Below are 56,538 nucleotides of genomic sequence, written 5' to 3' on the forward strand. Positions count from 1 at the left end.
TACGGTGCGGTCGCGCCTTCGGTCGCGGGCATCCGCCGCTTCGGCGCGGCCTCGCTCGATCTCGCCCATGTCGCATCGGGCCGCTATGACGGCTATTGGGAAAGCGGCCTGCAGCCCTGGGATGTCGCCGCCGGCCTGCTGCTGGTGCGCGAAGCGGGCGGTTTCGCGAGCGATTTTCGCGGCGGCGACCAGTCGATCGAGCGCAAGGAAGTGATCGCCGGCAATGATGCGATCCACAGCAAATTGCACAAGCTGGTGGCTGGCGCGCTGCGCTAAAGCCCCGCTGGGCCAAGCGCTTCAAGCGCTTGGCCTTTTTGCGATTCATTCTCAGGGCGTTGGCCCCTTGCTTCGCATATGCAGCAGGCCTAAAGCGCCCCCAACAACCTTTTCGCCCAGGGGAATCCGTTGGTCGATCTTGCCCAATATCTGCCGATCCTGATCTTTCTTGGGGTCGCGTTGCTGCTTTCCGGCGCCTTCGTCTTCCTGCCGATGCTGGTGGGCCGGCTGACCGGCGCACATAAGCCCGAACCGGCCAAGCTTTCCGAATATGAATGCGGCTTCCCCGCGTTCGAGGAGCCGCGCAGCCAGTTTGACGTGCGCTTCTATCTGGTCGCCATTCTCTTCATCATCTTCGATCTTGAAGCGGCGTTCCTGTTTCCGTGGGCGGTGAGCCTCGACCAGATCGGCTGGGCCGGCTGGGCGACCATGATGATTTTCATAGCGGAGCTGGTGCTCGGCCTCGTCTATGCGTGGAAGAAGGGAGCACTCGATTGGGAGTAGAACTCTACAACCCGGCGCCTGGCACCTTGCCGCCGCAGGGCACGCAGCCCGACCAGGATTTCTTCAATTCGCTCAACAGCGAAGTGAATGACAAGGGTTTCCTGGTCACCTCGACCGAAGACCTCTTCACATGGGCGCGCACCGGTTCGCTGTGGTGGATGACATTCGGCCTGGCCTGCTGCGCGGTCGAGATGATCCACGTCAACATGCCGCGCTACGACATGGAGCGTTTTGGCGTGGCGCCACGCGCGTCCCCGCGCCAGTCGGACGTGATGATCGTCGCGGGCACGCTGTGCAACAAGATGGCTCCGGCGTTGCGCAAGGTTTACGACCAGATGTCCAATCCGAAATATGTGATTTCAATGGGCAGCTGCGCGAACGGCGGCGGCTATTATCATTACAGCTATTCGGTAGTGCGTGGCTGCGACCGGATCGTGCCGGTCGACATCTATGTGCCGGGTTGCCCGCCGACCGCCGAAGCCTTGCTGTATGGCGTGATGCAGTTGCAGCGGAAAATCCGCCGTATCGGGACGATTGAGCGCTAATATGGGACATTCCGCACCCAAGATCGCGACCATCGACGGGATCGCCGAGGAAATCGGCGTCCTGCTGGGATCGATGCTGATCGAAACTGTCGATCATGCCGACGAACTGACCTTCATCGTCGAGCGCGACGAGTTGGTGAACGCCATGGTCGCGCTGCGCGACATGGCGCAATATCAGCAACTGATGGAAATCGCCGGCGTAGACTATCCCGATCGTCCGGAGCGGTTCGAGGTCGCCTATCATTTGCTAAGCGTCACGCGGAACCATCGTATCCGCGTAAAGGTATCAACCGACGAAGACAGGCCGGTGCCCACCGTCACGCATCTCTGGCCGGTCGCCGGCTGGTTGGAGCGCGAAGTGTTCGACATGTATGGCGTCGTGTTCGACGGCAATACCGATCTGCGCCGCATCTTGACCGACTATGGCTTCAAGGGGCATCCGCAGCGTAAGGACTTCCCGCTGACCGGCTATGTCGAACTGCGCTATTCCGAAGAGGATAAACGAGTCGTCTATGAGCCTGTGAAACTGGCGCAGGACTTCCGCAGCTTCGACTTCATGAGCCCATGGGAAGGCGCGCAATATGTGCTGCCGGGCGACGAAAAGGCCGTAGCGCCGGCTGCGCCTGCTGCCGCGCCGACGCCGAAGGTGACCGAGAAGAAGGCCGATACCGGCGCTGGCGAGGCTGCCAATCAGGCGGCAAAAGCGAAGTCCGACGACGCGCCGACTAAGCCCGCTGCCACGGCCGACGAAGGTAAAGGCGCCGCCAAGCCGGAGGACAAAGCCTGATGGCCGACTATCTCGACGAACTGGAACATCGCACGGACGCGGCAGATCCGTCTTATGGCGATACGGAAATCCAGAACTACACGATCAATTTCGGCCCGCAGCATCCTGCGGCGCATGGCGTGCTCCGTCTGGTCATGGAACTGGACGGAGAAATCGTCGAGCGTTGCGACCCGCATGTCGGTCTGCTGCACCGCGGCACCGAAAAGCTGATCGAATATAAAACCTATATGCAGGCGCTGCCCTATTTCGACCGGCTGGACTATTGTTCGCCGCTCGGCATGGAGCATAGCTATGTTCTGGCGGTCGAGAAGCTGCTGAACCTGGAAGTGCCGCTGCGCGCGCAATATCTGCGCGTGTTCTTCGCGGAACTGACCCGCATCTGCAATCATATGCTGAACCTGGGCAGCCATGTGATGGATGTTGGCGCGATGACGCCGAACCTGTGGCTGTTCGAAATCCGCGAGGATTGCCTTAACTTTTTCGAGCGCGCGTCGGGCGCGCGGATGCACAGCGCCTATTTCCGTCCGGGGGGCGTGCATCAGGACGTGCCCTTGAAGTTGCTGACGGACATCGCCGACTGGCTCGACGGTCGTCTGCCGCGCCTGTTCGAGGATGCGATCAGCCTGGTGGCCGACAACCGCATCTTTAAGCAGCGCAATGTCGACATAGCGATCGTATCCAAAGAAGACGCGCTGAAATGGGGCTTTTCCGGTCCCATGATCCGTGGCTCCGGTATTCCCTGGGATATCCGCAAGTCGCAGCCTTATGACGTGTACGACCGGATGGAATTCGACGTGCCTGTTGGCACGCAGTTCGACTGCTATGACCGGTTCATGGTCCGCGTCGAGGAAGTCCGCCAGTCCGCGCGCATAATGAAACAGTGCCTGAACGAAATGCCCGAAGGGCCGATCGCCAGCTTCGACCGCAAGGTGGTGCCGCCCAAGCGCGGCGAGATGAAGCGATCGATGGAAGCGCTGATCCATCATTTCAAGCTCTATACCGAGGGTTTCCACGTCCCCGCAGGCGAGGTCTATGTGGCGACCGAAAGCCCCAAGGGGGAATTCGGCGTCTACCTGGTCGCCGACGGGTCCAACAAGCCCTACCGTTGCAAGATCCGCCCGACCGCTTTCTCGCACCTGCAAGCTATGGACTTCATGATGAAGGGCCACATGCTCGCCGATACAACCGCTGTACTGGGCGCGATGGACATCGTGTTCGGAGAATGTGACCGATAATGGCTGACGCAGTTCATATCCCCGATGAAGCGGAAACCCGCGCGCGCTGGGGCGCGTTCGAGTGGACCGCCGAAAATGCCGAGCAGGCCAAGACTGTCATCGCCCGTTATCCCGCCGGTCGTCAGCAGTCGGCGGTGATGCCGCTGCTCGACCTGGCACAGCGTCAGGTCGCTGCGGAAACGCAAACCAATGGCTGGCTGCCTGTGCCGGTGATGGAATATATCGGGCGTCAGCTCGATATGCCGTATATGCGCGTCTATGAGGTCGCGACCTTCTACACTATGTACAACCTCGCGCCGGTCGGTCGCTATCATGTGCAGGTGTGCGGCACGACGCCCTGCATGTTGCGCGGGTCGGACGATGTCTTTTCGGCGTGCAAGAACAAGGGCCTGGTCAAGGGGGGCACGACCCCCGATGGCTTGTTCACCCTGACCGAAGTCGAATGTCTTGGCGCCTGCGCCAACGCGCCGATGGTCCAGATCAACGACGATAATTATGAAGACCTGACCTATGACAGCATGAGCGCGATCCTGGAGACGCTGGCCTCTGGCGGCCAGCCCAAGATCGGCCCGCAGATCGACCGTCAGACCAGCGCGCCCGAAGGCGGCCCGACGACGCTTAAAGAGATGGTCACCGACAATCACGACTATCGGGGTGACTGGGCGTGAGCGCATTGATCGCCATCATCCTCGGCATCATCGTGTTCGTGATCGCGCTCAAGATCATCGGCGCGGTGCTGGGCCTGGTCATCGGGCTGACGCTGGCTGTGTTCGCCTATTTCGTGGCTGAAAAACTGATCGGAAAGGGCCGGTAATGGCCGACGACACCGCACCTCCCGCGCCGCCTCCCTTCGTGGGGCCACTGTCCGACAAGGACCGCATCTTCACCAACGTCCATGGCTTCCAGGATTGGGGCATCGACGCGGCGATGAAGCGCGGCGATTGGGACGATACCAAGAAGCTGATGGAAATCGGCCAGGACGCGATCATCGACATCGTCAAGGCGTCGAACCTGCGCGGCCGTGGCGGCGCCGGCTTCCCGACCGGCATGAAGTGGAGCTTCATGCCCAAGGAAAGCAAGGATGGCCGTCCGAGTTTCCTGGTCATCAACGCCGACGAATCCGAGCCGGGATCGTGCAAGGACCGCGAAATCATCCGCCACGATCCGCACAAGCTGATCGAAGGCGCGCTGATCGCCGGTTTCGCGATGCGGGCGCGGGCCGCCTATATCTACATCCGTGGCGAATTTATCTATGAGGCGAAGGTGCTCTTCGCCGCCGTGGAGCAGGCCTATGCCAAGGGCTTTATCGGCAAGAATGCCTGCGGGTCGGGCTATGATTTCGACGTCTTTGTCCATCGCGGCGCGGGCGCCTATATCTGCGGCGAGGAAACCGCGCAGATCGAAAGCATCGAGGGCAAGAAGGGCCAGCCCCGCCTGAAGCCGCCTTTCCCGGCGGGCGCGGGCCTTTACGGTTGTCCGACCACGGTGAACAATGTCGAGAGCATCGCGGTCAGCCCGACGATTCTGCGCCGCGGCGCGGCATGGTTCAACAGCTTCGGGCGCGAAGGCAATCGCGGCACCAAGCTGTTCCAGATCAGCGGCCATGTGAACAAACCGTGCGTGGTCGAGGAAAGCATGTCGATCCCGTTCCGCGAACTGATCGACCGCCACTGCGGCGGCATCCGGGGTGGGTGGGACAATCTGCTGGCGGTGATCCCCGGTGGCTCGTCGGTCCCCCTGGTCCCGGCGCGCGAAATCATGGACGCGCCGATGGATTTCGACGGGTTGAAGGCGCTGGGTTCCGGCCTTGGCACCGCAGCGGTCATCGTGATGGACAAATCCACCGACATTGTTCGCGCCATTTCGCGGCTGTCCTATTTCTACAAGCATGAGTCCTGTGGCCAATGCACGCCATGCCGCGAAGGCACTGGCTGGATGTGGCGGGTGATGGAGCGGCTGCGCACCGGCGACGCCGACCTGTCCGAAATCGACATGCTGCACCAGGTGACCAAGCAGGTCGAAGGCCACACCATTTGCGCGCTGGGCGACGCGGCGGCATGGCCGATCCAGGGACTCATCAAGCATTTCCGCCCGGAAATCGAGCGCCGCATCAATGAAAACAAGGGTAGCGCCCCCGTCATGGAGGCAGCGGAGTGATACTGCGGTTCGCTCTTCTAATATCCGCCGCTTTTGTTGCGGCGTCGCCGGCATTGGCGCAGGAAACGGGGACATTGATCCGTCATCGTGTGGCGCAAATGCCGGGTCGAGGCCCCGCGGCCGCGCGAGTGACCATGGAGGGATTTGCGGCTTGCGTCGTTGATCGTTCGCAAGGACGCACGCGTAAATTCATTGATCTGCCCGTCGGTTCGCCAGAATATAAATCTTTGCTAAAAAGCATGTTCGATCCTTCGGACGAGTGCATGGCGGATGGTCAATTGGAGCTTTCGGAAAACTTGCTGCGAGGAGGAATTTTCGTAGCGCTTTTCAAGCATGACTATAAGTCCAAGGCCATTGACTCATTCCCGGATGATTTGAATAGCGGTTATCTCCAATTATATGGCGATACTGTTCCAAGTGCGGCATATTCAGTGGTGGCGCTGGAACAATTTGGTGAATGTGTGGCGCGCGCCAATCCAGCGCTTTCACGGTCGCTGGTGCTATCTTATCCAGCTTCTCGTCAGGAAAATGAAACCGTTCAGGCGTTGATGCCGAAATTCAGCGCGTGCATCCCCGATGGCGAGAAAATCGAACTGTCGAAGGCGACGGTGAAGGGCGCCGTCGCTGAAGGATTGCTTCGTTTGACCCGCGCCGTGACTAAGAGCGAATTTGCTCGGACCGAGGTGCAAAAATGAACCAGATCCGCCTTAATTTCGCCCCAAGCCACGCCGAGAGGGTCGGTGGTCATAAACGGGCGGCCAAGTCGCTCATCGCTTCCAAAAAGGGCAGCGCGAATGCCTAAAGTCAAAGTTGACGGCGTAGAACTCGAAGTCCCGGCGGGTGCGACGGTTCTGCAAGCGTGCGAGATGGCGGGGAAGGAAATTCCGCGCTTCTGCTATCATGAACGCCTGTCCATCGCGGGCAATTGCCGCATGTGCCTGGTCGAAGTGAAGCCCGGACCGCCCAAGCCGCAGGCGTCCTGCGCGTTGCCCGCTGCCGAGGGGCAGGAAATCCGCACCGACAGCGAAATGGTCAAGAAGGCGCGCGAAGGGGTGATGGAGTTCCTCCTCATCAACCATCCGCTCGATTGCCCGATTTGCGATCAGGGCGGCGAATGCGATTTGCAGGACCAGTCGGTCGCCTATGGCCGCGGCGCGTCGCGCTATGACGAGAATAAGCGTGCCGTCACCGAGAAATATATGGGTCCGATCGTCAAGACGGTCATGACCCGCTGCATCCAGTGCACCCGCTGCGTGCGCTTTGCCGAGGAAGTCGCGGGCGTGCCGGAAATCGGCGCCATCTATCGCGGCGAAAACATGCAGATCACCACCTATCTCGAACATGCCGCCAAGAGCGAATTGTCGGGCAATGTGGTCGACCTGTGCCCCGTCGGCGCGCTGACTGCCAAGCCCTATGCGTTCGAAGCGCGTCCTTGGGAATTGAAGAAGACCCATGCGATCGACGTGATGGACGCGCTGGGCACCAATATCCGGCTCGACAGCCGGGGCCGTCAGGTGCTGCGCGCCGTGCCGCGCATCAATGACGACGTGAACGAGGAATGGGCGTCGGACAAGACTCGGCACAATGTCGATGGTCTGGTCCGCAAGCGGCTCGACAAACCCTATGTCCGCAAGGACGGCAAGCTGGTTTCGGCGACCTGGGCGGAAGCCTTCGCCGCCGTCGCAGCGGTCCAGCATGGCGGTAGCGTCGCGGCGATCGCCGGTGACCTGCTCGATTGCGAGACGATGTTCGCCGGCAAGGCGCTGGTCGAAAAGCTTGGCGGCACGATGCTGGAAGGCCGTCAGACCGGCCTGTCCTATGACGTTTCGAGCCTGTCTTCGGTGGTGTTCAATACGCCGCTGGCCGATCTGGAAACCGTCGATGTCATCCTGCTGGTCGGCACCAATTTGCGCTGGGAAGCGCCTTTGGTGAACACGCGGCTGCGCAAGGCGATAAAGAAGGGCGCGAAGGTCTTTTCCATCGGGCCTGAGTTCGACCTGACCTACAAGGTCGAATGGCTGGGCAATGATGCATCGCTGCTCGCCAAGCTGCCGGAAGCGGTGGTCGAGGCGTTCAGCAAGGCCGCGCGGCCCGCAATGATCGTGGGCGGCGGCGTACTGGCCAAGGACGGCGCGCATGGCGACACGCTGGCGCTGGTCGAGACGCTTGGCCTCATCAAGGACGGCTGGAACGGCTATAACGTCCTGCATTTTGCGGCGGCGCGTATGGGCGGGCTGATGCTGGGTTATGCGACGCAGGGCGGCATCAAGGCGGTGGCGGCCGCCGCGCCCAAGCTGCTCCTTTCGCTCGGCGCGGACGAGGTGGATTATGCCGCCTTCCCCGACAGCTTCAAAGTCTATGTCGGTCACCATGGCGACAAGGGCGCCCATGCGGCGGACGTCATTCTGCCGGGCGCAAGCTATGCCGAAAAGGCTGGCACTTACGTCAATCTGGAAGGCCGGGTTCAGTTCGGTGAAAAGGCCGTGTTCGCGCCGGGCGACGCCCGCGAGGACTGGTCGATCCTACGTGCGCTGTCCGAAGCGCTGGGCGCCAAGCTGCCGTTCGACAGCTTCGACGCTCTGCGCGCCGCAATGGTCAAGGCGGTTCCGGCGCTGGGCGTCGAGGGGCTGGCCGATTATGGCTGGTCCATTCCCTCGCTGCCGACTGGCGCGACTGGCGAACTGGCTTCGCCGATCAAGGATTTCTACCTGACCAACGCCATTTGCCGCGCCAGTCCGACGATGCAGATATGCTCGGCCGAACTGATCCATGGGGTGGAATTTGCGGAGGCGGCAGAATGATGCAGCGCATCCGTGTTCCCGCGCAGGCGGGAACCCAGTCCCGACGTCTGAACTGGATTCCCGCTTTCGCGGGAGCACGTTGCTCCGTTAACACTGGGGGCATTAAGTGACCGCTTTCTTCCAAAATCTGGGCATGTCGTTCGAAGGTGCCTGGTTCCTGTCGACCATCATAGGCATCCTGGTGATCGCATTGCCGGTCATGCTGGCGGTCGCGATGCTCATCTATGCCGACCGCAAGATCTGGGCGGCGATGGCGCTGCGCCGCGGCCCCAATGTCGTCGGCCCGTTCGGCCTGCTGCAATCCTTCGCGGACGGCGCCAAGGTATTCCTGCAGGAAACAATCATCCCGTCGGCGGCGAACAAGACGCTGTTCATTATCGCCCCGATTATCACCTTTACGATCGCGCTGATGGCATGGGCGGTGATCCCGTTTCAGGTCGGCGTGGTGCTGGCGAATATCAATGTCGGTCTGCTCTATATCCTCGCGATCAGTTCGCTTGGCGTCTATGGCATTGTTCTGGCGGGCTGGGCTTCCAACTCCAAATATCCTTTCTATTCCGCGATCCGCGCCAGCGCGCAGATGATCAGTTATGAAGTCTCCATCGGCTTCATCCTGATCTGCGTCGTGCTGTGGGCCGGCAGTTTCAATCTGACCGCGATCGTGGAAAGTCAGAAGGGCTATTATGGCTTCCTGAACGGCAATGGCTTTAACCCGCTGCTGTTCCCGATGGCGATCATGTTCCTGATTTCCGCCATGGCCGAAACTGCGCGGGCGCCCTTCGATCTGACCGAAGCGGAAAGCGAGCTGGTCGCGGGCTATCAGACCGAATATTCGTCCATGGCCTTCGCGCTCTACTGGCTCGGCGAATATGCCAACGTCATCCTGATGTGCGCACTGAACGCGATCCTGTTCTGGGGCGGCTATCTGCCTCCGCTCGACTGGGCGCCGCTCTATTATGTGCCGGGCATCCTGTGGCTGTTCGCCAAGATCCTGTTCTTTTTCTTCGTCTTCTCCTGGGTGAAGGCGACGGTGCCCCGCTATCGTTATGACCAGCTGATGCGGCTGGGCTGGAAGATCTTCCTGCCGACCTCGCTCTTCTTCGTCTTCCTGGTTTCGGGCTTCCTCATGCTGACGCGCTATGGAGGCGCACAATGAGCCTCGGTTACTACGTCAAAAGCTTCACCCTCTGGGAGTTCGTGAAGGCGCACTGGCTGACCTTGAAGTATTTCTTCAAGCCCAAGGCGACGATCAACTACCCCTACGAAAAGAACCCGATTTCGCCGCGTTTCCGTGGTGAACATGCGCTGCGCCGCTACCCCAACGGGGAAGAGCGCTGCATCGCGTGCAAGCTATGCGAGGCGGTCTGCCCGGCGCAGGCGATCACCATCGAGGCGCAGCCGCGCGACGATGGCAGCCGTCGCACAACGCGCTATGACATCGACATGACCAAGTGCATCTATTGCGGCTTCTGTCAGGAAGCCTGCCCGGTCGATGCGGTCGTGGAAGGGCCGAATTTCGAGTTCGCGACCGAAACCCGTGAGGAGCTGATCTATGACAAGGCCAAGCTCCTTGAAAATGGCGACAAGTGGGAACGCGCGATCGCCGCGAACCTTGCCGCCGATGCCCCCTATCGTTAAGCCGCGCGCGTCAAAGGGAATATTGCACCTGTGATTCACGTCCTCGCCTTTTACCTGTTCGCCATTTTGGTGGTGAGCAGCGGCGCGCTCACCATTTTGTCGCGCAATCCCGTTCATTCGGTGCTGTGGCTGATCCTCGCCTTCTTCAACGCGGCGGGGCTGATGGTGCTGCTGGGCGCTGAATTCATCGCGATGCTGCTCGTCATCGTCTATGTCGGCGCGGTCGCGGTGCTGTTTCTGTTCGTGGTCATGATGCTGGACATCGACTTTGCTGAATTACGCGCGGGTTTCGTCGATTATCTGCCATTCGGGCTGCTGATCGCGTTGGTGCTGCTGGCGGAGATCGTGCTTGGCATTGGCCTGTGGAGCGCTGGTCCCATCGAATTGGCGCAGCGCGCCGCGCCGGTAAACCCGGAACTCAGCAACATCCAGGCGATCGGCGGGCTGCTTTACACCCGCTATATCTTCCTGTTCGAGGCAGCGGGCATCGTCCTGCTGGTCGCGATGATCGGCGCGATTGTCCTGACCCATCGCGCACGCGGCGGCGTGAAAGGCCAGAATATCGCCAAGCAGAACCGCCGCCGTCCGCAGGATGCGGTCCGCAATATCAATCAGCCCACAGGGCAGGGGGTGGAGCTGTGATCGGCCTTCAACATTATATGGTGGTTAGCGCCATCCTCTTCGTGATGGGGGTGCTGGGCATCTTCATCAACCGCAAGAATGTCATCATCATCCTGATGGCGATCGAGCTGATCCTGCTCAGTGTGAACATCAACCTCGTCGCCTTCAGCGCCTTCCTTGGCGATCTGGTGGGGCAGGTATTCAGCATGTTCGTGCTGACCGTCGCGGCGGGCGAGGCGGCCATCGGGCTTGCCATCCTCGTCATTTACTTCCGTGGTCGCGGCACCATCGCCGTCGACGATGTCAACCGGATGAAGGGCTGAGCCTGAACTCATGATCCAGCTTATCGTTCTTCTTCCGCTGCTGGCTGCTGCCATCGCGGGCCTGGGCAACAAGGCTCTCGGCAAACTGCCCGCCAAGATCGTCACCACTGGCGCGCTGTTTGCAGCCTGCGCCATGAGCTGGGCGATCTTCGTTCCCTTCCTGTTTGGTCATGCCGAAGCATCGGTGACGCCGCTCTTCACCTGGATCGAAAGCGGCAGCTTCGACGCCCAGTGGGCGCTGCGCGTCGATACGATGACGGCGGTCATGCTGGTGGTCATCACCAGCGTGTCGAGCCTCGTCCACCTTTATAGCTGGGGCTATATGGACGAAGAGCCGGATCAGCCGCGCTTCTTCGCCTATCTCTCGCTCTTCACCTTCGCGATGCTGATGCTCGTGACCGCGAATAATCTGCTCCAGATGTTCTTCGGCTGGGAAGGCGTGGGCCTGGCCTCCTACCTGCTTATCGGTTTCTGGTTCCGCAAGCCCAGCGCCAATGCAGCCGCGATCAAGGCGTTCGTCGTCAACCGCGTCGGCGACCTTGGCTTCATGATGGGCATTTTCGGCACCTATCTGGTGTTCAATACCATATCGATCCCGGAAATTCTGGAAATGGCCCCGTCGATGGCCGGTTCGACCATTGGCTTCCTCGGCCACCGCTTCGACACGATGACGGTCCTCTGCCTGCTGCTGTTCGTCGGCGCTATGGGCAAGTCCGCGCAGCTTGGCCTGCACACCTGGTTGCCGGACGCGATGGAAGGCCCGACGCCTGTGTCGGCGCTGATCCACGCGGCGACGATGGTCACCGCGGGCGTCTTCATGGTCTGCCGCCTGTCGCCGATGTTCGAAACGTCGCAAACGGCTCTGACCGTCGTCACCTATGTCGGCGCAGCGACCTGTTTGTTCGCCGCGACCGTGGGTACGGTGCAGACCGACATCAAGCGCGTCATCGCCTATTCGACCTGTTCGCAGCTGGGCTATATGTTCTTCGCCGCGGGCGTCGGCGCTTATGGCGCGGCGATGTTCCACCTGTTCACGCACGCCTTCTTCAAGGCGCTGCTGTTCCTGGGCGCGGGGTCGGTCATCCATGCGATGCATCATGAGCAGGACATGCGTTATTATGGCGGCCTGCGGAAAAGCATCCCGATCACCTTCTGGACGATGACGCTGGGCACGCTTGCCATCACCGGCGTGGGGCTGCCGATCATCGGCGTGGGCTTTGCCGGCTTCTATTCGAAGGACGGCATTCTTGAAGCAGCCTATGCCGCTGGCGGGGCCGGCACCGGGGCGTTCATCGTCGGCGTGTTCGCTGCGTTGCTCACCAGCTTTTATAGCTGGCGCCTGGTCTTCCTGACTTTCTTCGGCAAGCCGCGCTGGACCCAGTCGGAACATATCCAGCATGCGCTGCATGACGCCCATGGCCATGACGACCATGGTCACGACGATCATGCCGTCCATGCACATGACGATCACGCCCATGCGGCGCACGGTCATGACGATCATCATGCCCATGAGGCAGGCGACGGCACGGGTGGCTATCACCCGCACGAAAGCCCGCTCGTCATGCTGGTCCCGTTGATCGTGCTCAGCCTGGGCGCGGTGTTCGCCGGCTTCCTGTTCCACGACCAGTTCATCGGTTCCGAAGGCGGAATCGAATTCTGGAAGGGCGCGCTCGCGTTCGACAGCCACCTGATGCATGCCGCGCATGAAGTGCCGACCTGGGTCAAGTTTGCGCCGTTCACGGTGATGCTGACCGGTCTGTTCGTCGCCTGGCTGAGCTACATCAAGAATACCGACTGGCCGCAGCGGTTTGTGGCGACCTTCACCGGGCTGTACACTTTCCTGCTCAACAAATGGTATTTCGACGAGCTGTATAATTTCCTGTTCGTCAAGCCCGCTTTCGCGATCGGTCGCTTCTTCTGGAAGTTCGGTGATGTCGGCTTCATCGACCGGTTCGGGCCGAACGGCCTGGCTGCGCTGGTCGTGCAGGGCAACAAAATTACCCGTCGGCTGCAATCCGGCTATCTCTACACCTACGCGCTGGTGATGCTGATCGGCCTCGCCGCTGCCGCAACCTGGGCGATGACACGATAATGGACGGCTTCCCCATCCTTTCCCTGATGATGGCAGTCCCGATGGCCGGGGCCATCGCCTGCCTTTTCGCGAGCGCCAACAACGCGCGCTGGATCGCGCTCATCGCGACGCTGGTCGATTTCGTCCTGGGCATCGTTCTGTGGATCAATTTCGATCAGGGCGGCCTCCAGTGGCAGTTGCAGGAATATGCGCCGATCTTCGGTCGCTTCGCCTGGGCCCTCGGCATCGACGGCATCGCCCTGATGCTGATCGCGCTGACCGTCTTCCTGATGCCGATCTGCATCGGCGCCAGCTGGAACGCGATCAACAAGCGTGTCGGCGAATATATGGCGGCCTTCCTGTTCATGGAGGTGCTGATGATCGGCGTCTTCACGGCGCAGGATCTCTACCTCTTCTACATCATGTTCGAAGCTGGCCTGATCCCGATGTACCTCATCATCGGCATCTGGGGTGGCGCGGACCGGATTTACGCCTCGTATAAATTCTTCCTCTACACGCTGCTCGGCTCGGTGCTGATGCTGATCGCGATGATGTGGATGGTGCATGAGGCGGGCACCACCGAAATTCCGGCGCTGATGGCCTATAATTTCGATCCGCATGTCCAAACCTGGCTGTTCCTGGCCTTCTTCGCCAGCTTCGCCGTCAAGATGCCGATGTGGCCGGTCCACACCTGGCTGCCCGATGCGCATGTTCAGGCGCCGACGGCAGGCTCCGTCATCCTGGCGGGCGTTCTGCTCAAGATGGGCGGCTACGGCTTCATCCGCTTCTCGCTGCCGATGTTTCCCGAAGCCTCCGCGCAGCTTGCGCCTTTGGTCTGGGGCCTGTCGATGGTCGCGGTGGTCTACACCTCTCTGGTCGCGCTCGTGCAGTCGGATATGAAGAAGCTGATCGCCTATTCGTCGGTTGCGCATATGTCGATCGTGACGATCGGCCTGTTCGCCTTTAACCAGGCAGGCATCGAAGGTGCGATGATGGTCATGCTGGGCCACGGCCTGGTCGCAGGCGCGCTGTTCCTGTGCGTCGGCGTGGTCTATGATCGCCTGCATACCCGCGAGATCAACCGCTATGGCGGCCTCAGCATCAACATGCCGCGCTATGCCGTACTGTTCCTGTTCTTCACCATGGCGTCGGTCGGCCTGCCGGGTACGTCCAACTTCGTCGGTGAATTCCTGTCGCTGATGGGCGTCTATCAGGCGTCTAGCTGGGTCGCGCTGGTCTGCACCACCGGGATCATCCTGGGCGCGGCCTATATGCTCTACCTCTATCGTCGCATCTGTTACGGCCCGCAGGTCAATGCCGATGCCGCAGCGATGCCCGACCTGTCGATCCGTGAGTTCTGGCTGATGGCGCCGATCGCTGCCGTGGTGCTGTGGATGGGCGTCTATCCCGAAAGCTTCCTGGCGCCCATGCGGTCCGATATCCGCGCGCTCGAAGCGCGTCTCGCCCCTGCGGCTCCCGCAGGAGATTCCAAGATCAAGATGGGTGCGCCCAAGCCTGCGGGCGCGAGCCACCATGAAGAAGCCCCTGCGCACGGGGAGGCGCACTGATGATCGACTCCGCTTCCCTTCTGGCAGTATTGCCCGAACTCATCCTGACTGCAGGCGGCCTTGTGCTGATGCTGGTCGCGGCCTTTGGCGGCGACGGCTCGGCCCGTGTCGTCAACTGGCTCTCGGTCATCACGCTGGCGATCGCGGGCGTGGCGCTGTCCTGCTCGCTTGCCCATGGACCGGACGCCTTTGACGGCTTGTACCGCGCCGACGCCTTCTCGGTCTTCGCCAAGGCGCTGATCTACAGCGCGGCCGCGGCGGCCGTCCTGCTCGCGCCGCGCTTCTTCTCGACCGACGGCGCCCCCCGCCCGGAATATCCGATCCTGATCCTGTTCGCCGCCATCGGCATGGGCATGATGGTGTCGGCGGGCGACATGCTGACGCTCTATGTCGGCCTGGAGATTAACAGCCTCGCCTCTTATGTCCTTGCCAGCTTCATGCGGCAGGATGAACGCTCTTCGGAAGCGGGCCTCAAATATTTCGTGCTGGGTTCGCTCGCCAGCGGCATCCTGCTCTACGGCATCTCGCTGCTTTACGGCTTCACCGGCAGCACGGGGTTCGACGGCATCGCCGTGGCGCTCGGTGACGGCGTGTCGAAGGGCGAGTTGTTTGGCCTGGTGTTCGTGCTGGCGGGCCTTGCCTTCAAGATCAGCGCCGTGCCGTTCCATATGTGGACGCCCGACGTCTATGAAGGCGCGCCGACCCCGGTCACGACCTTCTTCGCCAGCGCGCCCAAGGTCGCCGCGATGGGCCTGACCGTCCGCGTCGCGATCGAAGCATTGGGGCCGGCAGGTCTGGACTGGCAGCAGATCGTGATCTTCGTCGCGCTCGCCTCGATCCTCTTCGGCGCCGTCGCGGCGATCGGCCAGACCAACATCAAGCGGCTGATGGCCTATTCGTCGATCAACAATGTCGGTTTCGCGCTGATCGGCCTGGCGGCCGGCACCCCTGCCGGTGTCGCGGGCACGATGAGCTATATGGCCATTTACGTCCTGATGACGATCGGCGCTTTCGCCTGTATCCTGCAAATGCGCGATGCGGACGGCAAGCCGATCGAAACCATCGCCAGTCTGGCGGGCCTGTCGCAGTCGCGTAAGGGCCTGGCCGCCGCACTCGCCATCTTCATGTTCTCGATGGCCGGCATCCCGCCGCTCTTCGGCTTCTGGGCGAAGTTCCTGGTATTCGACGCCGCCGTCGCGGCTGGCCTGACCGCACTGGCGGCCTTCGGCATCACGGCTTCGGTGATCGGTGCCTTCTATTATCTCAAGATCATCAAGACGATGTATTTCGACGAACCGACCGCCGCCTATGAGGCGAAGGGCGGCTCGGTCGAAAATATCATCCTGACGGCCTGCGCCGTGGTGATCGTGCTGGGCTATCTGCTCAACCCCCTTCTAGATCAGGCGAGCGCTGCCGCGGCAGCGTCGCTCTTCTGACGCTGCTGCGCTTCGTCGAGGAAACCGGTTCCACCAACGCCGACATGCTGGCGTTGGCGGGGCAGGGGGGCGGTGATGGTAGCTGGCTGCGCGCCGGTCGCCAGACCGGGGGCAAGGGACGCCTGGGCCGGGCCTGGGAAAGCCCGGACGGCAATCTCTATTGCTCCACGCTGGTCAGGTTGCGGCCCAGCGATCCGTTGCCCCATACGCTGGCGTTGGTGGCCGCCAATGCGGTCCATGCGCTGATTGCCCCGCTATGTCGCGGGCAGGCGCGGATCAAATGGCCCAATGATATATTGGTCGACGGCGCCAAGATCGCCGGCATCCTGCTGGAACGGGCCGGGGATGCGATCGTCGTGGGTATTGGCATCAACGTCACCGGCCATCCCGAAGGGCTGGACCGCCCGGTCACCAGTCTGGCGGCACAGGGCGCGAATGATGCGCAAGCGTCCACGCTCTATGAGCGGCTGACCCAGCTATTTGGCCATTGGTTGTCCATCTGGCGCGCGCAGGGCATCGATCCCGTCCGCACCCACTGGCTGCTCAATGCCCACCCGACCGGCACGGCGATGCGTGTCGTGCAGCCCGATGGCGGGGAGGTCGAAGGCGCTTTCGACACGCTCGACCGCCACGGCATGTTGATCCTGCGCTTGGCGAATGGGCAGAGCCATGCCATTCACGCGGGCGACATCATTCTCAACTAAGGGACGAGCCATGCTTCTCGCGATCGACGCGGGTAACACCAATGTCGTTTTCGCGCTGCTGGACGGGCGCGAAATCCGGGCACGCTGGCGCATCGCCACCGATCCGCGGCGCACCGCCGACGAATATGCGGTCTGGCTGAACCAGCTGTTGCAGTTGGAGGGCTATGCCATCGCCGATGTCGATGCGGTGATCATCGCGACGGTGGTGCCGCGCGCGCTGCACAATCTTCAGGTGCTGGCCGATAAATATTTCAAGACCCCGGCGCTGATCGCCGGGCAGGGTAGCGTCGAATGGGGCATCGAACTGGACGTCGCTGAGCCGGCGTCGGTCGGCGCCGACCGGGTTGTAAACGCCATCGCCGCCCACCATCTCTACGCAGGCGATTTGATCGTGATCGACTTCGGCACGGCGACGACGTTCGACATGGTGGATTATCGTGGCGCTTACAAGGGCGGTATCATCGCGCCGGGGATCAACCTGTCGCTCGATGCGCTGGTGGCGGCAGCGGCGAAACTGCCCAAGATCGCGATCGCGCCGCCGCTGGATCGATCGGTCATCGGCCGCACGACCGAAGCGCAGATGCACATCGGCGTATTTTGGGGTTATGTGGCGATGATGGAGGGGCTGGTCGCCCGCATGAGGGCCGAGATCGGCCGTCCGACCAGAGTGATTTCGACGGGGGGCCTGGCGGTCCTCTTCAACGACAATAGCGATATTTTCGATGCGATCGCGCCGGACCTGACGGTTCAGGGCCTCGCGCTGATGCACGAACGGAGTTTGAAGACATAATGACACCCAAGGATGAACTGATCTTCCTGGCCCTCGGCGGGTCGGGCGAGATCGGCATGAACGTCAATCTCTACGGCTGCCAGGGCAAGTGGGTCATGGTCGACCTCGGCATGACTTTCGGCGACCCGTCCTATCCCGGCATCGAACTGGTGCTGCCCGATCTCAGCTTCATCGAGGAGCGGCGCGACGACCTGCTGGGCATCGTACTGACGCACGGGCATGAAGATCATATCGGCGCCATCCCTTATCTTGCCGCTGATTTGGGCGTGCCGCTCTATGCCACGCCCTTCACGGCCGGCCTTATCCGCCTGAAGCTGGAGGAAGAAGGCCTCTCCAAGGAGGTCAAGCTGCATGTCATCCCGAATGAAGCCAGCTTCAATCTTGGCCCGTTCGGCTTCCGTTACGTTCCGCTCGCCCATTCGATTCCCGAAGGCAATGCGGTGCTGATCGACACGCCTTATGGCCGCATTTTCCACACTGGCGACTGGAAACTGGATGAACAGCCTCTGCTGGGCCAGCCATCGACCCCGGCCGAACTGACCGCGATTGGTGACGAAGGCGTGTTGGCGCTGGTATGCGACAGCACCAACGTGTTCAACGACAAGGCCAGTGGGTCCGAAGGCGATGTGCGCGAAGGGCTGATGAAGACCGTGGCAGACGCCAAGGGACGGGTATTGGTCACGACCTTCGCCTCCAACGCGGCGCGCGTTCAGACGTTGGGCGAAGTCGCCGCGGCGACGGGGCGCAAAGTGTGCGTGGCGGGCCGTTCGCTCGACCGCATCATCAGCACGGCCAAGGCGGCCGGTTATCTCAAGGATTTCCCGCCGACCGTCGATTGGGACGATGTCATGCACCTGCCCCGCAGCGAGGTGATGATCATCGCCACCGGCGGCCAGGGTGAGGTGCGTGCGGCGCTGGCCCGCATCGCGTTCGACAGTCATCCTATAAAGCTGGCGGAGGGCGACACGGTCATCTTCTCGTCCAAGCAGATTCCCGGCAACGAGATCGCCATCGGCCGCATCCAGAATGCGCTGGCGCAGAAGAATATCCTGATGGTCACCGACCGTCAGGCCGAAGTCCATGTGTCCGGCCACCCCGGTCGCCCCGAACTCGAAGCCATGTATCGCTGGATCCGTCCCGAAATCCTGCTGCCGGTCCATGGCGAGCGCCGCCACATGGCGGAACAGGCCCGGCTCGGCATCACCAGCGGCATCCGCCATGCGGTGGTGCAGTCGAACGGCGATGTGCTGCGCCTGGCGCCCGGCGCACCGACGATCATCGGCCAGCAGGACACTGGCCGTCTGGTGTTGGACGGCGACGTCATCCTGCCCGCCGACGGCGCGACGATCAATGAACGGCGCAAGCTCGGCCTGCATGGGCAGATCAGTGTCGCGGTGGCGATCGACCGCAAGGGCAAGCTGATCGGCCAGCCCGCATTGCGCACGCAAGGCGTGCCCGTGGAGGAAGACAAGGCGGCATTCCTGGCCGAAGCGGCCGATGAAGCCGCCGCCGCCGTGCCCAAGGGTTCGATGGAAGAAGAGGCGCTGCGCGAGCGCGTCCGCCTGGCCGTGCGCCGCACCGCGACGCGCTGGACCGGCAAGAAGCCGATAGTGGACGTGCTGCTGGTTCGGGCCTAATTACAGGCCATGAACCTATACGCCATCTTCGCTATCTATTTCCTGATGTGGGTGATCAGCGCCTTCATCATGCTCCCCTTCGGCATCCGCACGCCCGATGAAACCGGCGAAGTGCTGCTGAAGGGGCAGGCGGACAGCGCGCCCAGCAATTTCCGGCCCGGTCTGGTCATGCTGCGCGCGACCATATTGGCGACGATCCTGTTCGGCCTCTATTACGCCAATTATGTGCAGGACTGGGTGACGCTGGACATGCTGCCCGGCTACAGCGCCGCGCAATGAGCGGGCCGGCGGCGCGGATCGCGCGCGTTGCCGCCGTTCATGCACCATCTTGGGCGCGGATGCGCGCCGCGCTCTGGCCCGATGCGTCCGTGGCCGATCATCATGACCACATTGCCGATATGATGGCGAACCGAGGCGATCTTGTTGCCTTCGTCGCTCTTGACGATCGGGGTGACGCGATCGCCTTTGTCGAGGCATCGCTGCGCCGCGATTATGTAAACGGTTGCGACACCAGTCCGGTCGTTTTTGTCGAAGGTCTTTATGTGACGCCTGCGATGCGGCACGAAGGCATAGCGAAAGCCCTGATCGACGCCGTCGAGGGCTGGGGGCTGGCCATGGGCTGCACGGAAATGGCGTCGGACTCGGACATCGCCCATCTGGCCAGCCATGCTTTCCACCATGCAGCGGGCTTCATCGAAAGCGAACGAGTCGTCTATTTCCGCAAAGTGATCGGCTGAACGGCGGGAATCATTGCCGCAGTCGCTCGATCGCCTGGGCGAGCGCGACATAAAGCTTGCCCATGTCGGATGATAGCACCGCGACGCCCAGCGCGTTGCCGTCACGCGCCGACAGGATGATCCGCAGCATCGCCTCGAAATCATGGATATAGCGGTTCACATGATCGCGGAATTCCGTGTCATTGTCATAATGGAGCGCAATTTCACGCGATTCACCGGCATCCAACAGCTTCACCGCGCGCCGGGTGAACACGCCGCGATCGCCCTTCAAATAAGCGGACCAGGCCGAATCGGTGACATCATTGGACAGGATTTTGGCGACGTCGATCGCCGTGCTGTTGAGCGATTCGATCAGCAAGGCCGAGCGCCGCGCGAAATGGTCGCGATCGCGGCTTTCCGACGCGCGTTCCGCTTCCTCGATCCGCTGTTCGACGCTGGCGCTGGTGTCGGCGATCGTCAGCAGTTGGCGGGTGAGGCGTTCAGACGCCTGATGCGCGGCCTTGACCGCTTCCTCCGCGACCCGCGCGACTTGTTCGATCTGCGCCGTCACCTTCTGGCCGATCACGGCCTGCAGCGCTTCATCGCTGGCCTGCGCCAGTTGTTGCGCCGCATCGGGAATGGCGCGGCCCAGCGCCTGGCGGGCGCGTTCAGACGCCTGATCGGCCGTGTCCTTGACCCGCAGCAGGGCCGTCACCAGCAAGGGGCCAGCGCCTTCGGTAATGCGCGTCGCGTCCTGATGCGCGGCGTCGAGCGTCTTGCGCAGGCGCTCCACCAATCCGCGATTGGCTTCCAGTCCGCCCTGCGTGCTTTCCAGCCATTCGGTCAGACGGCTGCCCTGGCCGCGCAGCATCTCTTCGGCTTCTGCGGTGCGGCCTACCAGCGCCTCGGAAATCGCCTCCAGCCGCTCCATTTCGGGCGCGGTGCTGCCCAGCAAGGAGCGGCTCTGTTCCAGCCGCGCGTCGAATCGTTCGAGCGCGGCGGGATAGGTTTCGTCAAGTTCCCGAACGCTCGAATCGAGCGCGACCAGAAGCGTCTCCGCGCATCCGATCAGCTTTTCGGCTGTCATGCCGCCAGCCGATAGCGCCTTGTCGATCCGCATCGTTTCCTCGGTCATGCGGACAAGTGCGCCGGTCAGGCGTTCGCCGCGCGCCAGAGCGCTGTCCTCCAGGGCGGCGAAACGGCCTTCGGTCGAGGCGATGGTGTCATGCAAACTGCTGTGCAGGCTCGACATCAGGCTGCGCTGACCCTCGATCATGTCGTTGATCTGATGCAGGCGGCTTTCTACGTCGCCGATCGAGTCGCTGAGGCCGGTCACGGTATCATCGCCGATTGCGGTCAGGCTGTCGCGCGAGCGGGCGATCAAGGCGTCGAGCGTCGCTGCCTGGCTGGTCAGGCCGCCATCGGTGATGGCCAGCGTTTCCTGAGCCTGTCGCAACGCATCGTCCAAGCGACGGCGCAGGTCCGTCTCCATCGACTCAATGTCGCGTTCAAACAGGGCGAGCGCCTCTTCGCTCGCCCCGCTCATGCCGTTCCGGGCCGCGGCGACCAGCGTTTCCAAGGCCTCCGCGCGACGGGACAGCGCCTCGTCGGTAGATGCCATGCTGTCCTTCATGCCGACTAAAGCGCTCTCCATGCGCCGGCGCAGATCATGTTCCGCGCTATCGAGATCATCGGTCAGCGTCCGGCGAACCTGCGCGCTGGTTTCCGCGACACCGGCCTGCGCCGCTTCGATCAGCGTCGCCAACGCTGCGGCCTGGATTTCCAAATCCTGGCGGCTGCGATCCATCGCTTGGCGTGCGCTCTGCGCCGTGGCGTCGATTCGGCCGGCGGCAATCTCGGCCATGCCGGTGACTTCTTCAGCCGCCGTTCGGGTCGTCTCCTGCAACTGGGTCAATTGGCTGGACAGGCTCTTGGTCGCAGAAAGCGTGCGCGCACGCGCATCGTCGGACAGTTCAGCGAGAGAATGGAGGCGGGCCTCCAGCGTGTCGATCCGCTCGGCCAGCGCATGGCCATTGTCCATCATCTGCGCAGTCATGCGGCTGGTGCGGTCCTCCAGTTCGGGGATCGAGCCGATCAGCATGTCCATGCGAGCGACCAGCGAGACGGCCGCGCGCTCGGCGGTTTCCGCCCGTTCGGCGGTCGCTTGGGAGCGTGCTGCAATCAGTTCAGCGGACGCTTCCATATTGCTGCTGGCGGCGGCGCCATAGCTGTCGAGCAATTCCGCCTGGTCCTGCATCGCCTGTCGCGCGGTTTCCAACTGGCTGCCGATGCGGCCCAGCCGCAGTTCCAGCAGGTCGGCCTCGGTACGCAGCGCGCGCGCGGTATCAAGATAGCGGCGCGATTCGGCGCGGCTGTTGCGGACCAGCAGCATATAGCCGACGCCCAGCAGGATGAGGGGGATGGCGAGCGTGACGATGGCGTTGGCCCAGGCGAACGGGCCGGCAGCCAGATCGCCGGACGTCGCGATCGCCCAGCCGGCAAAGCCGATCCAGGCGATGGCCAGAACCAACAGGCCCCAGCGGATGCGCTTTATCCGGTGGTCTCCGACTCCTTCCGTCGCGTCATCCTCGTCAATATCGAGAACCGCCTGTTTCAATAGCAAAATATCGTCCGCCTGCGACTCGTTGCCGGTCGCGATGTGTTCGTCTCGCCAGAACTCGACGATGGTGCTGCCCCCTGTCATGTCATCATCCTAGCATCTTTTCCGCCCGCGCAAATGCCCTGTTACCAAAACTTAACGCAAGCCAGATAGCGTCTGTCGCCATGTCCTATGATCCTGGCGCCCTTCATGCCGCATTGGCCGCCGCCGTCGGCGAAGACAGCGCACTGATCGCAGACCTGCGCGTCGCTTTTCTGGAAAGCGCCGCGCGGCAGATCGACCTGCTTGGCCGGGCGCGGTGCGACGCCAATTGGGAATTGGCCGCCTGGCGGCTCAAGGGACTGGCGGCCAGCTTCGGGCTGACGACCTTGATGGCGCTGGCCGACGAGGCGGCCGCCGCTGCGCCTGGCGATCCGCGCGTGCTTCGTCGTCTCCAAGCGGCGCTGGCGGGACTCGATCACAGTTGATCGGCCGACGCTAAAAGCGTTGCTTGCGCGAAACGCTCCGCCTTGCGAAAAGGTCGTCGCACAACAATCGGGTCGACAAACGTAAACGCCATGAGTTTCGCCGCTATTCTGAGCGCCAGTCGCGCATCGGGCGATTCGCCTGCGGGTTTGCGCGCGAGCTTGTATTTCGCTGGCCAGACGCTGGTGGAATATCAGGCGCGGCAGGCGGCGCAGGCGGGCGCCGACCGAATCATGATTTTGGTCAGCACCATCACGCCCGCCTTGTCGCAAGCGGTCGATCGTCTGAGCGCGGACGGCATCGCGGTGGCGCTGGTGCGCGACATGGTGTCGATGGTGCGGGATGCGCCGCGCGACAGCGACGTGCTGCTGGTGGCGGACGGCGCGATCGTCGCACAGGCGCATTATGACGGCATCGGCGCGGCTCAGGGCAATGCCATGCTGGTGACGGACGACAGTCGCGCCAGCGCGCCGTTCGAACGGATCGACGCGGGCCAGCGCTGGGCGGGCCTGGCGCGGATCAGCCCGGACCTGTTGTTCGGTACGCTCGACATGATCGGCGACTGGGATTTGGCGCTGACTTTGGTGCGGACCGGCGTGCAAAGGGGCGCCAGGCGGGTCACCGTGCCGCAGGACGATCTGCTGGAAGGGCGCGTGGCGCTGGTCGAAAGCCAGGCGCAGGCCGACCTGGTGGCGCAGGCCGTAACCGCGGCTGGATCGTCCCGCGCCCATGCGCGCGGAGGCATCGAACATTATCTGCTGGCGCCGCTGGCCCGCATCGTCAGCCCGCCACTCATGCGGATGCAGGTGCCAGCACTTCAGGTGCGGATCGCCGCGATTGCGCTGGGCGCGGTGGCGCTGGTGCCGATCGAACTGGGTTGGCCGCTCACCGGATTCTGCCTGTTGTTGGGCGCGCTTCTGCTGTCGGAAATCAGCGATCGGCTGGGCGATCTCGCGTTGCGGGCACCGTTGATGGGCTGGTTCGCCTTCTGCGCGCCGGTGCTGGTGCTGGCAGCGATGGTCTTTGCCGGCAGCACGACATTGGCGGCTGACCTCGCGCTTCTGCTCGGCATCCTGATGGTGGCCGATCGCTGGGGCCGGACGGCTGCGGCCCGACCGTGGATGATCTTCACGCCCGGCACGGCACTGCTGCTGCTGATCCTGACCGGCTTTGTCGGGATGATGGCGCAGGGCTTTCGCGTCGCCATTTTGCTGGCGATCGCGTCGGTCGGCACCATCTTGCTGCGAAAGCGCAATTGAACGATTTTCCCCGGCACGGTTTAGTGCATTTTAAGGACGTGCGATTATGCTGACCGGCATGAGCGCCTATTCGTCCCTTACCGGCACGGCCATGGCGGGCAACTGGCCAATGGCGCGGGTCATGGCCGGCATGTCCGCCGTGCCGGTCGCCCACGCCATCGACCTGGCGTTTTTCTTTCCCGACGAAGGGCAGGCGCGCCACGACGCCCTGATCGCCGAAACGCGCCGCCATATCGGCGGATGCATCACCGCGATCGAAATGGCCCTGCGCCTGTCGTTGGAACATGCGCCCGATGTCGCCGCAGCGCTGGATCATTGGCCGGCGCCGGTCGCTTGGGCGATGGTGCGGGCGCATCCCAGCCTGCTTGGCCCCGGCCTTCTGGCGCATATGCAGATGCGGGCTGGCGTGACGGTGATGCTACGCCAGTTCGGCCAGGCGGATGTCGAGCAACTGAACGAGGTCGATGGGGCCGCAGCGACATCGATCGATGATACCTTGCTGGGCGACGGTTTGTCGGGGCTGGCGCTGGCCGAAGGGCGCTGGCTTGCCATGGGCGGGGAAGACACGCCGATGAAGCCCGATCTGCCCGCCGAATATTTCGCCGAACTGTTGTGGTTGGTCGCCGCCTGCCTGACCGTCGTTGCGCAACGGACCATGGTCGATGCCGACGATCGGCTGCTGGCCGCCTTCGACCGGTCGGGCTGGGCTTTGCTGGCCGACCATGACGAAGCGGCCTGTCCGATCGTTCAGGCGGATCGACTGGTGCGTCGCATGGGCGAGAAGGCCGACGCGCCGGACCTGTTAGGCCGCTTGCTGGAACGGCGGCGTTTCCTGCTGTTCGCGGCGGTCACAGCGCGGCAACTCCGGTTGGAAAGCGGCCAAGTGATCGAGATGCTGGTGATGGGACCGCTGTCGCAGGTCGCGATCCTATGCCGGGCGCTGGGCGGATCGGGCGCCGATTTCCGGCATTTGTTGCTGTCGTTGCGGCCGGTGCGGCCTTCGCTGTCCGATGCGGCGATCGTGGCGGAGGCGGATCGCTATCAGGCGTTGAACGAAGCGCAGGCCGACAGCGCGATCGCCGCGCTACGGACATCGGCCGCGTTCCGCGCCAAGCTCGATCATTTGCGGGCGGTCGCAGGCGCATGAACATGCCGTCGCATCCCGCCATATTGCGCGCCGCCTTGTCAGCTGACGGCCGCCTGCTGAGCGCGGACGCGCCGCTGCTGGCGCTGCAACGGGAAGCGGGCGCTGATCTGGGCGCACTTTTCGCCGTGCCGCAATTGGTGGCGATCGCGCGGCTGGCGGCGCGGCTGGGCGTTCTGGTGTCGCGGCCGGTGGTCGCGGCGGCGCAGCGCGGCGACATCGATATGTGGGTGCGAGCCAAGCCGGAGAGCGACAAGGGCGTCAGCCTGTCGGTCGTCGACTGGCGCGAACGGCCCGCCGCACCGCTACCGCCAGACGATGGCCGGCGGGAAGCCGATATTGCGGCGCTGGCCGATGGCTGGACCTGGCAGATCGACACCCAGTTGCGGTTCGAGATGGTGCTGGCGGGCAATGGCGACAGCGGCACGCTGCCGGTCAGTCCGCCCGTGCCGGGGACGCGCTTTTCCGCCTATTTCCAGTTGCAGGCGGACGGCGACGGCGACATGGCGATGCTGCGCGGCTTTGCCCAGCGGCGCGCCTTTCGCGATCAACAGGCGGTGCTGGCGAGCGATGTCGCGCGCCATTTCCGCCTGTCGGCCTTTCCGATGTTCGACCATGCCGGCCAATTGACCGGCTATCGTGGCACCGCCTTCCCGCTGGAACTGGCGGTCGCCGCGCCTTTGGCGGACGAAGCGCCGCTGACGCTGTATCCGGTCGAGTTTGGGCGTCGGCTCGATCGCTCGCTGCGCCAGCCGCTGGGCCGGATCATCGCGAACGCCGACACGATCAGCGCGCAACTGGAAGGGCCGCTGCGCCCCGACTATGCGGGCTATGCCACCGACATAGCGGCGGCAGGCCGGCATTTGATGGCGCTGGTCGACGATCTGGCCGATTTGCAGGCGATCGATCGCCCGGATTTCAGCGTCGTCGCCGAAGAGGTCGATCTGGCCGATCTGGGACGCCGCGCGGCGGGACTGCTGGCGGTCAAAGCGCTGGACCGACGGATCACCATCGTTGCACCGGCGCCGGACGCCCGCCTGCTGGCGATCGGGGAATTTCGCCGGATACTCCAAATATTGGTCAATCTGATCGGTAACGCCGTACGCTATGCCCCGGAAGGTACGCAGGTGCGCATCGCGACCGAATGGGAAAGCGGCCAGGCGCGCATCGCTGTGATCGACCAGGGCGCTGGTGTCGCGCCAGCCGATCGCGAGCGCATTTTCGAAAAATTCGAGCGGCTGGGGCGCGACGACGCCGGGGGCAGCGGGCTTGGCCTGTATATTTCCCGCCGCCTCGCCCGCGCGATGAACGGTGATATCCGCATCGGCGGCGCACCGGGTGAAGGCGCACGCTTCATATTATCGCTTCCGGTCGCCTGACGCGATCCAACGACCCTTTGTTGCCATAAAAAACGGCGCCCATCGGGCGCCGTTCTTCATCATAGCGTTGGTTCGATGCCAATCAGCGCTTGTCGACGCCGACATAGTCGCGCTGGGTCGGGCCAGTGTAGAGCTGGCGCGGGCGGCCGATCTTCTGCGCTGGGTCCGAAATCATTTCGTTCCATTGGGCCACCCAGCCGACGGTGCGGGCGAGGGCGAAGAGCACGGTGAACATTTCGGTCGGGAAGCCGATCGCCGACAGGATCACGCCCGAATAGAAGTCCACGTTCGGGTAGAGCTTCTTCTCGACGAAATAGGGATCGTTGAGCGCGATCTGCTCCAGTTCCTTGGCGACGTCGAAGACGGGATCGTTGACGCCCAGTTTCTCCAGCACGTCCTTCGCGGTCTTCTGCATCACGGTCGCGCGCGGATCGTAATTTTTATAGACGCGATGGCCAAAGCCCATCAGGCGGAACGGATCGTCCTTGTTCTTGGCGCGGGCGATATATTCCGGGATACGATCGACGGTGCCGATTTCGCGCAGCATGTTGAGCGCGGCTTCGTTCGCGCCGCCATGCGCCGGACCCCACAGGCAGGCGATGCCGGCCGCGATGCAGGCGAACGGGTTGGCGCCCGACGAACCGGCCAGACGCACGGTCGAGGTCGAGGCGTTCTGCTCATGGTCAGCATGGAGGATGAAGATCTTGTCCATCGCGTCCACGATCACTGGATCGGGAACATAATCCTCCGCCGGGACCGAGAAGGTCATGCGCAAGAAATTGGCGGTGTAGCTGAGGTCGTTGCGCGGATAGACGAAGGGCTGACCCACCGAATATTTATAGGCCATGGCAGCGATCGTGGGCATCTTGGCGATCAGGCGATGGCTCGCAATGCGGCGCTGTTCCGGGTCGTTGATGTCGGTCGAGTCATGATAAAAGGCCGACAGGGCGCCGACGACTCCGACCATGATCGCCATCGGATGCGCGTCGCGGCGGAAACCGCGGAAAAAGGCCGACAGCTGCTCATGCACCATGGTATGGCGGGTGATGGTGGTGGTGAAGTCTTCCAGTTCCTTCTGCGACGGCAATTCGCCGTTCAGCAGCAGGTAGCAGACTTCCATGAAGCTGGATTCTTCGGCCAGCTGTCCGATCGGATAGCCGCGATGAAGCAGGATGCCCGCGTCGCCGTCGATATAGGTCAGCCCGGATTCGCAGCTGGCGGTGGAGGTGAAGCCCGGATCATAGGTGAACATGCCGGTATTGGCGTAGAGCTTGCGCACGTCGATGACCTGCGGGCCGACCGTGCCGTCCATGACGGCATAGTCCTTCGTGTCTCCCCCGACGGTCAAAGTGGCATTATTATCCGACATATTGTTCTCCTTGAGTGCCATCAACCGGCCGATGCGTGCCCAACATCGTTCAGTCGTTCCAAGCTCTCCTCTTTCCCCAAAAGGAAGAGGACATCGAAAATCCCCGGCGAGACCGTGCGGCCGGTCAGCGCCGCGCGCAGCGGCTGCGCTACCTTGCCCAGCCCCAGACCGGCATCCTCTGCCACGCGGCGTATCACGTCTTCGATCGCTTCGACCGTCCAGGACTGAACGGGCTGGAGAGCGTCGGCTGTCTTCTTCAGCAGCGCGCGCGCGGAGTCGTCTAGCAGAGCGGATGCCTTCTCGTCAAAATCGAGCGGGCAATTTTTGAATAGAAATTCTGCGCCCTCCGCAATTTCATTAAGGTTTTTGGCGCGCGGCTTCAGCGAAGCCATCGCCTGGGTTAAAATCGAAAGATTGGCATCCGTCAAAGCGATATCAAGCCGCTGTTCCACATGAGGCGCAACCAATCCCGCCAAACGCGCATCGTCGGCCTCGCGCAGATAATGTCCGTTCAGATTTTCCAGCTTCTTGATGTCGAAGCGCGAAGGCGACCGGCCGACGCCGCCAATATCGAACAGGTCAATGGCGCGGGCGATCGAGATGATCTCTTCATCGCCATGGCCCCAGCCCAGACGCAGCAGATAGTTCAGCACCGCTTCGGGCAGCATCCCCATCTCGTCGCGATAAGCGTCTACGCCCAATGCGCCGTGGCGCTTGGACAATTTCGCGCCATCCGGTCCGTGGATCAGCGGGATATGCGCGTAGATCGGCTCCTCCCACTGCATCGCCTTGATGATGCTGAGCTGGCGGAAGGCGTTGTTGAGATGATCGTCGCCACGAATGACATGGGTGACGCCCATGTCATGATCGTCGACCACGACGGCCAGCATATAGGTGGGCGTGCCATCGGACCGCAGCAGGATCATGTCGTCCAGCTCGGCATTCTGCACGACGACGCGGCCCTGCACCGCATCCTCGATTACCGTCTCGCCTTCGCGCGGCGCCTTGATGCGGATGACGAAGGGCGCGCCAGCGGGCGCATCTTCCGGCATGCGGTCGCGCCAGCGGCCATCATAGCGCATCGGCTGCTTGGCGGCGCGCTGCTGTTCACGCAGTTCGGACAGCTCTTCCGGCGTCGCATAGCAGCGATAGGCGTGGCCTGTTTCCAGCAACTGGTTGGCGACCTCCGCATGGCGCGGGGTGCGCGCGAACTGGAAGACGGCAGGCTCGTCACCGCCCAGGCCCAGCCATTCCAGCCCATCGAAGATCGCGGCGACGGCCGCATCGGTCGAACGGGCGCGATCGGTGTCCTCGATCCGCAACAGGAACTTGCCGCCGTGATGGCGCGCGAACAGCCAGTTGAACAGCGCGGTGCGGGCGCCGCCGATATGCAGGAACCCGGTGGGGGACGGGGCGAAACGGGTCACCACCGGCTTGTTCATTCCCGTTGCACTTGCCGTCATATTCCCTGACATTCGCCTAGCTGACCCATGGATGCTGCGCCCCCTAGCATGGCTTTTGAGCCACGACAAACCTCCCTTGGTGCGAGGCCGGCGGCATGGGCGCGGGCGGCGCTGGAGCGACTCGAAAGCTGGCTGGAGTGTGAGCGCGAACAGATCGGATTATGGGCGCCGATCGGGCTGGGCAGCGGGATTGCGGGCTGGTTCATCCTGCCTCACGCCGTGGACTGGCTGGCCTTTTGCTGCGGCGCGCTGGCGATGGCCTGCATGGGGGCGATGCTGCCGGTCGGAGGGCGGTTGCGCCGGATATGCGTCGCGGGCGGCATCCTGGCGTGCATGGGATGCCTGCTGGTTTGGGGGAAGGCGATGCTGTGGGGCCAGCCGCCACTGGGCCGGGCGACCTTCGTGCAGGTAATCGGCGATGTGACGGCGGTGCGTCCCGTTCCGGCACAGGCGATGGTGCGCGTCATGCTACGCCCGGTTCACGCGCCCAATCTGCCGGCGGTTGTGCGGGTGAATATCGCCGATGCCGATGTGCCGACGGGGCTGGGCGAGGGCGCGCGTCTGCGGTTTCGCGTGCGCTTGATGCCGCCGGCGCCGCCGAGTGTGCCGGGCGGCTATGATTTTGCGGCGCGCGCCTATTTTCAGGGGATCGGGGCCACCGGCAAGGCGTTGAAGCCCATAGAGATAGTGATCCCCTCCACCGCCGCGTCACCGCTGCGGGCGCGGTTGTTCGGCCATATATTGGAGCAAGTGGATGGTCCCGCCGAAGGAATCGCTGCCGCTCTGGCGACCGGGGACCAGGGCGCGATCCCCGAAGCGGATGCGGAAGCGATGCGGCGCAGCGGGCTGGCGCATCTTCTGTCGATCAGCGGCTTGCATGTGACGGCGCTGATCGGGGCGGTCATTTTCCTGCTGATGCGCGTGATGGCCTTGAGCCAGCGGGCGGCGCTTGGCTGGCCGCTGATGCTGATCGCGGCGGCGGGCGGGGCGCTGGCGGGGATCGGCTATACGCTGCTAACCGGGGCGGAGGTGCCCACGGTGCGATCCTGCGTCGCGGGCTTGCTGGTCTTGGGCGGACTGGCGATGGGTCGGGATGCGGTGACATTGCGACTGGTGGCGACCGGGGCGCTGGTCGTGCTGCTGCTGTGGCCCGAAGCGCTGGTCGGGCCGAGTTTCCAGATGAGTTTCGCGGCGGTGACGGCGCTGGTGGCGCTGGCCGAACATCCGCGCTTTCGCGCCTTTGCCGCCGTCAGGGACGAGGGCGTGATTCGCAAGACGGGTCGCTTGCTGGTCGTCATGCTGGCGACCGGGATCGCCGTCGAACTGGTGCTGATGCCGATCGCGCTGTTCCATTTTCACAAGGCGGGCCTGCTCGGCGCCTTCGCCAATCTGATCGCGATCCCGCTCACCACTTTCGTCGTCATGCCGCTGGAGGCGCTGGCGCTCGTGCTGGATGTCGTAGGGTTGGGCGCGCCGTTCTGGTGGTTGACGCAGCAGGCGCTGAACCTGTTGCTGCTGCTGGCTCATGGCGTGGCGGCGAGTCCTATGGCCACATTGCTCGCGCCGACCATGGGTATGGGGCTGTTCGGCATCACCATCGTCGGACTGCTCTGGTGCCTGTTATGGCGGACGGGATGGCGATGGCTGGGACTTGCGCCGGTGCTGATCGGCGTGGCGGTCACCTTTACCGCCGCGCCGCCCGATATCCTGATTACCGGCGACGGGCGGCATGTCGCCGTGCGGACGGGAAAGGGCATGGCGATATTGCGCGATCGGGCGGGGGATTATGTGCGGGACGTGCTGTCGGAAAGTGCAGGTTATGACGGCGAACTGGCGGCGATCGCGGCGCTGCCGGAGACGCGCTGCTCGCAGGATATGTGCGCCATGAGGATGAAGGATGGCAAGGGCCGCGACTGGCGGCTGCTCTTTACTCGCAGCAATGTGCTGATCGATCGGTCGAGTTTCGCCGGCGATTGCGCGGCGGCGGACATCGTCGTCAGCGATCGGGGCCTGCCGCGCTGGTGCCGACCGCGCTGGATGAAGGTCGACCGCCGGTCGCTCGCGCGTACCGGTGGGCTGTCCATGATCCTGGCGAAGGGCGAAGTTCACACCGTCCATCGGGCGGGCGACGCGCATCCCTGGGTCGCCCGCCAGACCCGCCGGACGTGGAGGGAACAGCCTGAATCATTTAAGGCCCAATCACACAGGCCTCAATTGTAGCGGCGCAGCAGCCCCGCGAGCTTGCCCTGGATGCGGACCTGGCGCGGATCGTATATCTGCGGCTCATAGGCCGGGTTGGCCGGATCGAGCCGGACGCGGCTGCCTTCGCGGCGGAAATATTTCAGCGTCGCTTCCGCCTCGTCGATCAGCGCGACGACGATCTGACCTTCGCGGGCGACGTCGGTGCGCTGGATCAACGCGAAGTCGCCGTCGAGGATGCCGGCTTCCATCATCGAATCGCCCGACACTTCCAGCGCATAATGATCGCCCGCGCCGAGCAGCGCGGCGGGCACGGAGAGCATCGCCTGCCCTTCCATCGCCTCGATCGGCACACCGGCCGCGATCCGGCCGTGCAGCGGGATTTCGATCACGTCATTGGCGGCGGTGGGGATCATCGGCGGCTGGGCGGGCGGCGCGACCTTGGGATTGAGCGCGATCACTGGCGCGGGCGCGCGATGCATCGCATCGGGGAGCTTGAGCACTTCCAGCGCGCGGGCGCGATTGGGCAGGCGACGGATGAAGCCGCGCTCCTCCAGCGCGTTGATGAGGCGGTGAATGCCGGATTTGGACCGCAGGTCCAGCGCATCCTTCATTTCCTCGAAAGAAGGCGACACGCCGCCTTCGTCCAAGCGGGTCTGAATGAAGCTTAGCAATTCCTGCTGCTTGGGCGTCAACATTGCGATCCTCCGTGGAACGTATGAGGAACGCATAGGAAACAGATGAAGGTTAGTCAAGCACCGAACATGTCAGGGCAGCGGCAGAATCAAGACCCGATCGCCGGGAGCCGCCGGCGGCGATCCGGCGGGGCGCAGGATCAGGCAGTCGGCCTTCGCCATGGCGGCGGTGGCCGCGCTGTCCTGTGACGTGACCGACACGATGCCGCCCGGTCCGCGCCAGGCGCGCAGATAATCGTCACGATCGCCGGTGGCGGGCAGCGGTGAGGCGAGCGGCGCGTCGCTTGTCGGTGGCAGCGGATCGCGTGCGCCGCCCAGATGACGGACCAGCGGCAACAGGAACAGCGTGGCCGTGACGAAGGCGGAGACGGGATTGCCCGGCAGGCCCAGGAACAGCGTATCGGCGATTCGCCCCGCCATCAGCGGCTTGCCCGGCCGCATTTTGATCTTCCAAAAATCGAGCGCGCCGCCTGCTTTCACAAAAGCGGGACGGACCAAATCATGGTCGCCGACGGAGGCGCCGCCGGTCGACACGATGATGTCGGCCGTGCGCGCCCGTTCGATCGCGGCCACCATCGCATCGAGGTCGTCCCGCACGATGCCGAGGTCGATGACGTCGCAGGGCAGGGCGGCGAGCAGGGCGGCAAGCATCGGCGCGTTGGAGGAAGGCAGGAAACCCGGCGGCGTCGGGGCGCCGGGCGGCACCAGTTCATTGCCGGTGGACAGCAGCGCGACCGTCGGCCGACCGCCGACCGGCACGACGCCATGGCCACCCAGCACGGCGAGCGCGACCTGAGCCGGGCCGAGGCGACCGCCAGCCTCCAGCAGCAGGGCGTCCTGCGCAAAGTCGGAGGCGGCGGTGCGGACATGACGACCTGCGGGTAGCGGATCGGCGCTGGCGGTCAGCCAGTCGCCGTCGCGGGTCGCATTTTCCTGGATCAATATGGTGTCGGCGCCCGGCGGTAGCGGCGCGCCGGTGAAGATGCGGCTCGCTTCGCCCGGCGCCAGGGCTGCAAGGTCCGCCGCGCCGGCCGCGCTCTCGCTGGTGACGCGCCAGGGGCCGGGTGCTTCGGCGGCGCGCACGGCATAGCCGTCCATCGCCGACAGATCGGCCCAGGGCTGGTCGCGCAGCGCCGCCAGATCCTGCGCCAGCCAGCGTCCGGCGGCGGCGGTGATCGGCACGGTTTCGGTCGCCAGTCGCGGGGCGAGAGCGAACAGGCGCGCCTGCGCCTCAGCGACCGGCAGCAGGCTCATGGCGTGCGCCGCCAGTCGCCCGACTTGCCGCCGGTTTTGGCGATCAGGCAGACGCCGCCGATGATCATCGACTTGTCCAGCGCCTTGGCCATGTCATAGACGGTCAGCAGCGCGACAGAGGCCGCGGTCAGCGCCTCCATCTCCACGCCGGTCTGGCCGGCGGTGCGCGCGGTGGCGGTGACCGTGGCGCCGCTATCGTCCAACGCGAAATCGACCGTCACGGCGCTGAGCGCGATCGGGTGGCAGAGCGGGATGAGGTCGGCGGTGCGCTTGGCCGCCATGATGCCAGCCACTCGCGCCACGGCCAACACGTCGCCCTTCTTGACCAGACCGTCGGCGATGGCTCTGGCGGCGGTCGCGCTCATGGCGATCCGGCCGGAGGCGATGGCTTCGCGCGCCGTGACCGCCTTGGCCCCGACATCGACCATCCGGGCCGCGCCGTCTTCGTCCAGATGGGTGAGGCCGCTCATCCGCCCGTCAGCAGATTGTGGGTCGCCGCCTCCACATCGGCCTGACGCATCAGCGTTTCACCGACCAGGAAGCAGCGCACGCCATGGTCGGCCATCGCGACCAGATCGGCATGACCAGTCAGGCCGCTTTCAGCGACGAAGGTGCAGCCTTCGGGCGCCTTGCCCACCAGTTCGTAGGTGCGTGCGAAATCGACGGAGAAATCGCGCAGGTCGCGGTTGTTGACGCCGATCAGGCGCGAGCGGAGCTTCAGCGCGCGGTCCAGTTCGGCCTCGTCATGCACTTCGATCAGGGCGTCCATGCCAAGGCCGAGCGCGGCTTCCTCTATCTCCTGCATCTGGCCATCGTCCAGCGCGGCGACGATGATAAGGATGGCGTCCGCGCCGAGTGAGCGGCTTTCCAGCACCTGCCAGGGATCGACCAGGAAATCCTTACGCAGCACCGGGATTGCGCAGGCCGACCGGGCGGCCATCAGATAATCGTCATGACCCTGAAAATAGGGTTCGTCGGTCAGGACGGAGAGGCAGGCGGCGCCACCGGCCGCATAGGCCCGCGCATGGGCGGGCGGATCGAAGTCGGCGCGGATCAGCCCTTTGGACGGGCTGGCCTTCTTGATCTCCGCGATCAGGCCGAAGCCCGATCGCGCGGCAGCGTCCAGCGCCTGGCGGAAACCGCGCGGCGGCGTCTGTTCGCTCGCGCGGGCATGAAGCGCCGACACGGTGGTCGCGGCCCGGCGGCGGGCTACATCCTCGCGCTTGAAATCGCAGATTTCGATCAGCTTGTTGGTCATGTATAGGCAATCCAGCAATTGAGGAGCGCGTTGGCAAGGCCGCGGTCGATGGTTTCGGCGGCTTCTTCCACCCCTTCGCGCAGATTGGGGACGGCGTCGGCGACGACAAGGGCGGCGGCGGCGTTCAGCAGCACGGCGTCGCGATAGGCGCCCGGTTCGCCTTGCAGCAGGGCGCGCAGCGCCGCGGCGTTATGGGCGGCGTCGCCGCCGCGGATCGCCTCGACCGGCTGAGTGGAGAGGCCGAGGTCGGCGGCGGTCAGCCGGTGCATGGCGACGATGTCATGGCCCTTCACCTCCGCCATGTCGTTGCCCCCGGCGAGCGAGAGTTCGTCCAGTCCTTCGTCGCCCGAAATGATCATGGCGTGGTCGACGCCCAGGTCGGCGAGCGCCTGCGCATAGATGGGGACATAGGCCGGGCGGGCGATGCCGACGAGTTGGCGACGGACCTTCGCCGGATTGGCGAGCGGTCCCATCAGATTGAAGATGGTGCGTTCGCCGATCGCCTTGCGGATCGAGCCGAGCCGTTTGAGCGCGGGATGGTAATTCTGGGCGAAGAGGAAGCAGATGCCGAGGTCGGCCAGCGTCGCTTCGGCGGTGGCGGCGGCCCGGTCCAGGTTCAGGCCCAGCGCCTCCAGCGTGTCGGCCGCGCCGGCCTTGGAAGAGGCGGCGCGATTGCCATGTTTGGCGACCGGCACGCCCGATGCTGCGACAACGAGCGAGACAGCTGTGGAGACATTGAGCGTATGATGCCCGTCGCCCCCGGTGCCGCAGACGTCGATCGCGCCATCGGGCGCGCTGACCGTCTTCATGCGCGCGCGCATGGCGCGGGCGGCGGCGGCGATCTCCACCGCGGTTTCGCCGCGGCGCGCCATGGTGACGAGAAAGGCGGCGATGTCCGCTTCGGGCAGATCGGCGTCGAACAGCAGGTCGAAGGCCTCGGCTGCGGCGTCGAAGCCGAGCGGCGCGGAAGGATCGGGCAGGCGGGTCATAGACCCTGCCTTAGTCGGCGGCGGGCGGGAGAGTCGAGGGGGCGCTGGCGCTTGTTGGCGCACTTTTCCTACCGGGGTGGAAATTTACTTTCCTATTGCCGCAATATTCGAAAAGCGATCGGGCGAAAGGGCCCGATCAGGCCGTTTCACGCTCCCGCACCGGGATGCCCGCAATCGTCATGAAATTGGCCAGCATGTCATGGCCATGTTCGGTGGCGATGCTTTCGGGATGGAATTGCACCGAATGGATCGGCAGGGTCGCATGACGGAAGCCCATGACCGATCCGTCCTCGCTGGTCGCGTTTACCACCAGGCTGTCCGGAATATCCTCCACGATCAGCGAATGATAGCGTGTGGCGGTGAAGGGCGAGGGCAGGCCTGCAAACAGCCCGGTGCCGTCATGGGTGACAGGCGACGTCTTGCCGTGCATCAGCCCGCCGCGCACAACCTTCCCGCCGAAATGCTGCCCGATCGATTGGTGGCCCAGGCACACGCCCAGCAAAGGCGCGCCGGCGTCGGCGCACGCGGCGACGAGATCCAGGCTGACGCCCGCCTCATTGGGGGTGCAGGGGCCGGGCGAGAGCAGGAACGCCTTCGCGCCGCTGGACAGGGCCTGACCTGCAGAAATGGCGTCGTTGCGGACGACTTGAACCTCAGCCCCCAGTTCCATCAGATAATGGACCAGGTTCCAGGTGAAGCTGTCATAATTGTCGATGACGAGGATCATGGGCAGAGCCTTAGCGCGGGATGCGCGCGGGGGGAAGTGGGGAGGTAGGGATGCGCCCTACCATTGGAAGTGGAGCCGGGTGTCACCCGCATCGCCGCCGTCGCGGTCGAAGCGGCGTTCCATGATCTGACCCTGGCCGTCGCGGTCGATGGCGATCACGGTGCTGCAGCGCGTGCCGTAGAGCGGATTGCGGATGAAGATCGGCGAGGCGGCGGCTTCGTCCGGGGCGTCGGACGGGATGGCGGGGGCGATGCCGACGTCGGGCAGGCTTTCCCGGCGAAGCGCGTCGAACAGGCGATCGGGCGCGTCTGCGCTGTCGGTCAACCAGGCGAGCAGGGCGGCCTTGAGCGCAAGCGTCTTGGGCCAGGGCGCGTCGAGCGCGCCGTTGGACAGGCCGTAAAGGCCCGGCGTGAGTCGCGTGCGCAGCGGCTGTGGGCGGTTGGTGAGGAAATATGCGCGATCGGGTTCGACCAGGATCAGGTTGAACGGGTTGAAATCGTCGAGCGCCGCCTGTGCGACATCGGCATAGGGGCCGTCGCCCGCCAGCAGGTCCGTCACGAGCGCGCCGCGCGAGGCGAGGTGTGGCTGTGGCCCGCCATAGCCGCGCAAATTGGTGACGATCGCCGCCCGGCCAGCCTCCGACACGCCAACCCAGGTGCCGCCCGATTGCAGGTCGCGTCCGGCGATCAGCCCGGCGCGGTGGTCCCAGCGATCAAGCGGGGCGGCGGCTCGCGCGTGATATTCGTCGCGATTGCCGATCAGGATGAGGCGCCAGCGCCGATGCGCCGCCCAGGCCATGGCCATGATGCACATGGGGCCGCTGTATCGCCCCCTGCGAATCCCGCAAGTGCATGGCTTGAAAAACCATCCGTTTGGGGCCATATGGATGGTGCCGGGTTCGCCCGGCTATGGTGATAAATTGTGTCGTATAATAGACGCAGCGGACCCGGGGGCAGTACCCGGCGGTTCCACCAGAAGGCCCGATCGCTTACAGCTTTTGGGTTTCCTGACGGGGCCGAACTAGGATCGACGTGTGTTCAAAGGCGATATTTTCACCCGGCCCGTGTAAGCCGTTAAACTGTGCAAAACTCACAAGTGCCAACGATAACGAAGCACTCGCCATTGCAGCGTAATTGAGGGCCTCACGGCCTGATATTATCCTAAAATAGCGCGGTTGAACCCACCGGGCAACAGAAGGGAATTCAGCGGCCTCCGGGAGGGCCGGGCAACAGAACCTCCCGGACCTATTCCTTATCGTCAGAGACATGCGGCCGGCTTTTGCGTGCCGTTGGTCGTGCGCCGCTGCAGATGATGTCGCGGCGAGGGACAAAGCGCGTCTGTTGGTGGCGATCCATTGCGCGGCATGAATGATTCGAATCGCCTTCCATCTGCGATCTTTTTCGATTACGCTTTTATGACAGTATCGCGTAAAAATCATAACATGCTGAAATAACATAAAACAAAATCGTTTTTGCTAGTCCGATGCGCCCTTGTCCTTATGTCATCTAAATGAAATACTTCTGGCTATAGTGAGAAGTTTTTTCTGGAGGCATGAGAGATGAAGAAGGTCGCTGCAATCATGGGTCTGGCGCTGGCGGTGATGACGCCGAACATGGCGCAGGCGGCGGCCGAAGGGCAGGATCTGGTGGTCGTCGCCGGTCCCGAAGGCCGGCTGGCCGCCAGTGCGCTGGCGGCGGGACGCTATGACGCGGCGCTGCGCAAGCTGGAGCCGATGCAGGTCTATGGCGAGAATGACCCGGCCCGGCTTATCAACCTGGGCAATGCCTATGCCGGCGTCGGCCGCCTGGCGCAGGCGCGTGAAGCCTATCGCTCCGCCCGCTTCGCGCCGGAAACGACGCTGGTGCTGGCCAATGGCGCGGAAGAATCCTCGCGCACGGTCGCAATGCGCGCACTGACCCGCCTCAACCCCAGCTACGCCATGCGCTGAACGCATAGCATAAGGTGCAGGGAGCGGGGGCGTCGTCCGACAGGGCGGCGCCCCTTCGCTTTGCCGGACATGAAAAAGGCCGACCGGGTTCCCCCGGCCGGCCTTTTTCATGCGATGGATCGTCCGATCAGAAAGCCACGGTGAGCGAGGCGGCGAGCGTCGTGCCGATCTTGTAGCGGTTATAATAGACGCGGTTGCCGTCCTGTTCCTGAAACTCCTGGAACTTGCGGCCCAGAATGTTGCGGGCCTCGAACTTGAATTCGCTGTTGATGCCGCCGGGCAGCTTCACGCCCTGCCGCGCCACGAAGTCGAGCTGGATGCCCGGCCGTTCCTTGATGTCCGGCTGCAGGTTGGGACCGCGGCTGGTGACGCGATCGCTGGCATAGGTCAGCAACAGAGTCTGCTGCGACAATTTGTCGGTGTCCTCCAGACCGATCTGGAGGTTGACCAGATGGTCCGACTGGCCCGTCAACGGCGCGCCGTCGATGAAATAGTCGGACGCGGCGGGCAGATCGCCAGTCGTGTAGGTGTAGGGGATGGTGGTGTCGCCATCGCTGACCTTCAGTTTCGACTGCGTATAGGTATAGTTGGCGATCAGCGCGATCCGGCGGCTCTGGAAGAAGGCCGAGTCCATCCCGTCGAGCGGGATATATTTCTGCGCTTCCACTTCGCCGCCGTAGAGCGTCGCTTCCGGCGCGTTGGCGAAGCTGGTCGTCACCGCATAGGTGTCGCTGATGGTGGTGTAGGTTTCAATCGGGTTCTTGATCTTCTTGTAGAAGCCCGATGCGGTCAGCCGCTCGTCACGCCCCATATACCATTCCGCGCGGATTTCAGCATTCCACAGTTCGCTGTCCTGCAGGAAGGGGTTGCCGCGATAGAAGCGGTTGGAATCGGTGTCGATGAACGGCTGGGCGATCAGTTCGCGGAACTGCGGACGGGCCAGCGTCTTGGAGCCGGACGCGCGGAATTGCAGGCCACCGCCCGCATCGAAGGTCAGCGTGACGGCAGGCAGCCAATAGTCGTTCTTGATCTGGTTGAACGGGGTCACGCCGGTTGCATAGACGTCCACGCCTGTCACCGACTGGCGGCCGCTTTCATAACGGACGCCGGCGTCGATGCTGAAGCCGGGGAAAAGTTCCGCCTTCACCTGGCCATAGCCGGCATGGACGCGCATCGCGGCGTCATAGACCGGATAATTGCCGGAGAAGTCGAGCAGGCCCAGATCGTATAGCTGGATCGTCGCATCCGACAGCAGATAGTCGGGGCGCAACTGCTGCACTGGGATCGGCAGATTGACCGCGTCGAAATGCAGTTCGTAGCGCGACGAGGTGCGCTTCGTGTCGGTATAGGCGTAACCGCCGGTGATCACGAATTTGGGCGCGATCTTGTAGCTGAGGTCCGCGCCGCCGAACCACAGATTTTCGTTGAGATCGCTGAACGTCACAGATGCGTCGCCGCGCTGGCGGTTGAGCGCGTTGATGAAGCGGTCGCCGACCGGATCGATGTCGAGATCGCGGTTGGAGCGGACATAGACGAATTCGCGCTCATAGGGCGCTTCGCGCTGCGAATTGGCGTAGGAGCCGCGCAGGTCGAGGCTGAGCGCATCGCTGAACTTGAACTCGCCGGTGAATTGCGTGTCGATCAACTGCCGCTCATACCAAGCGGTCTGCTGCGTCAGATAGTCGGCGCCCTGGATCTGGCCGTCATTCTGGCCGATTGCGAGCGAGGCGCGCTTCAACGTGTCGCGAATGTAGAGGTTGGTCCAGCGCACCTTCTGGTCGCCCCATTCGGCGCCAAAGCCCAGCAGGCCGTTGACCGTCACCTGATTGTCGGTGACGACCTGGTTGGCGCTTTTACCCGCGCCTTCCGACACGGTCAGCGACGCCTGCTGCAAATTGTCGCGGGTGCGCCATTTATTGCTATAGCCCGCCGTGGCGATGACGCCCACGCGCGCATCGCCGATGTCGAACGCGGTGCCGCCGTTGAGCGTGCCGGAGAAGTTGAAGGGCAGGCTGTTCGTCCGCTGCACGACCGAGGTCTTGCTATTGAGGAACTGCATCGCGATCGCCTGCTGATCGGCGCGGTCGATATTGGCGAACGGCACACCGCCGCCAAAAGCGTTTTTGAGCAGCGGCGGCACGTCGCGCGAACTGTCGTCGAAGCCGGTCCAGTCGGACTTGCTGCCATAATAGGTGTAGCCCAGCTGGCCCGACGTTTCGGTGTTGGCCGAGCTGCCGACGCCGAATTCCAGATAGGATTCGGTCGGGATCGCCTTGGTCGTCAGGTTGATGACGCCGCCGCCAAATTCACCGGGGAAATTGGCCGAAAAGCTTTTCTGCACCAGCGTCGATGCAATGACGCTGGTGGGAAACAGGTCGAGCGGGACCACGCGCTTCAAGGGTTCGGGGCTGGGGAGCGGCGAACCGTTGAGCAGGGCGAGCGAATAGCGATCGCCCAGGCCGCGAACATAGACATAACCACCCGATGCGACCGACAGGCCGGTCACGCGCTGGAGCGAGCCGGCGATGTCGCCTTCGCCCGTGCGCTTGATGTCGGCCGCGGACAGGACGTTCACCACCTGCGGCGCGGACTGCGATATATTGCTGTTGCGGCGGCCGGTCACGATGATGTCGGAACCAGGAACCGATACGTCGACATTGCCCGATTGCGCATCGGCTTCGTCGGCGGCGCTGGGCGTGCTCGACAGGCCGGCGTCGCCGGTGGTCGGTGCGCCGGCTTGGCCGGCATCGGTCTGCGCCATCGCCATGGGAGCGACCAGCGCGGTGGAAATCAGGAGCAGGCGCGCCAGGCTGAGCGGCTTCGACATGCTATATATCCCCCTTGGGAAAATTCAGTGCAAAGAAGGCGGGGAAGCGCGGTTGCACGCTCCCCCGCCCCTGTTGAGGTCGTGGGTCCGATCAGGTCGTCGGAATGGCGGTGCAGTTTGCGCCGGTGCTGCCGAAGCTGGCGGTCACCGAATTGCAGGTCCAGCCGGCATACCAGGTGTCGCTGCTGTCCTTGACCGCACCGATATAGTTGGTGGTGGTGAAGGCGGCGTCGATGGTCTTGGGGTCGATCGCGGTGCGGGCGGTTTCGGTCGCGCCGTTGATGAACAGGCTGGTCAGCGACGGCGTGTAGCTGATCGTGCTGTTCGCACCGGCTTCGAAGATCGACTGGACCAGCGCGGCGTCGACGCCGGTGCCGGTGCCCTTATAAGGCGTGCTGTTGCACTGCATCACCACCGACAGGTAGCGCGGCTTGCCGGCGTCTTCGAGCGCCGTGTCGGCGTCGCGGACGGCCGCAGCGCCGTTGATGCGCAGGCAGCTCTGGTTGGGGCTGACGATGATGCCGTTGACCAGCGCCAGGTCGGCGCCGCCGCGCAGCAGCATCGATGCACCATCGTCGCCGGTGTTCGAACGCTGGATATGCGTGAAGTTGGCGACCTTCAGATACTGGCGGGGCAAGGCGTCCTCGCTGGCGTTGCTGTTGGTGGCCGAACCGTTCGAGTCGGTTTCGAGGAAGGTGTCGCCGATATTGTTGCCTTCGCGCTGAGCGGAGATCACGAACTGGGCGGTGCCGCGGAAGCCAACGTCGGTATCCAGATTATCGTCTTCGTTACCGGTCAGCACCAGATATTTCATGTTGGCGCTGCCGCCGAAGGCTTCGATGCCATCGTCCGAGCTGTTGTGGACCTGGATATGGTCGATCACGGTGCCGGTGCCTACGCCAGCGGGGGTCAGGCCCTGCAATTCCTTGCCGTCGGCGAGGACAAAGCCCGAATAACGAATCTGGACATAGCTAAGGCGACCCGAACTATCGGTGTCGGTGGCGCCGCCGTACAGGGCGTTGCTGGTGCCTTCGGTATCGCGTTCGCAGGCGGTGGTGCCTGCTGCGGCAGCTGGCGCCTGGCAATCCGTGATCTTGGCCCGGCCGAGCAGCACGATACCGCCCCACTGGCCCGACGACTGGTCGGTGTTGGTGCCCAGGACATTTTCACGGCTGGTGAAGATGACCGGCTGGGCGGCGGTGCCGACCGCGTTGATCTTGTTGCCGCGGTTGACGGCCAGGAAAGCGCTGCCGGTGCCGGCGAAGACGACCACGCCTGGATCGATCGTCAGCGTGACGTCGGTGCCGGTGCTGGCGGCGCCCTTGTCCGTGCCAACGTCGACGCGGCCGGGCAGCGAATAGATCACGCCGGTCGTCTTGGCGATCGCGGTCGAGCTGGTGAAGCGGGCAGGGAAGCCGCAATTGCGCCACGTATTGGTGCCATCCGAAATGGTGCCGAGGTTGGTCAGTTGGTTGGCGCCGGTGATTGTCGGACATTCAGCGGCCGGGGTCACGGCGGTCGGCGTGGGGGTCGGCGTAGGCGTCGGAGTCGGCGTGGGGGTCGGCGTGGGCGCCGGAATGACGATGGTGCCTTCGCCCGGCGAAGCGATGTCGTCCGCGCCGCAGGCGCTCAGGCCCACACAGGCGCAGCTCGCCATCAGGATCGTTTGGATACGGTTAATCTTGGCCATGTCGTCTCCGCTCCGGCCTGTTGCCGGGATTGTTGAAGTGCGGAGCGCAGGGGAATTTCGAATCGGACAACGCCCCCTGTCGCCCTCAGAACGGGCAGTTAGGCGCGACAGATGACAGGCTGATGCCGCTTCTATGACAGATAGGCGTCGATAAAATGACAGTTTAAAGACGCCTTCGCCATTTCCATGGTTAAGGCCATTCATGCTAAGGCGCTCGGCGGGATGGCCGTTGGCAGGAGATGGGCTTGCAACCGGAAGTCGAACTGAAGCTGGACCTGTCGCTCGAAGCGGCGGAGATGTTCGCGCGATGGCCGTCGCTGCCGGCGGAGAGCCAGACGGCAGCGCTGCACGCCATCTATTTCGACACGCCCGACCATCAGCTTGGCAAGCGGGGCATGAGCCTGCGCATCCGCCAGTCGGGGCGGCGGCGGGTCCAGACGGTCAAGGCAGATGGCCGCGATGGCGCGGGGCTGTTCGCGCGCGACGAGTGGGAAACGCCGGTGCGGGGCGACGCGCCGGTGCTGGACGACCGCACCCCGGTCGCTGCGCTGCTGGGAGCGGCGGTGGCGGAAGTGGATCGGTTGTTCACCGTCGATGTGCAGCGCCGGACCTGGACCGTGACGCGGGATGGCGCGACGATCGAACTGGTGCTGGATCGCGGTGCGGTGCTGGCGGCCGGGCGGGAACAGGCGATTTGCGAGATCGAACTGGAATTGAAGGCGGGCGACCCGGCGGCGCTGTTCGCGCTGGCGCGGCGGATCGACGCGGACATCGCTCTGCGACCGGGCGTATTGAGCAAGGCCGAGCGCGGCTATCGCCTGACCGAGGCGCTGCCGGCGGCGATCAAGGCGGAAAAGGTGGCGCTTGATCCGTCCATGAGCGTGCGCCAAACTTTCCTGCGGATCGCCGCATCCTGCCTGCGTCACTATCGGCTGAACGAAGCGTTGCTGCTGGACCACTACACGCCGGAGGCGCTGCACCAGGCGCGAGTCGCGATCCGGCGTCTGCGATCGGCGCTGAAATTGTTCAAGCCGGTCTTGCGGGCGGCGGACGCCTCCCGCTTCCAGGGGGAGTTGCGCTGGCTGGCGGCTGTGTTGGGCGAAGCGCGCGACCTGGATGTGCTGATACCGCGGGTCGTCGACGATTCGGCGCGCGCGCGGTTGGAGGCGGCGCAGGCGACAGCGCATCAGCGTGTCCTGCAATGGCTGGAGTCCGCGCGGGTGCGGACGCTGTTGATCGATCTTGTGGAGTGGACGGCGCTGGGCGCGGGTCTCAAAATGAAAGCGGATCGGTCGGCGGTCCCTTTCGCCGTGACTCGCTTGCGCAAGCTTCGCAAGCGGATCGCCATGGGCGGCAAGCATCTGGCGCAGTTGAACGACGAGGCGCGTCATGCGGTGCGCAAAGATGCGAAGAAGCTGCGCTATGGCGCTGAATTCTTTGCTGGACTGTTCGGCGGCAAAAGAAAGCGCATCCGACGGAAAAAGGCGTTTCTGGGCAAGCTGGAAGCCATGCAGGATATGCTGGGAACGCTCAATGATTTGGCCACGACGCCCGCGATCCTGGTCCGCTACGGACTGCCGGTCGATGTCGCAGCGGGCAAGGTTGAGAAGGGCGACCTGCTGACCGCAGCAGCGCAGGCGCACGAGGCCCTTGTCGATGCGCGTCGCTTCTGGACCTGACTGGGTTTAGCCCCAGGGGCGTTCCCGATACCATTTCGTAATGACATGCTTAACCCCCGACCGCACCTTCATGCCATGGTGGAGGCTGGCGGGGTTCGGCGCGCCCGATAGATCGCGGTTGTTCCAGGCGAGCAACTTGCCGGTTTCAGGCTGGACGGTCTTGCCGATCTGCGTGAAGCGGGTCGCCCCGCCAGCCGCCGGTTCGTTCAGATAGATCATCAGCGTCCAGGTGCGATTGCCCGCCACAGAACAATATGTCGCATAATCGGAACCCTTGGGATCGAAATAGTCGGTATGCGCCTTGAATTCCTGGCCCACATCATAGCGTTGGCCCTGGATCGGTTCGCCATGGAGCGTCGCTATCCCGGCAAAGGCGTCCAATCGCGCATTGATCGCAGCGACGAACGGATCGCCATGGTCCAGATCGCAGGTTTCGCTAGTGCGGAAATAGCCGTCGCCATTGGCGTCCGCGATGGTGGACGGGCGGCGTTTGGCGTCGATCCGCTCAATCAATGCAACGCATTCTTCCGCGTTCAGGAAACGACGCTGGATGAACAGCGTCAATGCGCGATTGGGGACCCGCTGGATGCGCGGATGGGCGGCGATCCAGGCGGGATCGGCGTCGGCGGCCGTGGGGGCAGGGGGCGTGGCGGTCAGGTCCGGCATGGCATATCCTGATAAAGATGCATCTATCGGCAGACGGCGCCGTAGCTAACTTTCAATGGAGGAAAAGCAAGAGGCATGGCATCAGATGGGATATGTCATATTAGCGTCACATGATTGTCATCTGACAGTAAAGACATTTGCCTAGCAGGCTGGCACAGTGATGGGGGTTATTCGACGTCATGCGGGTGCCATTTGGCGATAGCATAAAAGGGGCGCGTCGCTTCGCTTGGAGCGGGGCAGGGTCGGCGCGTGGGTTCGACTGGCTTGCGCTGTTCGAACGGGCGTTGCTCGTCCTGCTGGCGTTGCAACTGGTGCGACTGGTCTGGGCGATCGTCGTGCCGGTCGGCAGCTTTGGCCCCTGGGAAGGGCGGCAGGCGCAAATCCTCTCCCCCAGCGCGCGACAGGCGCTGTTCGCCAGCTTCGATCCCTTTTTCCGCACTGGCGCCCCGCAACAGGCGGGCGATGGTGTCGTCACCTCGCTCGCGCTGACTCTCCATGGCGTGCGGGTTAATGAGGGGTCGGGACTTGGATCGGCCATCATCGCCGCACCCGACGGCGTACAGAACAGCTTCGCCATTGGCGACGAAATCATGCCGGGCGTGGTCCTGAAGGCCGTGACGTTCGACCATGTGACGATCGACCGGGGGGGCGCGGCAGAACAGATTTTCATCGATCAATCGACCCCCGCACCCGAAGCAGCGCCCGCCCCGACGCAGGGCGCAGGCTGGCAGAGCGCCGCCCCGCCGCCACCCGCCGCGCCCGGCGCAGGCCCGACCGTGGAAGGTCTGAAGCGCGACATCGGCTTTGCCCCGCGAATGCAGAATGGCCGCGTCACCGGCGTCGCCGTCATGGCCAAGGGGCCGACCTTCGCGGGCGCAGGCTTTCGTCCCGGCGACATCATCAGCCAGATCAACGGTCAACCGATCGGGTCGGCCGGCGACCTTCAGGCTCTCCAGAACCAGATCGCGCCCGGCGCGCGCCTTTCCCTCACCGTGGAGCGCGGCGCCGCCGTGGCATCGGTCAACATCATAGTGCAAGGCCAATGACCCGCAAATTCCTCCTCTCTGCCGCTACGGCGCTCGCTCTGGCCGCACCGATCGCAACGCCGTCGATGGCGCAACAGACGCTCAACGTCCGCGACGCCGACATCCGCGCCTTCATTCAGGATGCAGCGCGGGTGACCGGGCGCACCTTCATCATCGACAACAAGGTGCAGGGGAAGGTGTCGGTCGTGACCGACCGGCCGCTGTCGCGATCCGAATATTTCGAGATCGTTCTGTCCACCCTGCGCGCCAATGGACTGGTCGCGGTGCCGGCGCCCGGCGGCGCCTATCGCATCCAGCCGGCCGATGGCGCGGCGGGCCAGCCCAGCGCCGTGGGCCGCGGAGCCAACCGCAACAGCTTCGTGACGGAGGTGTTCCGCCTACGCTCCATCGACGCGGCGAGCGCGCTGGAGACCCTGCGCCCGCTGGTCAGCAAGGAAGGCTCCGTCACCGCCAACCGCGCGGGCAACAGCGTGGTGGTGGCCGACTATGCCGATAATATATCGCGCATCCGCCAGGTGATCGCCCGCATCGACCGCGACACGTCCGCGACGCAGATGGTGATGCTGAAAAATGCCGGCGCGCGCGAAATCGCGACCTCGCTCCAGGCGCTGGTGGCGACGGGCGGAGGCGAGAATGCCGCGCCATCGGCCGCGACCGTGGTGCCGATCGACAGCAGCAATGCCGTGGCCATCCGGGGCGACGCCAATACCGTCACAAGGCTCGCCGCCATGGCGCGCCAGCTGGACCAGCAGGCGGCCAGCGGCACCGAAATCCGCGTGTATTGGCTGGAACATGCCGATGCGGAAAAATTGCTGCCGGTGTTGCAGCAACTGGTCGGCCAGTCGACCAGCCAGCCGGTCACGGCCTCTACCCCAGCGGCCAGCAGCGCGGCCCCCGCATCTCAGGCGGCGGCGCCGGTCGCGGCGGCATCCTCGTCGTCATCGTCCAGCGGCGGCGGCATCTCCACCCGCGGCCCGGCGATCGTCACCCGTTACGAAGGCGCAAACGCGATCATCGTGGCCGCCAACAGCGACGTGCAACGAATGTTGGGCGAAACCATCCGCCAGGTCGACACCCGTCGCGAACAGGTGCTGGTGGAGGCGATCATCGTGGAGATCAGCGATGCGGCGGCCAAGAAGCTGGGCGTGCAATTTCTGCTCGGCAGCACGTCGACCGGCTTTGCCGCGAGCAACTATTCCAACGCTTCGCCCAATTTGCTAACGCTGGCAGGCGCTTATGGGGCGACGCAACTGGGCACGACGACGACGACCGTGGTGGCGGCTGATGGCACGCGCACTACGACGGAGGTGCAAAATAGCGGCGACCTGGCCAGCAGCTTGCAGGAAGCGGCGATCAGCAGCCTGACCAGCGCAACCGGCGCGATTGCGGGGCTGGGCGGCAGCATCGGCAAGAACGGCATTTTCGGCGCGATCATCAATGCGGTCAAATCCGACACCGAAAGCAACCTGCTTTCCACGCCGTCCGTGATGACGCTGGACAACCAGAAGGCGTCTATCCTGGTCGGGCAGCAAGTGCCGGTAACGACGGGCGAAGCGCTGAGCCAGAATTTCGACAATCAGTTCCGCACCGTCCAGCGTCAGGATGTCGGCATCAAGCTGGAGGTGAAGCCGCAGATCAACACCGGCGGCGCGATCAAGCTGTTCCTGAAGCAGGAAGTGTCGAGCGTGGCCGGGCCGGTCAGCAACTCCAGCAGCGACCTCATCATCAACAAGCGCGAGATCGAGACGACCGTGACCGTCGATGACGGCGAGATACTGGCGCTGGGCGGCCTGCTGGACGATAATGAGCGCAAGACGATCGAACGCATCCCGCTGCTGTCCGATATTCCGGGGTTGGGCGAATTGTTCAAATCGCGCAGCAAGAGCCGGACCAAGACCAATTTGATGGTCTTCATCCGGCCGACCATCCTGCGGTCGAAGGAAGATGCGCAGCGGCTGACGCAGCAGCGTTACGGTTATGTCCGCAACATGCAGTTGCAGCGCAATCCCGACGTCGAACCAACGATCGACGAACTGGTGCGCGACTATATGGGCGCGACCCCGCCGGTCGCCGCCGCCCAGCCGGGTGATGCGGTTGTGGAGCCGGTGGCGGGCGCGCAGGTCATCGAACCCACCGTCCGCCAGTCGAGCGGCGTGGTGCGGCCGGTCGAAATACCGGCAAGCGGAGGGCGCAAGTGAGCGAACAGACGCACACCGATATCAGCCCGCTCGCGCAGCCGCCGCGCCCCATCGACATACCTTATGTCTTCGCGCGCAAGCATGGCGTGGTCATGCTGCCGATCGAGGGTGAGCGGCTGACCATCGCGGTGCGCGAAGGCAGCGATCCGCGCATATTGCTCGAAGTGCGGCGGCATCTGGCGCGCAGCTTCGACGTCATCTTCGTCGAACCGGCCGAGTTCGACCGGCATTTGTCCAACCATTATGCGATGGAAGGCAGCGCGGCGGCCATGGCCGGATCGCTGGAAGTGGGCGCCGACGAGCTGGACATATTGGCCGCCGACATCCCGACCGCCGACGACCTGCTTGACAGCGCCGATGATGCGCCCGCCATCCGCCTGATTAACGGTATCATCGCCGAAGCGGCGCGGCAGGGCGTGTCGGACATCCATATCGAGCCTTATGAAACCGGCCTGATCGTGCGGATGCGCGTGGACGGCGTGTTGCGTGAGACGCTGCGGATGCCGCCGCATGTCGCCCCGGTGGTGGTCAGCCGGATCAAGGTGATGGCGCGGCTCGACATTGCAGAGCGGCGCGTGCCGCAGGACGGGCGTATCGGCCTGACGCTGGGCGGCAAGCTGCTCGACGTGCGCGTCTCCACCCTGCCCAGCCGGGCAGGCGAGCGGGTCGTGCTGCGTATTCTGGACAAGGAAAATGCCGGGATCACGCTCGACCTGCTGGGCATGAACGGCGTGCCGGACCGCATCTTCCGCGAAGGATTGAGCGAACCCAACGGCATCATCCTGGTCACCGGGCCGACCGGGTCGGGCAAGACGACGACGCTTTATGCCGGCTTGCGCCAGCTCAACGACGGATCGCGCAATATCCTGACCGTCGAAGACCCGGTCGAATATGCGATGGAGGGCGTGGGCCAGACCCAGGTGAACGCCAAGGTCGGCCTGACCTTCGCGGCGGGCCTGCGCGCGATCCTGCGGCAAGATCCCGACGTCGTCATGGTCGGCGAAATCCGCGACCGGGAAACGGCGGAAATCGCCGTGCAGGCGTCGCTGACGGGGCACCTCGTCCTGTCGACCGTCCATACCAATGACGCGGTGGGCGCAATCACCCGGATGCGCGACATGCGGGTCGAGCCGTTCCTGCTCGCCTCCACCTTGCGCGCGGTCATCGCCCAGCGGCTAGTTCGGCGGCTGTGCCAGCATTGCCGCGAGCCGGTGCAGGCGGATAAATCGGCCAGCGCGCTACTGGGTTTCGACCCCGGCACGATCATCTATAGGGCGAAGGGCTGCGACGAGTGCGGCGGCAGCGGTTATAAGGGCCGGATCGGCGTGTTCGAGGCGATCCGGGTGGACGACACCATCCGGCGTCTGATCAACGACGGGGGCGATGAATCGCTGATCGCGCGCCATGCCTTCCTTAACGCCCCCAATCTGGGGTCGGCGGCTCGCGCGCTGGTGCGCGACGGCCAGACCACGGCGGAGGAAGCGATCCGCGTGTCGCGTCGCGACGCGATCGAGGCGGAAACCATCGCCGATGGCTGATTTCGACTATAGCGCGATCGACCCGGCGGGCCGGGAGCGCAGCGGCAGCATCAAGGCCGGAACGATCGAGGATGCGCGCGCCAAGCTGGACGCGCGCAAGATGTTCATCGTGCGGATCGAGCCGGGCGCAGTGGAAACGGCGCGCAAGCGGGCGAACCTGTCGCTGCGCAGCCCGCGCCTCAGCCCCAAGGAACTGACGCTGTTCACGCGCCAGTTGGCGACGCTGACGCAGGTCAGCCCGCTGGAGGAATCGCTGCGCACCATCGGTCGTCAGAGCGAGCAGGACCATGTCCGCGCCATCGTGGGCAAGGTCCATGGCGGGGTGATGGAAGGGCGGCGGCTGGCCGATGCGCTGGGCGCGGAGCCGAAAAGCTTCCCGCCGCTGTATCGCGCGATGATCTCCGCGGGTGAAAGTTCCGGCAGCCTGCCCACCATCATGGAGCGGCTGTCGGACCTGATGGAGCGGCAGGCGGTGATGCGGTCCAAGGTGCTGACCGCCATTGCCTACCCCAGCGTGCTGGCCATCTTCGCCGTGTTCGTGGTCGCTGCGCTGATGATCTTCGTTGTGCCCAAGGTGGTCGAACAGTTCGATACGGTGGGGCAGGAATTGCCGCTGCTGACCCGGATCGTGATGGCCATTTCCGCTTTCCTGGCCGCTTATTGGTGGCTGTTGCTCATCCTCGTGCTGCTGGCGGGCGTCGGTTTCTGGCGCGCGATGAAGAATGACGGCTTTCGCTATCGCTTCGACGCTATGATGCTGGGATTGCCCGTGTTGGGCAAGCTGATCCGCGATCTGCACGCCGCGCGCATGGCGCGGACGCTGTCCACCATGGTCGCCAGCCGACTGCCGCTGATGGAGGGGCTGACGCTGACCGCCAACACGGTCCATAATCGCGTGCTGCGCAAGGCGTCGGACGAGATTGTCGAGGCGATCCGCGGCGGCGGCAGCCTGTCCGCGGCGCTGCGCCGGGCGGGTGTGTTTCCCCCGCTGCTGGTCTATCTGGCGGCGAGCGGCGAGAGCGCCGGGCGGCTCGACACCATGCTGGAGCGGGCCGCCGATTATCTGGAACGCGAATTCGACGCCTTCACATCAACCGCGCTTGCTATGCTGGAGCCGATTATCATCATACTGATGGGGGGCATCGTCGCCGTCATCATCCTGTCCATCCTGCTGCCGATCCTGCAGCTGCAAAGCCTCACCGGGGCTTGAAGGAGTTGAATATGTTCAATCTAAAATCCGTTCGGGCTGAGCTTGTCGAAGCCCTCTCTGGCTTCAAAGCAAAAGAAAAGCCCTTCGACAAGCTCAGGGCGAACGGAGACGAGACGTCAGGTGAAGCCGGCTTCACGCTGGTCGAACTGATGGTCGTCATCGTCATCATCGGCCTGCTGGCGACGATCGTGGCGATCAATGTCATCCCTGCGACCGATACGGCTCGCGTCGAAAAGGCGAAGGCCGACATCGCCACCATCGAACAGGCGCTGGAGCAATATCGGCTCGATAACCTGACCTACCCGGCGGGATCGGACGGGTTGCAAGCCTTGCTCACCCCCCCCGCCTCGCTGGCGCAGCCGCAGCGCTATCGCCGCGGCGGCTATATCAAGAAGCTGCCCGACGATCCGTGGGGCCGCGCCTATGTCTACACCGTGCCGGGCCGCAAGGGCGCGTTCGACATCAGTTCGCTGGGCGCGGATGGCCAGCCGGGCGGCGAGAGCGAAAATGCGGACATCTATTCCAGCGAACTCTGAAGAGAGCGGTTTCACCCTGCTGGAGCTGATGGTCGTGCTGACGATCATCGGCTTCATTTCGGCGGCCGTCGTGCTCGCCATCCCCGATCCGCGCGGGCGCGTGATCGAGGATGCCGACCGCTTTGCCGCGCGCGTTGCCGCCGCGCGCGACGAAGCGGTCGTCACTGCGCGTCCGATGAGCCTGTGGGTGTCGGCATCCGGCTATGGTTTCCAGCGCCGCGAGGCGGGGCAATGGGTGGGCATTGAGGACAAGCCCTTCGTCACCGCCAACTGGAAAGGCGGCACCCGCGCCCTGGTCGGCAAGGATGGCCGCCAGCAGATCGCCTTCGACGGCACCGGTCTGCCGACCGATCCTTTGACTGTCACCCTGGCGCGCGAAGGCGAGCGGGTGTCGGTGATGGTCGACATGGCGGGGAAGGTTCTGGTCGGTGGGTGATGGAAGACATAATGACGAGGGCTTTACGCTCCTCGAAATGCTGGTCGCGCTGGCGGTGTTCAGCCTGGCCGCGCTGGCGCTGGTGCGGTTGCAGGGCGTGACGCTGCGCACCGCCGCCGATCTCGACAGCAAGGCGCTGGGCCAGATCGTCGCGCGCAACCTGATGGTCGACGTGCAGACCGATCCGATTCCGCCTTCGGTGGGCGAGGAGGCTGGCGACGTCGACAATGGCGGGCGGCGCTGGCACTGGAGCCGGACCGTCAAGCCGACCGACGACGCGCGGCTGTTGCAGGTCGATCTGACCGTCGATGGCCAGCCGGGCGCGTCGCCGGTGGTGCTCAGCTTCGTGCGGACGGTCGAGTGATGGCGCGCTTCCAACCCCCGTTCGAGCGTGAGGACGGCTTCACGCTTTCCGGGCGTTCCGCCGAACAGGGCTTCACGCTTTCCGGGCGTTCCGCCGAACACGGCTTCACGCTGATCGAGCTGCTCGTCGCCCTGATGATTTTTGCCCTACTGGCGGGGGCGGGCGTGCTGCTGTTGGGCAACAGCGTATCGGCGCAGGCGCAGATCAAGGCGCGGCTGGATGATAGCGCGGCGGTGCAGCGGGCGGGCGGGGCGCTGGCGGGCGACCTGGGCCAGGCGGTGCCGCGCATCACCCGGACGGAGGCGGGGACGCTGGCCCCCGCCTTCTGGGCGCATGACGAGGGCGAGAGCCAGCCGGTGATGCAGTTCGTGCGCGGCGGCTGGGACAATCTGGGCGAGTTGCCCCGGCCATCCTTGCAGAAGGTCGAATATTGGGTGCGGCAGGGGCGGCTGGAACGACGCACTTACGCCCAGCTCGACGGCGCGGCGGGCGATGATCCGGCCGCGTTGCTGGAGCATGTCGAGGCGGTATTGCTGCGTTTCCGCGATGCGGAGGGCAAGTGGCGGGAAGATTGGACCCCGACCCAGCCCGACCTGTTGCCCCGCGCGGTCGAAATGACGGTGACGCGCACAGGCGAACCGCCGGTCATGCTGCGCTTTCAGGTCGCGCCCGGTCCGGTCGAAAAGCTGGAGGTCGCACCCGGTGCCTGACCCCCGCCCAAATGAACGGGGCGCCGCGTTGCTGACCGTGCTGCTGCTGGTGGCGGTCATGGCCGTGGTCGCGGCGACCGCGCTGGAGCGGGTCGCGCTCGCGACGCGGATGACCGGCAATGGCGGCGCGGTCGATCAGGGGCGCGCCTATGCCGATGCCGCGACCGAGATAGCGCGGCTGCGCATCGCCGACCTGACCGCTTCCAACCCGGCGAAGATCACGCTGGCGGGCGGATGGATGGGCACGCCGCAAAACATCCCGGTGCCCGGCGGCATCGCCACAGCGCGGGTGACGGATGCGGGCAATTGCTTCAACCTCAACAGCGTCGTCAATGGCGAGAATGAGGCGAACCTGAAAGTCCGCCCGATCGGCGTCAGCCAGTTTCAGGGCCTGTTGCAGGCGCTGGGCGTGGATGCGCGGCAGGCGCAGGGCGCCGCGGCTTCCCTGGCCGACTGGATCGACACCGACAGCGCCCCCCAGCCTGGCGGCGCGGAGGATGAGAGCTATGCGCGGATGGAGCGGCCCTATCGCGCAGCCAACCGCATGATGGTGGATGCCAGCGAATTGCGCGCGGTCGCCGGCATCAGCCCGGCAATCTATGATCTGGCCCGGCCCTGGATTTGCGCCTTGCCTGTCACCACCCTGTCGCCGATCAACATCAATACGCTGCTGCCCGACCAGGCCCCGTTGTTCGCCATGCTGATACCGGGACAATTGAGCGTCGGCCAGGCGCGGCAACTGCTGGCGCAGCGGCCAGCGGACGGCTACGGCAGCACGGTGCAATTCTGGGCCTTGCCCTCGCTCACCGGGCTGTCGCCGATGACCGAGGTGCAGGAACAGGTGAAATTGACGACGGGATTTTTCGGAGTGGACGTGTCGGTGGATGTCGGGGGAACGCAGGTGGTGGAGCGGGCGCTGATCGACGCGCGGGAAAGCCCCGCCGTCGTGGTGCGGCGCAGCTGGGGGGCGGGGGCATGAACAGCCGCGACGCTCTGATCGTCTTCCTGGCCGAAGCGGCCGAGGCGGAGCCGCACTGGATGCGGGTGGTGGACGGCGCGCTGGTCCAGTCAGGCGTGGGCGCGAACTGGCTGGCAGCCTGCGGCATCGCCGCGCTGCCCGATCAGGCGCGGGTCATGCTGGCGCCGCCAGCCGCGCTGGTGACGCTAAACTGGACCGCGCATCCCGACCTGCCTGTTCGGCAGGGGCGCGCCGCCGCGCGGCTGGAGGCGCTGGCCGGCGGACTGGGATCGTCCGACCAGTTGTTCGCCGCAACCGATGCCAATGAAGACCCCGCCCGCCCGCATATCGTCGCGGTGGCGAGCCGCGCCGACATGCAGCACTGGTTGCTTTGGGCGCAGCATCACGGGCTGGACCCCGACATCATCGTGCCGGCGCCGCTGCTGTTGCCGGAGCCGGAGTGCGGCTTTGCCCGCGGCCTGATAGCCGGCGACATGGTGTTGCGCGGCATCGACATGGCGCTCACCGGCGATATGGCGTTGCCGGCACTGATCGCCGACGCGCCGATCATCGACGTGTCGCCGGGGTTGATCGAAGGGCGGGCGATCGCCGCTCTGGACGCGCCGCCGCTCGATCTGCGGCAGGGTGATTTCGCCAAGCGCGTCCGCCGCGCGCTGGACCGTCGCATGATCGGCCGCATCGCGCTGTGGAGCGGGCTGATCCTGTTCGTGAGCCTCGCCATCGCCCTGATCGGCATCGCCAAGCAGCATATGGAAGCGAGCCGGCTGGACCGCGAAAGCCTGGCGCTGGCGCAGCAGGTGACGCCCGGTGCCACCGACGCGGTGCAGGCGCTGACGGAAATGGAGGGCAAGCTCGCCGCGCGGGGCGCGGGCGGACGCGCCTTCACCGCGCCAGTGGCCGGATTGCTGGCGGCCATGCAGGATGCGCCGGGCGTCGCCCTGACCAGCCTATCGCGCGATCCCGACGGCATGGTCCGCGCGACCCTGGCCGCGGCCAAGGCGGACGACATCAACATCGTGCTGCTGGCGTTGCAGGCAGCCGGTTTCACGATCACGGCGACCCCGTCCCAGGAACCGGGCGGGCGGACGCTGGCAGATATCACGGTGCAGTCATGATGGAAGGATTAGGCGCATATTGGTCGGAACGATCGCCCCGCGAACAATGGATGCTGGGCGTCATGTTCGCGCTGTTGGCGGTCGTGATCCTGTGGTTCGGCATCGCCATGCCGCTGGACCGGGCGCAACGCAGCGCGCGCGATACGCTCAATGAAGCGACCGATCGCAACGCGGCGGTGCGCGCTGCGGTGAAGCAACTCAAGGCGTTGCCACGCAACGCCGCCGCCACGGGGCCGGTCACCCCGGTCGATCAGTTTGTCGGCCAGAGCGCGGGCGAGGCCGGGCTGACGCTGGAACGGGCGCAGGCGCAGGGCGGCGACCGGATCGACATCGCCATAGCATCGGTGCGTCCAGTCGCGCTCTTTTCCTGGCTCGCCGCGCTGGAGGCGCAGGGGGTCCGGGTAGAAACGATGACCGCGCGGCCATCGCCCACCGCGGGCAGCGTCTCGGTGCAGGCCGTGCTGGTGCGGGGAGACGGACAATGATGGGCCTGTCCCTGTCTCGCCGGATGCGGATCATCCTGCTGATAATGCTGGCGTTGGGCCTGCTGCTGTTCCTGCCGATGCGGGTCGCGCTGGGCCTGGCCGGGCTGGAGCGGCTGGGCGTCGCCGCACGGGAAGTGCGCGGCACGGTATGGAGCGGGCGGATCGACCAGTTGATGCTGGGCAATATGCCGCTCGGCAGCGTGCGGGCCGGGTTGTCGCCCGTCGCCCTGCTCGTGGGGCATGCGCGATTCGATATCGCGCGGGTCAAGGGGCTGGCGGATGACGTTCAGGGCGCCTTGACGGTCGGTTTCGGCCGCATCGGTGTGGACGACGTCACCGGCGCGGTGCCGCTTGGTCGCACCTTCGCGCCGCTGCCGGTCGGCAGCCTGATGCTGGAGGATGTCAGCGCTTATTATACGGGTGATCGCTGCGGCCATGCCGAAGGCCGGGTGCGCGCGCGCATGGCGGGGCAATTCCCCGG

The 56,538-nt window shown here is 64.4% G+C and carries 54 protein-coding genes and 1 other RNA gene (2 of these 55 cut by a window edge); 42 read left to right on the plus strand and 13 right to left on the minus strand.

Annotated elements, in window-relative coordinates; translation table 11 throughout:
- The 22 genes from sphantq_RS17300 to aac(6') all read left to right on the plus strand — a co-directional run.
- Positions 1 to 276: the final stretch of an inositol monophosphatase family protein gene (locus tag sphantq_RS17300; protein ID WP_066602277.1), read on the plus strand. 540 nt of this gene lie to the left of the window's left edge; 276 of the gene's 816 nt are visible here — the last part of the coding sequence; the start codon falls outside the window, past its left edge; the stop codon is at positions 274 to 276.
- 129 nt (positions 277 to 405) lie between these two features.
- Positions 406 to 780 carry an NADH-quinone oxidoreductase subunit A gene (locus tag sphantq_RS17305; protein ID WP_066602274.1) on the plus strand — a complete coding sequence of 125 codons (375 nt, stop codon included), beginning with the start codon at positions 406 to 408 and terminating at the stop codon, positions 778 to 780.
- Positions 771 to 1,325, plus strand: a complete 555-nt coding sequence (locus sphantq_RS17310; RefSeq protein WP_066602268.1) for a NuoB/complex I 20 kDa subunit family protein — start codon at positions 771 to 773, stop codon at positions 1,323 to 1,325. The genes sphantq_RS17305 and sphantq_RS17310 overlap by 10 nt, the downstream gene beginning before the upstream one ends.
- Position 1,326: 1 nt before the next feature.
- On the plus strand, positions 1,327 to 2,112 hold the full coding sequence (locus sphantq_RS17315) for an NADH-quinone oxidoreductase subunit C (RefSeq protein ID WP_066602264.1): 786 nt from the start codon (positions 1,327 to 1,329) through the stop codon (positions 2,110 to 2,112).
- A complete protein-coding gene (locus sphantq_RS17320) occupies positions 2,112 to 3,347 on the plus strand; it encodes an NADH-quinone oxidoreductase subunit D (protein ID WP_066602262.1) in 1,236 nt (411 codons plus the stop codon). Before sphantq_RS17315 ends, sphantq_RS17320 begins: the two co-directional genes overlap by 1 nt.
- A complete protein-coding gene (locus tag sphantq_RS17325; protein WP_066602259.1) occupies positions 3,347 to 4,015 on the plus strand; it encodes a complex I 24 kDa subunit family protein in 669 nt (222 codons plus the stop codon). Before sphantq_RS17320 ends, sphantq_RS17325 begins: the two co-directional genes overlap by 1 nt.
- Entirely contained in the window at positions 4,012 to 4,161 is a 150-nt protein-coding gene (locus tag sphantq_RS17330; RefSeq protein WP_165363581.1) for a hypothetical protein, read from the plus strand. The genes sphantq_RS17325 and sphantq_RS17330 overlap by 4 nt, the downstream gene beginning before the upstream one ends.
- The gene (nuoF, locus tag sphantq_RS17335) at positions 4,161 to 5,504 is read left to right on the plus strand and encodes an NADH-quinone oxidoreductase subunit NuoF (protein ID WP_272799094.1); all 1,344 of its coding nucleotides are present in this window, start codon (positions 4,161 to 4,163) and stop codon (positions 5,502 to 5,504) included. Before sphantq_RS17330 ends, nuoF begins: the two co-directional genes overlap by 1 nt.
- Positions 5,501 to 6,199, plus strand: a complete 699-nt coding sequence (locus sphantq_RS17340) for a hypothetical protein (protein ID WP_272799095.1) — start codon at positions 5,501 to 5,503, stop codon at positions 6,197 to 6,199. The genes nuoF and sphantq_RS17340 overlap by 4 nt, the downstream gene beginning before the upstream one ends.
- A 99-nt stretch (positions 6,200 to 6,298) precedes the next feature.
- The gene (gene nuoG / locus sphantq_RS17345) at positions 6,299 to 8,305 is read left to right on the plus strand and encodes an NADH-quinone oxidoreductase subunit NuoG (protein ID WP_272799096.1); all 2,007 of its coding nucleotides are present in this window, start codon (positions 6,299 to 6,301) and stop codon (positions 8,303 to 8,305) included.
- Between the two features lie 106 nt (positions 8,306 to 8,411).
- Positions 8,412 to 9,461, plus strand: coding sequence for an NADH-quinone oxidoreductase subunit NuoH (gene nuoH, locus sphantq_RS17350; protein ID WP_066602250.1), 1,050 nt, complete (start codon positions 8,412 to 8,414; stop codon positions 9,459 to 9,461).
- The gene (gene nuoI, locus sphantq_RS17355) at positions 9,458 to 9,943 is read left to right on the plus strand and encodes an NADH-quinone oxidoreductase subunit NuoI (protein ID WP_066602247.1); all 486 of its coding nucleotides are present in this window, start codon (positions 9,458 to 9,460) and stop codon (positions 9,941 to 9,943) included. Before nuoH ends, nuoI begins: the two co-directional genes overlap by 4 nt.
- Positions 9,944 to 9,973: 30 nt before the next feature.
- Entirely contained in the window at positions 9,974 to 10,585 is a 612-nt protein-coding gene (locus tag sphantq_RS17360; protein WP_129926187.1) for an NADH-quinone oxidoreductase subunit J, read from the plus strand.
- Complete coding sequence (gene nuoK, locus sphantq_RS17365; RefSeq protein WP_004211745.1) at positions 10,582 to 10,887, plus strand: NADH-quinone oxidoreductase subunit NuoK; 306 nt, start codon at positions 10,582 to 10,584, stop codon at positions 10,885 to 10,887. Before sphantq_RS17360 ends, nuoK begins: the two co-directional genes overlap by 4 nt.
- Positions 10,888 to 10,897: 10 nt before the next feature.
- Positions 10,898 to 12,979 (plus strand): NADH-quinone oxidoreductase subunit L, encoded by a 2,082-nt coding sequence (nuoL, locus tag sphantq_RS17370; RefSeq protein ID WP_129926186.1) that lies wholly within the window; start codon positions 10,898 to 10,900, stop codon positions 12,977 to 12,979.
- Entirely contained in the window at positions 12,979 to 14,526 is a 1,548-nt protein-coding gene (locus tag sphantq_RS17375) for an NADH-quinone oxidoreductase subunit M (RefSeq protein WP_272799097.1), read from the plus strand. The genes nuoL and sphantq_RS17375 overlap by 1 nt, the downstream gene beginning before the upstream one ends.
- Complete coding sequence (nuoN, locus tag sphantq_RS17380) at positions 14,526 to 15,962, plus strand: NADH-quinone oxidoreductase subunit NuoN (RefSeq protein ID WP_272799098.1); 1,437 nt, start codon at positions 14,526 to 14,528, stop codon at positions 15,960 to 15,962. The genes sphantq_RS17375 and nuoN overlap by 1 nt, the downstream gene beginning before the upstream one ends.
- Positions 15,963 to 16,006: 44 nt before the next feature.
- Positions 16,007 to 16,666, plus strand: coding sequence for a biotin--[acetyl-CoA-carboxylase] ligase (locus sphantq_RS17385; RefSeq protein ID WP_242495975.1), 660 nt, complete (start codon positions 16,007 to 16,009; stop codon positions 16,664 to 16,666).
- 10 nt (positions 16,667 to 16,676) lie between these two features.
- A complete protein-coding gene (locus sphantq_RS17390; RefSeq protein WP_066602229.1) occupies positions 16,677 to 17,456 on the plus strand; it encodes a type III pantothenate kinase in 780 nt (259 codons plus the stop codon).
- Positions 17,456 to 19,093 (plus strand): ribonuclease J, encoded by a 1,638-nt coding sequence (locus sphantq_RS17395; RefSeq protein WP_066602227.1) that lies wholly within the window; start codon positions 17,456 to 17,458, stop codon positions 19,091 to 19,093. The genes sphantq_RS17390 and sphantq_RS17395 overlap by 1 nt, the downstream gene beginning before the upstream one ends.
- A 9-nt stretch (positions 19,094 to 19,102) precedes the next feature.
- Complete coding sequence (locus sphantq_RS17400; RefSeq protein ID WP_272799099.1) at positions 19,103 to 19,372, plus strand: DUF1467 family protein; 270 nt, start codon at positions 19,103 to 19,105, stop codon at positions 19,370 to 19,372.
- Positions 19,369 to 19,830: an aminoglycoside 6'-N-acetyltransferase gene (gene aac(6'), locus sphantq_RS17405; RefSeq protein WP_272799100.1), complete on the plus strand. Its 462-nt coding sequence runs from the start codon at positions 19,369 to 19,371 to the stop codon at positions 19,828 to 19,830. The genes sphantq_RS17400 and aac(6') overlap by 4 nt, the downstream gene beginning before the upstream one ends.
- A 10-nt stretch (positions 19,831 to 19,840) precedes the next feature.
- Here aac(6') and sphantq_RS17410 read toward each other — a convergent pair whose 3' ends face one another.
- Positions 19,841 to 22,513, minus strand: coding sequence for a hypothetical protein (locus sphantq_RS17410; protein ID WP_272799101.1), 2,673 nt, complete (start codon positions 22,511 to 22,513; stop codon positions 19,841 to 19,843).
- Positions 22,514 to 22,593: 80 nt separating this feature from the next.
- On the opposite strand from sphantq_RS17410, the gene sphantq_RS17415 reads away from it, so the two are divergent.
- From sphantq_RS17415 to sphantq_RS17430, 4 genes are all read left to right on the plus strand, one after another.
- Positions 22,594 to 22,896: a hypothetical protein gene (locus tag sphantq_RS17415; protein WP_066602218.1), complete on the plus strand. Its 303-nt coding sequence runs from the start codon at positions 22,594 to 22,596 to the stop codon at positions 22,894 to 22,896.
- A gap of 90 nt (positions 22,897 to 22,986) precedes the next feature.
- A complete protein-coding gene (locus sphantq_RS17420; RefSeq protein WP_272799102.1) occupies positions 22,987 to 24,153 on the plus strand; it encodes a hypothetical protein in 1,167 nt (388 codons plus the stop codon).
- Positions 24,154 to 24,199: 46 nt separating this feature from the next.
- A complete protein-coding gene (locus tag sphantq_RS17425; protein ID WP_242495974.1) occupies positions 24,200 to 25,300 on the plus strand; it encodes a hypothetical protein in 1,101 nt (366 codons plus the stop codon).
- Positions 25,297 to 26,676: a sensor histidine kinase gene (locus sphantq_RS17430; protein ID WP_272799103.1), complete on the plus strand. Its 1,380-nt coding sequence runs from the start codon at positions 25,297 to 25,299 to the stop codon at positions 26,674 to 26,676. The genes sphantq_RS17425 and sphantq_RS17430 overlap by 4 nt, the downstream gene beginning before the upstream one ends.
- An 82-nt stretch (positions 26,677 to 26,758) precedes the next feature.
- On the opposite strand, the gene sphantq_RS17435 is transcribed toward sphantq_RS17430, so the two are convergent.
- The gene (locus tag sphantq_RS17435; protein ID WP_066605291.1) at positions 26,759 to 28,045 is read right to left on the minus strand and encodes a citrate synthase; all 1,287 of its coding nucleotides are present in this window, start codon (positions 28,043 to 28,045) and stop codon (positions 26,759 to 26,761) included.
- Positions 28,046 to 28,065: 20 nt separating this feature from the next.
- Positions 28,066 to 29,487: a glutamate--tRNA ligase gene (gltX, locus tag sphantq_RS17440; RefSeq protein ID WP_272800257.1), complete on the minus strand. Its 1,422-nt coding sequence runs from the start codon at positions 29,485 to 29,487 to the stop codon at positions 28,066 to 28,068.
- 69 nt (positions 29,488 to 29,556) lie between these two features.
- Here gltX and sphantq_RS17445 point away from each other — a divergent pair, with 69 nt between their 5' ends.
- Positions 29,557 to 31,728 carry a ComEC/Rec2 family competence protein gene (locus tag sphantq_RS17445; RefSeq protein ID WP_272799104.1) on the plus strand — a complete coding sequence of 724 codons (2,172 nt, stop codon included), beginning with the start codon at positions 29,557 to 29,559 and terminating at the stop codon, positions 31,726 to 31,728.
- Here sphantq_RS17445 and lexA read toward each other — a convergent pair.
- From lexA to sphantq_RS17480, 7 genes are all read right to left on the minus strand, one after another.
- Complete coding sequence (lexA, locus tag sphantq_RS17450) at positions 31,719 to 32,405, minus strand: transcriptional repressor LexA (RefSeq protein WP_272799105.1); 687 nt, start codon at positions 32,403 to 32,405, stop codon at positions 31,719 to 31,721. The two genes, sphantq_RS17445 and lexA, sit on opposite strands and share 10 nt — an antisense overlap.
- A 69-nt stretch (positions 32,406 to 32,474) precedes the next feature.
- The gene (locus sphantq_RS17455) at positions 32,475 to 33,656 is read right to left on the minus strand and encodes a molybdopterin molybdotransferase MoeA (protein ID WP_066602204.1); all 1,182 of its coding nucleotides are present in this window, start codon (positions 33,654 to 33,656) and stop codon (positions 32,475 to 32,477) included.
- Positions 33,653 to 34,126: a cyclic pyranopterin monophosphate synthase MoaC gene (gene moaC, locus sphantq_RS17460; protein WP_129926174.1), complete on the minus strand. Its 474-nt coding sequence runs from the start codon at positions 34,124 to 34,126 to the stop codon at positions 33,653 to 33,655. The genes sphantq_RS17455 and moaC overlap by 4 nt, the downstream gene beginning before the upstream one ends.
- The gene (trpC, locus tag sphantq_RS17465; protein ID WP_272799106.1) at positions 34,123 to 34,914 is read right to left on the minus strand and encodes an indole-3-glycerol phosphate synthase TrpC; all 792 of its coding nucleotides are present in this window, start codon (positions 34,912 to 34,914) and stop codon (positions 34,123 to 34,125) included. Before trpC ends, moaC begins: the two co-directional genes overlap by 4 nt.
- Positions 34,911 to 35,903: an anthranilate phosphoribosyltransferase gene (gene trpD / locus sphantq_RS17470; protein WP_272799107.1), complete on the minus strand. Its 993-nt coding sequence runs from the start codon at positions 35,901 to 35,903 to the stop codon at positions 34,911 to 34,913. The genes trpC and trpD overlap by 4 nt, the downstream gene beginning before the upstream one ends.
- 136 nt (positions 35,904 to 36,039) lie before the next feature.
- Positions 36,040 to 36,630, minus strand: coding sequence for an anthranilate synthase component II (locus sphantq_RS17475; RefSeq protein WP_129926171.1), 591 nt, complete (start codon positions 36,628 to 36,630; stop codon positions 36,040 to 36,042).
- 57 nt (positions 36,631 to 36,687) lie between these two features.
- Positions 36,688 to 37,443 carry an NRDE family protein gene (locus sphantq_RS17480; protein ID WP_129926170.1) on the minus strand — a complete coding sequence of 252 codons (756 nt, stop codon included), beginning with the start codon at positions 37,441 to 37,443 and terminating at the stop codon, positions 36,688 to 36,690.
- 39 nt (positions 37,444 to 37,482) lie between these two features.
- Between sphantq_RS17480 and ssrA the strand changes: the two genes are divergently transcribed.
- Positions 37,483 to 37,835, plus strand: a transfer-messenger RNA (tmRNA) gene (gene ssrA / locus sphantq_RS17485).
- Between the two features lie 353 nt (positions 37,836 to 38,188).
- Positions 38,189 to 38,578: a hypothetical protein gene (locus tag sphantq_RS17490; protein ID WP_066602187.1), complete on the plus strand. Its 390-nt coding sequence runs from the start codon at positions 38,189 to 38,191 to the stop codon at positions 38,576 to 38,578.
- 127 nt (positions 38,579 to 38,705) lie between these two features.
- Here sphantq_RS17490 and sphantq_RS17495 read toward each other — a convergent pair whose 3' ends face one another.
- Entirely contained in the window at positions 38,706 to 41,405 is a 2,700-nt protein-coding gene (locus sphantq_RS17495; protein WP_066602185.1) for a TonB-dependent receptor domain-containing protein, read from the minus strand.
- Positions 41,406 to 41,496: 91 nt separating this feature from the next.
- Positions 41,497 to 43,095: a hypothetical protein gene (locus sphantq_RS17500; RefSeq protein WP_066602183.1), complete on the minus strand. Its 1,599-nt coding sequence runs from the start codon at positions 43,093 to 43,095 to the stop codon at positions 41,497 to 41,499.
- Between the two features lie 239 nt (positions 43,096 to 43,334).
- Here sphantq_RS17500 and sphantq_RS17505 point away from each other — a divergent pair, with 239 nt between their 5' ends.
- Positions 43,335 to 44,774: a CYTH and CHAD domain-containing protein gene (locus tag sphantq_RS17505; protein ID WP_443021505.1), complete on the plus strand. Its 1,440-nt coding sequence runs from the start codon at positions 43,335 to 43,337 to the stop codon at positions 44,772 to 44,774.
- Between the two features lie 6 nt (positions 44,775 to 44,780).
- Here the strand turns inward: sphantq_RS17505 and sphantq_RS17510 are convergent, their stop codons facing one another.
- Positions 44,781 to 45,440 carry a prolyl hydroxylase family protein gene (locus tag sphantq_RS17510; protein WP_129926166.1) on the minus strand — a complete coding sequence of 220 codons (660 nt, stop codon included), beginning with the start codon at positions 45,438 to 45,440 and terminating at the stop codon, positions 44,781 to 44,783.
- Positions 45,441 to 45,619: 179 nt separating this feature from the next.
- On the opposite strand from sphantq_RS17510, the gene sphantq_RS17515 reads away from it, so the two are divergent.
- The 12 genes in view from sphantq_RS17515 to gspN are tightly spaced (at most 37 nt apart) and all read left to right on the plus strand, a layout consistent with a single transcriptional unit that may run on beyond the window.
- A complete protein-coding gene (locus sphantq_RS17515; protein WP_272799109.1) occupies positions 45,620 to 46,486 on the plus strand; it encodes a type II secretion system protein N in 867 nt (288 codons plus the stop codon).
- Positions 46,483 to 48,684: a type II secretion system secretin GspD gene (gene gspD / locus sphantq_RS17520; protein ID WP_066602175.1), complete on the plus strand. Its 2,202-nt coding sequence runs from the start codon at positions 46,483 to 46,485 to the stop codon at positions 48,682 to 48,684. The genes sphantq_RS17515 and gspD overlap by 4 nt, the downstream gene beginning before the upstream one ends.
- On the plus strand, positions 48,681 to 50,222 hold the full coding sequence (gene gspE / locus sphantq_RS17525) for a type II secretion system ATPase GspE (RefSeq protein ID WP_066602174.1): 1,542 nt from the start codon (positions 48,681 to 48,683) through the stop codon (positions 50,220 to 50,222). The genes gspD and gspE overlap by 4 nt, the downstream gene beginning before the upstream one ends.
- Positions 50,215 to 51,432, plus strand: coding sequence for a type II secretion system inner membrane protein GspF (gspF, locus tag sphantq_RS17530; protein WP_272799110.1), 1,218 nt, complete (start codon positions 50,215 to 50,217; stop codon positions 51,430 to 51,432). Before gspE ends, gspF begins: the two co-directional genes overlap by 8 nt.
- Before the next feature lie 11 nt (positions 51,433 to 51,443).
- Positions 51,444 to 51,968: a type II secretion system major pseudopilin GspG gene (gene gspG / locus sphantq_RS17535; protein ID WP_066602170.1), complete on the plus strand. Its 525-nt coding sequence runs from the start codon at positions 51,444 to 51,446 to the stop codon at positions 51,966 to 51,968.
- Positions 51,940 to 52,404 carry a GspH/FimT family pseudopilin gene (locus sphantq_RS17540; protein ID WP_272799111.1) on the plus strand — a complete coding sequence of 155 codons (465 nt, stop codon included), beginning with the start codon at positions 51,940 to 51,942 and terminating at the stop codon, positions 52,402 to 52,404. The genes gspG and sphantq_RS17540 overlap by 29 nt, the downstream gene beginning before the upstream one ends.
- A 37-nt stretch (positions 52,405 to 52,441) precedes the next feature.
- Positions 52,442 to 52,768: a type II secretion system minor pseudopilin GspI gene (gspI, locus tag sphantq_RS17545; RefSeq protein WP_066602166.1), complete on the plus strand. Its 327-nt coding sequence runs from the start codon at positions 52,442 to 52,444 to the stop codon at positions 52,766 to 52,768.
- On the plus strand, positions 52,768 to 53,478 hold the full coding sequence (gspJ, locus tag sphantq_RS17550) for a type II secretion system minor pseudopilin GspJ (RefSeq protein WP_272799112.1): 711 nt from the start codon (positions 52,768 to 52,770) through the stop codon (positions 53,476 to 53,478). The genes gspI and gspJ overlap by 1 nt, the downstream gene beginning before the upstream one ends.
- On the plus strand, positions 53,471 to 54,457 hold the full coding sequence (gene gspK, locus sphantq_RS17555; RefSeq protein WP_272799113.1) for a type II secretion system minor pseudopilin GspK: 987 nt from the start codon (positions 53,471 to 53,473) through the stop codon (positions 54,455 to 54,457). Before gspJ ends, gspK begins: the two co-directional genes overlap by 8 nt.
- A complete protein-coding gene (gene gspL, locus sphantq_RS17560; RefSeq protein ID WP_272799114.1) occupies positions 54,454 to 55,572 on the plus strand; it encodes a type II secretion system protein GspL in 1,119 nt (372 codons plus the stop codon). The genes gspK and gspL overlap by 4 nt, the downstream gene beginning before the upstream one ends.
- Positions 55,569 to 56,057, plus strand: a complete 489-nt coding sequence (locus sphantq_RS17565) for a type II secretion system protein M (protein WP_272799115.1) — start codon at positions 55,569 to 55,571, stop codon at positions 56,055 to 56,057. Before gspL ends, sphantq_RS17565 begins: the two co-directional genes overlap by 4 nt.
- Positions 56,054 to 56,538, plus strand: partial view of a type II secretion system protein N gene (gspN, locus tag sphantq_RS17570; protein ID WP_272799116.1) — the 5' portion only. The gene runs 238 nt beyond the window's last position; only the first 485 of its 723 coding nucleotides appear in the window; the start codon lies at positions 56,054 to 56,056; its stop codon lies beyond the right edge, outside the window. Before sphantq_RS17565 ends, gspN begins: the two co-directional genes overlap by 4 nt.

The sequence above is a fragment of the Sphingobium sp. AntQ-1 genome (genome assembly GCF_028538045.1).
Lineage (GTDB): Bacteria > Pseudomonadota > Alphaproteobacteria > Sphingomonadales > Sphingomonadaceae > Sphingobium > Sphingobium cupriresistens.

What these genes read in the sequence shown, in the direction of transcription:
- sphantq_RS17315 (WP_066602264.1), top strand. Translation starts at nt 1,327, where the DNA reads ATGGGACATTCCGCACCCAAGATCGCGACCATCGACGGGATCGCCGAG.
- sphantq_RS17320 (WP_066602262.1), top strand. Translation starts at nt 2,112, where the DNA reads ATGGCCGACTATCTCGACGAACTGGAACATCGCACGGACGCGGCAGAT.
- sphantq_RS17325 (WP_066602259.1), top strand. Translation starts at nt 3,347, where the DNA reads ATGGCTGACGCAGTTCATATCCCCGATGAAGCGGAAACCCGCGCGCGC.
- nuoF (WP_272799094.1), top strand. Translation starts at nt 4,161, where the DNA reads ATGGCCGACGACACCGCACCTCCCGCGCCGCCTCCCTTCGTGGGGCCA.
- nuoG (WP_272799096.1), top strand. Translation starts at nt 6,299, where the DNA reads ATGCCTAAAGTCAAAGTTGACGGCGTAGAACTCGAAGTCCCGGCGGGT.
- nuoI (WP_066602247.1), top strand. Translation starts at nt 9,458, where the DNA reads ATGAGCCTCGGTTACTACGTCAAAAGCTTCACCCTCTGGGAGTTCGTG.
- nuoL (WP_129926186.1), top strand. Translation starts at nt 10,898, where the DNA reads ATGATCCAGCTTATCGTTCTTCTTCCGCTGCTGGCTGCTGCCATCGCG.
- sphantq_RS17375 (WP_272799097.1), top strand. Translation starts at nt 12,979, where the DNA reads ATGGACGGCTTCCCCATCCTTTCCCTGATGATGGCAGTCCCGATGGCC.
- nuoN (WP_272799098.1), top strand. Translation starts at nt 14,526, where the DNA reads ATGATCGACTCCGCTTCCCTTCTGGCAGTATTGCCCGAACTCATCCTG.
- sphantq_RS17385 (WP_242495975.1), top strand. Translation starts at nt 16,007, where the DNA reads ATGCTGGCGTTGGCGGGGCAGGGGGGCGGTGATGGTAGCTGGCTGCGC.
- sphantq_RS17390 (WP_066602229.1), top strand. Translation starts at nt 16,677, where the DNA reads ATGCTTCTCGCGATCGACGCGGGTAACACCAATGTCGTTTTCGCGCTG.
- sphantq_RS17395 (WP_066602227.1), top strand. Translation starts at nt 17,456, where the DNA reads ATGACACCCAAGGATGAACTGATCTTCCTGGCCCTCGGCGGGTCGGGC.
- sphantq_RS17400 (WP_272799099.1), top strand. Translation starts at nt 19,103, where the DNA reads ATGAACCTATACGCCATCTTCGCTATCTATTTCCTGATGTGGGTGATC.
- sphantq_RS17410 (WP_272799101.1), bottom strand. Translation starts at nt 22,513, where the DNA reads ATGACAGGGGGCAGCACCATCGTCGAGTTCTGGCGAGACGAACACATC.
- sphantq_RS17415 (WP_066602218.1), top strand. Translation starts at nt 22,594, where the DNA reads ATGTCCTATGATCCTGGCGCCCTTCATGCCGCATTGGCCGCCGCCGTC.
- sphantq_RS17420 (WP_272799102.1), top strand. Translation starts at nt 22,987, where the DNA reads ATGAGTTTCGCCGCTATTCTGAGCGCCAGTCGCGCATCGGGCGATTCG.
- sphantq_RS17425 (WP_242495974.1), top strand. Translation starts at nt 24,200, where the DNA reads ATGCTGACCGGCATGAGCGCCTATTCGTCCCTTACCGGCACGGCCATG.
- sphantq_RS17430 (WP_272799103.1), top strand. Translation starts at nt 25,297, where the DNA reads ATGAACATGCCGTCGCATCCCGCCATATTGCGCGCCGCCTTGTCAGCT.
- sphantq_RS17435 (WP_066605291.1), bottom strand. Translation starts at nt 28,045, where the DNA reads ATGTCGGATAATAATGCCACTTTGACCGTCGGGGGAGACACGAAGGAC.
- gltX (WP_272800257.1), bottom strand. Translation starts at nt 29,487, where the DNA reads ATGAACAAGCCGGTGGTGACCCGTTTCGCCCCGTCCCCCACCGGGTTC.
- sphantq_RS17445 (WP_272799104.1), top strand. Translation starts at nt 29,557, where the DNA reads ATGGCTTTTGAGCCACGACAAACCTCCCTTGGTGCGAGGCCGGCGGCA.
- lexA (WP_272799105.1), bottom strand. Translation starts at nt 32,405, where the DNA reads ATGTTGACGCCCAAGCAGCAGGAATTGCTAAGCTTCATTCAGACCCGC.
- sphantq_RS17455 (WP_066602204.1), bottom strand. Translation starts at nt 33,656, where the DNA reads ATGAGCCTGCTGCCGGTCGCTGAGGCGCAGGCGCGCCTGTTCGCTCTC.
- moaC (WP_129926174.1), bottom strand. Translation starts at nt 34,126, where the DNA reads ATGAGCGGCCTCACCCATCTGGACGAAGACGGCGCGGCCCGGATGGTC.
- trpC (WP_272799106.1), bottom strand. Translation starts at nt 34,914, where the DNA reads ATGACCAACAAGCTGATCGAAATCTGCGATTTCAAGCGCGAGGATGTA.
- trpD (WP_272799107.1), bottom strand. Translation starts at nt 35,903, where the DNA reads ATGACCCGCCTGCCCGATCCTTCCGCGCCGCTCGGCTTCGACGCCGCA.
- sphantq_RS17475 (WP_129926171.1), bottom strand. Translation starts at nt 36,630, where the DNA reads ATGATCCTCGTCATCGACAATTATGACAGCTTCACCTGGAACCTGGTC.
- sphantq_RS17480 (WP_129926170.1), bottom strand. Translation starts at nt 37,443, where the DNA reads ATGTGCATCATGGCCATGGCCTGGGCGGCGCATCGGCGCTGGCGCCTC.
- sphantq_RS17490 (WP_066602187.1), top strand. Translation starts at nt 38,189, where the DNA reads ATGAAGAAGGTCGCTGCAATCATGGGTCTGGCGCTGGCGGTGATGACG.
- sphantq_RS17495 (WP_066602185.1), bottom strand. Translation starts at nt 41,405, where the DNA reads ATGTCGAAGCCGCTCAGCCTGGCGCGCCTGCTCCTGATTTCCACCGCG.
- sphantq_RS17500 (WP_066602183.1), bottom strand. Translation starts at nt 43,095, where the DNA reads ATGGCCAAGATTAACCGTATCCAAACGATCCTGATGGCGAGCTGCGCC.
- sphantq_RS17505 (WP_443021505.1), top strand. Translation starts at nt 43,335, where the DNA reads ATGGGCTTGCAACCGGAAGTCGAACTGAAGCTGGACCTGTCGCTCGAA.
- sphantq_RS17510 (WP_129926166.1), bottom strand. Translation starts at nt 45,440, where the DNA reads ATGCCGGACCTGACCGCCACGCCCCCTGCCCCCACGGCCGCCGACGCC.
- sphantq_RS17515 (WP_272799109.1), top strand. Translation starts at nt 45,620, where the DNA reads ATGCGGGTGCCATTTGGCGATAGCATAAAAGGGGCGCGTCGCTTCGCT.
- gspD (WP_066602175.1), top strand. Translation starts at nt 46,483, where the DNA reads ATGACCCGCAAATTCCTCCTCTCTGCCGCTACGGCGCTCGCTCTGGCC.
- gspF (WP_272799110.1), top strand. Translation starts at nt 50,215, where the DNA reads ATGGCTGATTTCGACTATAGCGCGATCGACCCGGCGGGCCGGGAGCGC.
- gspG (WP_066602170.1), top strand. Translation starts at nt 51,444, where the DNA reads ATGTTCAATCTAAAATCCGTTCGGGCTGAGCTTGTCGAAGCCCTCTCT.
- sphantq_RS17540 (WP_272799111.1), top strand. Translation starts at nt 51,940, where the DNA reads ATGCGGACATCTATTCCAGCGAACTCTGAAGAGAGCGGTTTCACCCTG.
- gspI (WP_066602166.1), top strand. Translation starts at nt 52,442, where the DNA reads ATGCTGGTCGCGCTGGCGGTGTTCAGCCTGGCCGCGCTGGCGCTGGTG.
- gspJ (WP_272799112.1), top strand. Translation starts at nt 52,768, where the DNA reads ATGGCGCGCTTCCAACCCCCGTTCGAGCGTGAGGACGGCTTCACGCTT.
- gspL (WP_272799114.1), top strand. Translation starts at nt 54,454, where the DNA reads ATGAACAGCCGCGACGCTCTGATCGTCTTCCTGGCCGAAGCGGCCGAG.
- sphantq_RS17565 (WP_272799115.1), top strand. Translation starts at nt 55,569, where the DNA reads ATGATGGAAGGATTAGGCGCATATTGGTCGGAACGATCGCCCCGCGAA.